General features: G+C 39.5%; 50 protein-coding genes and 2 pseudogenes. 29 read left to right on the top strand and 23 right to left on the bottom strand.

Annotated features, from left to right (window positions below; genetic code table 11):
• From XEN7305_RS29070 to XEN7305_RS15925, 4 genes and pseudogenes are all read left to right on the top strand, one after another.
• Window positions 1-426 (top strand): annotated as a pseudogene (locus XEN7305_RS29070) (calcium-binding protein); the annotation flags it as partial.
• 132 nt (window positions 427-558) lie between these two features.
• Window positions 559-807 (top strand): hypothetical protein, encoded by a 249-nt coding sequence (locus XEN7305_RS15935; RefSeq protein ID WP_006510495.1) that lies wholly within the window; start codon window positions 559-561, stop codon window positions 805-807.
• Window positions 804-1,208 carry a type II toxin-antitoxin system VapC family toxin gene (locus XEN7305_RS15930; protein WP_006510494.1) on the top strand — a complete coding sequence of 135 codons (405 nt, stop codon included), beginning with the start codon at window positions 804-806 and terminating at the stop codon, window positions 1,206-1,208. Before XEN7305_RS15935 ends, XEN7305_RS15930 begins: the two co-directional genes overlap by 4 nt.
• Window positions 1,209-1,697: 489 nt before the next feature.
• Window positions 1,698-3,147, top strand: a pseudogene (locus XEN7305_RS15925) (IS66 family transposase).
• A 4-nt stretch (window positions 3,148-3,151) separates the two neighbouring features.
• Here the strand turns inward: XEN7305_RS15925 and XEN7305_RS27765 are convergent.
• Complete coding sequence (locus XEN7305_RS27765) at window positions 3,152-3,451, bottom strand: pentapeptide repeat-containing protein (protein WP_238568991.1); 300 nt, start codon at window positions 3,449-3,451, stop codon at window positions 3,152-3,154.
• Here XEN7305_RS27765 and XEN7305_RS29800 point away from each other — a divergent pair.
• A complete protein-coding gene (locus tag XEN7305_RS29800) occupies window positions 3,332-3,907 on the top strand; it encodes a hypothetical protein (protein WP_052035186.1) in 576 nt (191 codons plus the stop codon). The genes XEN7305_RS27765 and XEN7305_RS29800 overlap by 120 nt on opposite strands.
• A gap of 300 nt (window positions 3,908-4,207) precedes the next feature.
• On the opposite strand, the gene XEN7305_RS30370 is transcribed toward XEN7305_RS29800, so the two are convergent.
• Both XEN7305_RS30370 and XEN7305_RS30365 read right to left on the bottom strand, forming a co-directional pair.
• A complete protein-coding gene (locus XEN7305_RS30370; RefSeq protein WP_071591361.1) occupies window positions 4,208-4,570 on the bottom strand; it encodes a pentapeptide repeat-containing protein in 363 nt (120 codons plus the stop codon).
• A 123-nt stretch (window positions 4,571-4,693) separates the two neighbouring features.
• Window positions 4,694-4,831 (bottom strand): hypothetical protein, encoded by a 138-nt coding sequence (locus XEN7305_RS30365; protein WP_158500406.1) that lies wholly within the window; start codon window positions 4,829-4,831, stop codon window positions 4,694-4,696.
• Window positions 4,832-5,023: 192 nt separating this feature from the next.
• Here XEN7305_RS30365 and XEN7305_RS15905 point away from each other — a divergent pair, with 192 nt between their 5' ends.
• Both XEN7305_RS15905 and XEN7305_RS15900 read left to right on the top strand, forming a co-directional pair.
• Window positions 5,024-5,257, top strand: a complete 234-nt coding sequence (locus XEN7305_RS15905) for a PKD domain-containing protein (RefSeq protein WP_006510489.1) — start codon at window positions 5,024-5,026, stop codon at window positions 5,255-5,257.
• Between the two features lie 126 nt (window positions 5,258-5,383).
• Window positions 5,384-5,977: a Uma2 family endonuclease gene (locus XEN7305_RS15900; RefSeq protein WP_006510488.1), complete on the top strand. Its 594-nt coding sequence runs from the start codon at window positions 5,384-5,386 to the stop codon at window positions 5,975-5,977.
• 129 nt (window positions 5,978-6,106) lie between these two features.
• Here XEN7305_RS15900 and coaBC read toward each other — a convergent pair whose 3' ends face one another.
• Window positions 6,107-7,363: a bifunctional phosphopantothenoylcysteine decarboxylase/phosphopantothenate--cysteine ligase CoaBC gene (coaBC, locus tag XEN7305_RS15895; protein ID WP_006510487.1), complete on the bottom strand. Its 1,257-nt coding sequence runs from the start codon at window positions 7,361-7,363 to the stop codon at window positions 6,107-6,109.
• Window positions 7,364-7,393: 30 nt separating this feature from the next.
• Entirely contained in the window at window positions 7,394-10,078 is a 2,685-nt protein-coding gene (locus XEN7305_RS15890) for an efflux RND transporter permease subunit (protein WP_006510486.1), read from the bottom strand.
• A gap of 505 nt (window positions 10,079-10,583) precedes the next feature.
• Between XEN7305_RS15890 and XEN7305_RS15885 the strand changes: the two genes are divergently transcribed.
• A complete protein-coding gene (locus XEN7305_RS15885) occupies window positions 10,584-10,847 on the top strand; it encodes a DUF1816 domain-containing protein (RefSeq protein ID WP_006510484.1) in 264 nt (87 codons plus the stop codon).
• 156 nt (window positions 10,848-11,003) lie between these two features.
• Here XEN7305_RS15885 and XEN7305_RS15880 read toward each other — a convergent pair whose 3' ends face one another.
• The 6 genes from XEN7305_RS15880 to XEN7305_RS15855 all read right to left on the bottom strand — a co-directional run bounded on the left by XEN7305_RS15880 (window position 11,004) and on the right by XEN7305_RS15855 (window position 17,365).
• Window positions 11,004-12,122 (bottom strand): sulfotransferase, encoded by a 1,119-nt coding sequence (locus XEN7305_RS15880; protein ID WP_006510483.1) that lies wholly within the window; start codon window positions 12,120-12,122, stop codon window positions 11,004-11,006.
• Window positions 12,123-12,125: 3 nt separating this feature from the next.
• The gene (locus XEN7305_RS15875; RefSeq protein ID WP_006510482.1) at window positions 12,126-12,887 is read right to left on the bottom strand and encodes an HIRAN domain-containing protein; all 762 of its coding nucleotides are present in this window, start codon (window positions 12,885-12,887) and stop codon (window positions 12,126-12,128) included.
• A gap of 5 nt (window positions 12,888-12,892) precedes the next feature.
• Window positions 12,893-13,795, bottom strand: a complete 903-nt coding sequence (locus XEN7305_RS27750; RefSeq protein WP_006510481.1) for a hypothetical protein — start codon at window positions 13,793-13,795, stop codon at window positions 12,893-12,895.
• 16 nt (window positions 13,796-13,811) lie between these two features.
• The gene (locus XEN7305_RS15865) at window positions 13,812-15,224 is read right to left on the bottom strand and encodes an aspartate aminotransferase family protein (protein ID WP_006510480.1); all 1,413 of its coding nucleotides are present in this window, start codon (window positions 15,222-15,224) and stop codon (window positions 13,812-13,814) included.
• 118 nt (window positions 15,225-15,342) lie between these two features.
• A complete protein-coding gene (locus XEN7305_RS15860; protein WP_006510479.1) occupies window positions 15,343-16,530 on the bottom strand; it encodes a pyridoxal phosphate-dependent aminotransferase in 1,188 nt (395 codons plus the stop codon).
• Window positions 16,531-16,675: 145 nt separating this feature from the next.
• Window positions 16,676-17,365 carry a response regulator transcription factor gene (locus tag XEN7305_RS15855; RefSeq protein ID WP_006510478.1) on the bottom strand — a complete coding sequence of 230 codons (690 nt, stop codon included), beginning with the start codon at window positions 17,363-17,365 and terminating at the stop codon, window positions 16,676-16,678.
• Window positions 17,366-17,494: 129 nt separating this feature from the next.
• Here XEN7305_RS15855 and XEN7305_RS27745 point away from each other — a divergent pair, with 129 nt between their 5' ends.
• The 5 genes from XEN7305_RS27745 to XEN7305_RS15830 all read left to right on the top strand — a co-directional run bounded on the left by XEN7305_RS27745 (window position 17,495) and on the right by XEN7305_RS15830 (window position 20,999).
• Complete coding sequence (locus XEN7305_RS27745; protein WP_006510477.1) at window positions 17,495-17,611, top strand: photosystem II reaction center protein I; 117 nt, start codon at window positions 17,495-17,497, stop codon at window positions 17,609-17,611.
• Between the two features lie 157 nt (window positions 17,612-17,768).
• Window positions 17,769-17,993, top strand: a complete 225-nt coding sequence (locus XEN7305_RS15850; RefSeq protein WP_006510476.1) for a DUF3134 family protein — start codon at window positions 17,769-17,771, stop codon at window positions 17,991-17,993.
• A gap of 81 nt (window positions 17,994-18,074) precedes the next feature.
• A complete protein-coding gene (mraY, locus tag XEN7305_RS15845; RefSeq protein WP_006510475.1) occupies window positions 18,075-19,172 on the top strand; it encodes a phospho-N-acetylmuramoyl-pentapeptide-transferase in 1,098 nt (365 codons plus the stop codon).
• A gap of 273 nt (window positions 19,173-19,445) precedes the next feature.
• Entirely contained in the window at window positions 19,446-20,432 is a 987-nt protein-coding gene (holA, locus tag XEN7305_RS15835; RefSeq protein WP_006510473.1) for a DNA polymerase III subunit delta, read from the top strand.
• Window positions 20,433-20,450: 18 nt separating this feature from the next.
• Entirely contained in the window at window positions 20,451-20,999 is a 549-nt protein-coding gene (locus tag XEN7305_RS15830) for a pyridoxamine 5'-phosphate oxidase family protein (RefSeq protein ID WP_006510472.1), read from the top strand.
• A gap of 76 nt (window positions 21,000-21,075) precedes the next feature.
• Here XEN7305_RS15830 and acsF read toward each other — a convergent pair whose 3' ends face one another.
• From acsF to XEN7305_RS15810, 5 genes are all read right to left on the bottom strand, one after another.
• Window positions 21,076-22,152 (bottom strand): magnesium-protoporphyrin IX monomethyl ester (oxidative) cyclase, encoded by a 1,077-nt coding sequence (acsF, locus tag XEN7305_RS15825; protein WP_006510471.1) that lies wholly within the window; start codon window positions 22,150-22,152, stop codon window positions 21,076-21,078.
• Window positions 22,153-22,436: 284 nt separating this feature from the next.
• Window positions 22,437-24,170 carry a zinc dependent phospholipase C family protein gene (locus tag XEN7305_RS15820; protein WP_006510470.1) on the bottom strand — a complete coding sequence of 578 codons (1,734 nt, stop codon included), beginning with the start codon at window positions 24,168-24,170 and terminating at the stop codon, window positions 22,437-22,439.
• Between the two features lie 261 nt (window positions 24,171-24,431).
• On the bottom strand, window positions 24,432-24,776 hold the full coding sequence (locus tag XEN7305_RS15815; RefSeq protein ID WP_006510469.1) for a hypothetical protein: 345 nt from the start codon (window positions 24,774-24,776) through the stop codon (window positions 24,432-24,434).
• A 172-nt stretch (window positions 24,777-24,948) separates the two neighbouring features.
• Window positions 24,949-25,071 (bottom strand): hypothetical protein, encoded by a 123-nt coding sequence (locus tag XEN7305_RS30045; protein WP_006510468.1) that lies wholly within the window; start codon window positions 25,069-25,071, stop codon window positions 24,949-24,951.
• A 99-nt stretch (window positions 25,072-25,170) separates the two neighbouring features.
• A complete protein-coding gene (locus XEN7305_RS15810; protein ID WP_040898198.1) occupies window positions 25,171-25,839 on the bottom strand; it encodes a hypothetical protein in 669 nt (222 codons plus the stop codon).
• Between the two features lie 456 nt (window positions 25,840-26,295).
• On the opposite strand from XEN7305_RS15810, the gene XEN7305_RS15805 reads away from it, so the two are divergent.
• Window positions 26,296-27,237 (top strand): DUF4351 domain-containing protein, encoded by a 942-nt coding sequence (locus XEN7305_RS15805; protein WP_006510466.1) that lies wholly within the window; start codon window positions 26,296-26,298, stop codon window positions 27,235-27,237.
• 183 nt (window positions 27,238-27,420) lie between these two features.
• On the opposite strand, the gene XEN7305_RS15800 is transcribed toward XEN7305_RS15805, so the two are convergent.
• The gene (locus tag XEN7305_RS15800) at window positions 27,421-28,707 is read right to left on the bottom strand and encodes an ABC transporter substrate-binding protein (RefSeq protein WP_006510465.1); all 1,287 of its coding nucleotides are present in this window, start codon (window positions 28,705-28,707) and stop codon (window positions 27,421-27,423) included.
• A 310-nt stretch (window positions 28,708-29,017) separates the two neighbouring features.
• On the opposite strand from XEN7305_RS15800, the gene pilM reads away from it, so the two are divergent.
• The 6 genes from pilM (at window position 29,018) to XEN7305_RS15770 (ending at window position 36,117) form a co-directional block, all read left to right on the top strand.
• Window positions 29,018-30,124: a type IV pilus assembly protein PilM gene (gene pilM, locus XEN7305_RS15795; RefSeq protein WP_006510464.1), complete on the top strand. Its 1,107-nt coding sequence runs from the start codon at window positions 29,018-29,020 to the stop codon at window positions 30,122-30,124.
• Window positions 30,125-30,150: 26 nt separating this feature from the next.
• Complete coding sequence (locus XEN7305_RS15790; protein WP_006510463.1) at window positions 30,151-30,900, top strand: PilN domain-containing protein; 750 nt, start codon at window positions 30,151-30,153, stop codon at window positions 30,898-30,900.
• A complete protein-coding gene (locus XEN7305_RS15785; protein WP_006510462.1) occupies window positions 30,897-31,667 on the top strand; it encodes a hypothetical protein in 771 nt (256 codons plus the stop codon). Before XEN7305_RS15790 ends, XEN7305_RS15785 begins: the two co-directional genes overlap by 4 nt.
• 88 nt (window positions 31,668-31,755) lie before the next feature.
• Window positions 31,756-34,239 carry a secretin N-terminal domain-containing protein gene (locus XEN7305_RS15780; RefSeq protein WP_006510461.1) on the top strand — a complete coding sequence of 828 codons (2,484 nt, stop codon included), beginning with the start codon at window positions 31,756-31,758 and terminating at the stop codon, window positions 34,237-34,239.
• Between the two features lie 124 nt (window positions 34,240-34,363).
• Window positions 34,364-34,774: a preQ(1) synthase gene (queF, locus tag XEN7305_RS15775; RefSeq protein WP_006510460.1), complete on the top strand. Its 411-nt coding sequence runs from the start codon at window positions 34,364-34,366 to the stop codon at window positions 34,772-34,774.
• Window positions 34,775-35,082: 308 nt separating this feature from the next.
• Window positions 35,083-36,117: a ribonucleotide-diphosphate reductase subunit beta gene (locus XEN7305_RS15770; RefSeq protein ID WP_040898219.1), complete on the top strand. Its 1,035-nt coding sequence runs from the start codon at window positions 35,083-35,085 to the stop codon at window positions 36,115-36,117.
• Between the two features lie 161 nt (window positions 36,118-36,278).
• Here XEN7305_RS15770 and XEN7305_RS15765 read toward each other — a convergent pair whose 3' ends face one another.
• The 3 genes from XEN7305_RS15765 to XEN7305_RS15755 form a co-directional block, all read right to left on the bottom strand.
• On the bottom strand, window positions 36,279-38,054 hold the full coding sequence (locus XEN7305_RS15765; RefSeq protein ID WP_006510458.1) for a phosphatidylserine decarboxylase family protein: 1,776 nt from the start codon (window positions 38,052-38,054) through the stop codon (window positions 36,279-36,281).
• 179 nt (window positions 38,055-38,233) lie between these two features.
• Entirely contained in the window at window positions 38,234-38,986 is a 753-nt protein-coding gene (locus XEN7305_RS15760; RefSeq protein WP_006510457.1) for a hypothetical protein, read from the bottom strand.
• 173 nt (window positions 38,987-39,159) lie between these two features.
• Window positions 39,160-39,855: a succinate dehydrogenase cytochrome b subunit gene (locus XEN7305_RS15755; protein ID WP_006510456.1), complete on the bottom strand. Its 696-nt coding sequence runs from the start codon at window positions 39,853-39,855 to the stop codon at window positions 39,160-39,162.
• A gap of 180 nt (window positions 39,856-40,035) precedes the next feature.
• Here XEN7305_RS15755 and XEN7305_RS15750 point away from each other — a divergent pair, with 180 nt between their 5' ends.
• From XEN7305_RS15750 to XEN7305_RS27730, 6 genes are all read left to right on the top strand, one after another.
• Window positions 40,036-40,410: a rubredoxin gene (locus XEN7305_RS15750; RefSeq protein WP_040898194.1), complete on the top strand. Its 375-nt coding sequence runs from the start codon at window positions 40,036-40,038 to the stop codon at window positions 40,408-40,410.
• A 27-nt stretch (window positions 40,411-40,437) separates the two neighbouring features.
• Window positions 40,438-41,442: a photosynthesis system II assembly factor Ycf48 gene (locus tag XEN7305_RS15745; protein WP_006510454.1), complete on the top strand. Its 1,005-nt coding sequence runs from the start codon at window positions 40,438-40,440 to the stop codon at window positions 41,440-41,442.
• A 73-nt stretch (window positions 41,443-41,515) separates the two neighbouring features.
• On the top strand, window positions 41,516-41,761 hold the full coding sequence (psbE, locus tag XEN7305_RS15740) for a cytochrome b559 subunit alpha (RefSeq protein WP_006510453.1): 246 nt from the start codon (window positions 41,516-41,518) through the stop codon (window positions 41,759-41,761).
• 32 nt (window positions 41,762-41,793) lie between these two features.
• Entirely contained in the window at window positions 41,794-41,928 is a 135-nt protein-coding gene (gene psbF, locus XEN7305_RS27740) for a cytochrome b559 subunit beta (protein ID WP_006510452.1), read from the top strand.
• Between the two features lie 11 nt (window positions 41,929-41,939).
• Window positions 41,940-42,059 carry a photosystem II reaction center protein L gene (locus tag XEN7305_RS27735; RefSeq protein WP_071591360.1) on the top strand — a complete coding sequence of 40 codons (120 nt, stop codon included), beginning with the start codon at window positions 41,940-41,942 and terminating at the stop codon, window positions 42,057-42,059.
• A 17-nt stretch (window positions 42,060-42,076) separates the two neighbouring features.
• Window positions 42,077-42,229, top strand: coding sequence for a photosystem II reaction center protein J (locus XEN7305_RS27730; protein ID WP_255325067.1), 153 nt, complete (start codon window positions 42,077-42,079; stop codon window positions 42,227-42,229).
• Window positions 42,230-42,354: 125 nt separating this feature from the next.
• On the opposite strand, the gene XEN7305_RS15735 is transcribed toward XEN7305_RS27730, so the two are convergent.
• Window positions 42,355-42,693 (bottom strand): hypothetical protein, encoded by a 339-nt coding sequence (locus tag XEN7305_RS15735; RefSeq protein ID WP_238568988.1) that lies wholly within the window; start codon window positions 42,691-42,693, stop codon window positions 42,355-42,357.
• Between the two features lie 411 nt (window positions 42,694-43,104).
• Here XEN7305_RS15735 and XEN7305_RS15730 point away from each other — a divergent pair, with 411 nt between their 5' ends.
• Window positions 43,105-43,983, top strand: a complete 879-nt coding sequence (locus XEN7305_RS15730; protein WP_006510449.1) for a 3'(2'),5'-bisphosphate nucleotidase CysQ — start codon at window positions 43,105-43,107, stop codon at window positions 43,981-43,983.
• A 237-nt stretch (window positions 43,984-44,220) separates the two neighbouring features.
• Here XEN7305_RS15730 and XEN7305_RS15720 read toward each other — a convergent pair whose 3' ends face one another.
• A complete protein-coding gene (locus tag XEN7305_RS15720) occupies window positions 44,221-45,093 on the bottom strand; it encodes a tetratricopeptide repeat protein (protein ID WP_006510448.1) in 873 nt (290 codons plus the stop codon).
• A 300-nt stretch (window positions 45,094-45,393) separates the two neighbouring features.
• On the opposite strand from XEN7305_RS15720, the gene XEN7305_RS15715 reads away from it, so the two are divergent.
• Window positions 45,394-46,809 (top strand): efflux RND transporter periplasmic adaptor subunit, encoded by a 1,416-nt coding sequence (locus XEN7305_RS15715; RefSeq protein ID WP_040898190.1) that lies wholly within the window; start codon window positions 45,394-45,396, stop codon window positions 46,807-46,809.
• A 7-nt stretch (window positions 46,810-46,816) separates the two neighbouring features.
• Here XEN7305_RS15715 and XEN7305_RS15710 read toward each other — a convergent pair whose 3' ends face one another.
• On the bottom strand, window positions 46,817-47,209 hold the full coding sequence (locus tag XEN7305_RS15710; protein ID WP_006510446.1) for a hypothetical protein: 393 nt from the start codon (window positions 47,207-47,209) through the stop codon (window positions 46,817-46,819).
• A 247-nt stretch (window positions 47,210-47,456) separates the two neighbouring features.
• Between XEN7305_RS15710 and clpP the strand changes: the two genes are divergently transcribed.
• Window positions 47,457-48,062, top strand: a complete 606-nt coding sequence (clpP, locus tag XEN7305_RS15705) for an ATP-dependent Clp endopeptidase proteolytic subunit ClpP (protein ID WP_006510445.1) — start codon at window positions 47,457-47,459, stop codon at window positions 48,060-48,062.
• Window positions 48,063-48,268 lie beyond the last annotated feature (206 nt).

Raw genomic sequence — 48,268 nt, 5'->3', positions numbered from 1 at the left:
TGGGATGTCTTTGAATCGATTACGGGATGGGCAACAACCGAAGGTACAGGAATTGAAGTTCAAGAATTAAAAGGCTTTGGTCTTGGTGAGGATGGCACTGCTTGGGTAGAGTTAGACAGTCATGACAATAGTAGTATGAAGCAAGATATTCCGACTGCTCCAGATACTAGTTATCAACTATCTTTTGCTTATAGTCCTCGTCCCAAAGTAGCAGCAGAGAGTAATGGCATCGAAGTTTATTGGAATGGGGAATTAATTGACACTATTCAAGCTCAGGGCGATCGCAGAAACTATTGGCAAACTTATACCTATAATGTTCTGGCTAGTGAGCTGGATCTAACGGCACTAGAGTTCCGTGCTGTGGGCAAGGAAGATAAGAAGGGTGGTTTTATCGATGCGGTTGCTGTTCAGGAAATTATTCTTTGAAAGTTATGATAAAAAGTTCACATAGATTTGCGTCTCTCTATTTCATCTACAGATATGCGATCGCGCCAATGTTTCCCGAAGGCTTCAAGGCTAAAATATAGACAACGCTAATTAGATAGTCAAAACTTTTCTATGCAAACTATTAAACTCAAATCTCATGTTGGTGATGATGGAATCTTACATTTAGATGTGCCAACAGATGTGAAGAATGCTGAGCTAGAAGTGGTAGTTACTTTTAATAATCCCATTCCTACTTCGGAAAATAGGAAAAAATTAAAATGGTCACCTGGATTTTTTGATAAGACAGCAGGCGCTTGGGAAGGAGCGCCGTTACAAAGAGAACCTCAAGGAGAGTATGAAAGTCGAGAGAAGTTATTTTGATTTATTTACTCGATACTAATACTTGTATTCAGTATCTAAATGGCCGTAGTTCTCTAATTATCGACAAACTTAAAACTCAAAAGCCGAGCGATATAGTACTTTGTGACATTGTGAAGTTGGAACTTTACTATGGTGCATACAAAAGCGAACGTAAAGACCAAAATCTTCAAGTGTTAAGTGAGTTTTTCCAGGAGTTTGATAGCTTATATTTCGGGGTAAAAGCAGCTCAAAAAGCAGGTGAAATTCGAGCTAAACTTGCTACATTAGGAACTCCCATTGGTCCTTATGATCTTCAGATAGCAGCGATCGCTATAGTTCATAATCTTATTTTAGTAACTCATAACATTGATGAATTTAGTCGAGTTGAAGGATTATCCTATGAAGATTGGGAAATCGTTTAAATTTTGTACGCAACTATAGTAAACTTACAAGCTAAAATTCCAACAGTTCCGTAGAGATAAATGGGAAATAATATTGATTAAATTTTTCAGTGCGAGTTCTTTTCGCAGTGATTAACTCGTTGATTTTAGTTTGGGTTAAGGCTTGATTATGTTGGGTTTCGTTCCTCGACCCAACCTATAGATCTGCGATCGTGCTTTGATTTTCTTTCAAATGTTCTTCAAGCAATTCAAGATATTGTTGAGGTTGATGACTCTAGCCCTTTACCAATCCCTGTCAACAATTCTGATTCAGCATCTTTGCTTGCTTTACCACCAGGGGGCATCTTTCTGAATCTGGATAATTCCATCAATGATGTCGAATTCATGCTCGATAGAAGCTTCATGGTAAGAATTCAGGGATGAAAATAGAGGAATAAGAAAAGAGGCGAGATAGATATTGAGAGAGAAGAGCTTGAAGAAAGATAGAAAACTAGGTAATGTAACGTCAGTATGGATCAAGAGCAACCGTCACATAACGAAGAACCGCTGAGCCAGTTGTCAAAAAAAGAACTGGTCAAGATAATACTGACTCAACAAAAAATAATTACGGAACTACAAGCCAAAATAGAAAAGCTGATTCTGAGTAGAGATCTCGACAGTAAGAACTCATCGAAACCACCATCTTCAGATTTACTGAAGAAACCAGAAAAGAAGCAAGAGGGAAAAGAGAAAGAGAAACAGAGCCAGAAAAAGAAACCAGGAGGACAATTAGGACATCCAGGAAAAACCAGAATGATTTGGACGAGTAGACCGTTACGAACGCTTGAAAGCACCAAAATGTGAGAGTTGCGGTCAATTGCTAGAAGGAGGCAAGTCGCTGAAGATAGAGAAACAATCAGTAGCAGTTTTGGTAGAAAGACCCATTGAAATAGTCGAGTATCAGCGTCATCACATCAGATGTCAGTGTTGTGGAGAAACCACAACTCCAGCATGGCCGAATCAGATGATACCAGGGCAAGACTTGGGAATTAAGCTCCAAGGGTTGCTAGGATGGCTAGGAAACTATGGTCATTTGCCCTATGAAAAGCAGCAAGAACTGTTGTGGGAATTGGGAAGAATTCCAGTAGGACTGGGCACATTAGTCGCGACTAATCAGAGATTATCAGCGGCGATCAAACCCAGCATCATCGAACTACAAGAATGGATTAACCAAAATCATCCGACTTTGAATATCGACGAAACACCTTGGTCAGTTAAAGGGTTGAAAGAATGGTTATGGGTATTTGCCAACCCTAATTTTTGCTTGTTTCGAGCAGGAGATATTCGAAGTCGAGCCGAAATCCAAGACCAATTAGGTACTGAATACCCAGGAATCATTATCTCAGATGATTTTAGTGTCTACAATGGTTATCCCGTAGCCGCACAACAGAAGTGTCAGGCTCATCTGCGCCGTCATTGTCAAAAATTAATTACCACTCCTGGTAAGGACAATAAATTAATTGGCGAAGCGCTCACAGAAATCATTGATCAAGCTTTTAAACAGCACCGTCTATGGCGAGAAAATAGCAACCAAAAAACTTATCTCGACTCGGCTGCCGAGTTAAAAACTCGAATCAACTTAACCTTAAACAAGTGGATTGAGCAAGCAGGTTATGAAGCGGGGAAATTATTACGGAACCTAAAACTCAAAGCAGATCAATGGTGGTATTTTTTAGACCATCCAGAAATCGCTCCTGATAACAACCTAGCAGAGAGGGCTTTGCGATTGGCAGTCACTAAACGGAAAGTCAGTGGTGGTTCCCGGTCTCTGGAACGATTTCAAGAAACAGCTAATTTATTAAGTGTCATTCAAACCTGTCGCTTTCAGGAACGTTCTGTGATCGATTTTTTCGCCCAATCCCTCGTAGGAACTGTTGATGTTACTGAGCGCCCTTCTTTAATCCCTCACTTTAATCCCTGAATCTTTACGCTTCATGAATACTAGAACCTCGGACATAAGCTCCTTCGAGATTGGCTTCGACCAAATTAGTCCTTTCCAAATTAGCCCCTTCGAGGTTGGCTTCGATCAATCCGGCACCAAGCAAGAAAGCATTCTGGAGATTAGCCCCTTTAAGATTAGCCCCACTCAAATCGACCTCCGCAACATGAGCCTCTCTCAAATCAACTCCTTCAAGAATAGTTTGTCTGAGAAAGCCGTAATCGAAATTAGCTCTACTCAAGTTGGCGTTGGTGAAATTAGCATCGATAAATTTGCTGCCAGCCAAGTTGACGTTTCTCAAATCCACATTCCTCAAATTGACTCCAGTGAAATCTCTTTCACCAGCAGCATATCTTCTGAGCAACTCTTCAGCAGTTATCATACAACATCTCAAATAATTAACGAACTTAATAATAGCGCAACCAATATCTGGTCAGAATTACTCCAATCAGAAACAGAACTAGAGATCGATTTCCAAATAACCGATCTCCCCGCAGGACAACTAGCAGAAGCAACCATAACAGGATTCGACTCCTCTGGAAAAACCAACTCAGGCAGAATCCTAATTGACCATGATGCCAATGGAGTCTGTTGTTTTACTGATGAAACCCCCTTAGATAACAGTGAATTCATCAACCAAAATTCAGCAAGTTATTTCATAGCAGATCCCGAATCAGAAGCCCATGGAAAATACGATCTCCTAATAACAGTGTCAGGTCTGAAACCCCAACGAAAGCAATGAATGAGATATCTTATTGATTGAACTTTCGAGCAAGAGTTTTTAATATTTGTAGCGATTAACTCTTATGATATTAGTTGGTTTCGAAGTTTTATGATGTTGGGTTTCGTGCCTCTACCCAACCTACAGATCTGCGATCGTGCTACAGATATTCAAGATCTAGTTGAAGACACAATATTTTCTGGAACCCCAGTTATTGATCTTGAAGTTGATGAGGATGATACGGAAGGGGAAGACTTTATTGAAGAACCTAATTCGGATTTAGGCTCTTTTCTTCTAGCTACTCATAAAAATCAAGATTTATCAATCAAAAAATTCGGGTCCAACTACCATATTCCCGTCAGCGCAAGTGGTGTTTCTAAATTTCGCTCCCGCCAAGTTAGCGTCGCTCAGATCAGCCCTGAAAAGATTGGCATTCTCCAAATTAGTCCCTTGCATTCCACAACCATACAAATTGGCACTAGTCAAGTTGGCTCCACTCAAGTCAGACCACAGCAGGAGAGAGCACATCAAATTAGCCTCACTCAAGTTGCTTCTACTCAAATCGGACTCAGACAAGTTGATTTCAGGCAAATCAACTCCACTCAAATTAACTTCACTCAAATTAACTCCAGAGAAATCTCTTTCTCCCGCAGCATATCTTCTGAGCAATTCTTCTCTATCCATAATTCAACACCTCAAACAATAAACGACCTCAATAATAGCGCAACTAATGTTTGGTCAGATTTACTTCAACCTGAAACACAACTAGACATCAACTTCCAAATAACCGACCTCCCTTCTGGACAACTAGCAGAAGCAACGATCGCAGGTTTCGATCCTTCTGGAAAACCCAATGCCGGAAAAATCCTCATCGATCGCGATGCCAATGGAGTAGGTTGGTTTATTGATGAAACCCCCTTCGATAACAGTGAATTCATCAACCAAAATTCAGGCAGTTATTTTCTCGCAGATCCCGAATCCGAAGCCCATGGAAAATACGATCTTCTAATAACAGTGTCAGGTCTGAAACCCCAACGAAAGCAATGAATGAGATATCTTGTTGATTGAATTTTCGAGCACGAGTTATTTAATATTTGTAGCGATTAACTCTCTAATATTAGTTTGTTTAAAAGTTTTATGATGTTGGGTTTCGTTCCTCGACCCAACCTACAGATCTGCGATCGTGCTGAAGGAATAGAAACGACTATCACTGCGATCGCGTCTGATCCAGGCAACGACCTTTTAACCTACAGCTGGAATTTTGGGGACAATACTGATATTGCAGACCCAATACGACTCAAGCTCAGAGCGATCGCAAAAACCATTGACAAACTTATATCTATAAAGTTCTTGCTAGTAAGCTGGATCTAACAGCTCTAGAGTTTCGTGCTGTCGGCAAAGAGGATAGGAAGGGCGGGTGTCTTGATGCGGTTTCTGTTCAAAAAATCATTCTTTGAAAGTTATACAATCGATAAAGAACTATGAGTTTTGTGATAAATGATTATTGCAGCAGATGCCAAAATCTATACGCCAGAAGAATATTTAGCTTTAGAAGCAACATCAGATGTTCGTCACGAATATCTCAATGGGGAAGTCAGAGTCTTGGCAGGAGGGACAATTAATCATAATGAAATTATTACCAATCTTTGTGTAGCTTTAAAACCGAGACTAAGAAAAGAAAATTATCGGTTATTTACGGAAAATGTCAGAGTTTGGATCGAAAAATATCGAGTTTATACTTACCCAGACGTCATGGTGATTGCAGACGAACCTATCTATCATGGCAAAGGAACGACAACGGTAATTAATCCCTGTTTAATTATTGAAGTGGCTTCCAAATCGACTAAAAACTACGACCAAGGAGATAAGTTTGATTATTATCGTAGTTTATCTAGTTTGCAGGAATATATTTTAGTAGAACAGTCACGAATTCATGTTTTACAACATATTAAAACGAATGATAATCAATGGTTGTTAACTGAGTATGAGGAAGATTCTCAGGAGTTTAGTTTAAGCATTTTGCCTCTATCCCTTTCTTTGGATAACATTTATGAAGAGGTTGAATTTGAAAAATACGACAGTAATTTTTAGGTGGTTTTACTCCAATTAGAAACACAACCAGACATTAGCTTCTGAACAACAGATCTTCCCGCAGGACAATTAGCCGAGGCTGCGATCGCAAAATTTGACCCTCGGTCAAACCTAATGGTTTCGCTTGGTTCATTGCTTAATAACTGATGACTGTGCCAAGAAATCAGCGATCGCGATCGCAATCCCTTGTTTCCCGATACTCTTAATTGGGGGCTGCTCCGATGTTACTAAATAAGCAATTTGTTCCCCTTGTGCCCCTTTTTCTTCGCCCCGATTAGCCACTACCATTTGATAACCCTGTTGCAATCGTTGGTTGGCGATCGCCATTAATTGGTCATGGTCAATATTTTCTTGATATTTAAAAGTCACCATATACAACTGGGGAAATCTCGCTCGAACTTCTGCAATAACCTTAGCCGTGGGAATAAGATTGATACTTTGCAAAGCTCCGCCACTGGGAATTTTGCCAGGAAATACTTGAGCTGATTGGTAATCGGCCACTGCCGCAGAAAAAATCGCACACTGATATTGATGCTGAGTTAGTTCTTCAATTACCGTAGTTTTATATTCTTCGTAACTATCAATTGTTTGCTGGGGCAGATAATTGGGAGGACTATAACTTCCTTGCCCTCGAATTAGCTTAACTTTAGCTCCTCGATAATATAATTCTTCAGCAATTTTCCCGCCCAAAGTTCCCGTAAACCGATTTGTCAGACGCCGCACATTATCTATCGGCACAGGAGTCGCTCCTCCTGTGACTAAAATAGATGAGTTTTTCAGGGGTGAGCTACTAACCCCGCGACAGACTGCTGTGACGATCTCCGCTTCTGATGGCAGATTATTTTTCCCATAGGCCACAAGGGGCGGAATAATCCGAACTCCTATCTTATGTAACTTTTGCAGAGATGCCGTCAAAATCGAATTATGCAAGCTGCCATGCATTGTCGGAGCAATCATCACTGTAGTTTTTCCTCTCTCCATTCTGCCGATCGCCGAAGCAATACTAGAAGTCACCACGCCATCAGCAATACCACAAGCAATTTTATTAATTGTATTATAGGTAGCAGGAGCCACAAGATAGACTGCAAAAGGATTTTCATCGCTCAGATGTTCGGCAGCCGCTGTTAATTTGGTGATCACAGGATTGGTCGTGCTCCATTCCAAAGCATCAATAGTGGTGTAACGCAAAGCTTCACTAGAAGCAAAAGCTACCACATCAGCACCCTGGCGACGTAAACTGCGAGCAATTAGAGGAGCTTTCAGAGCCGCAATACTTCCTGTAATGAGTAAGGCAATTCTTTTGCCTTGTAAATGATTACCTTCTAAGAGAACTTCGCGATCGCCTAAACTCGATTCTGGTGGTGCGTCAAAATTCCATTCTTCCATAGTTTTTTCCCCCAACTTTAACGAGAAACCTTAATTAGTTTCCCTTAATTTTGTCTTTGGTCTTTGCTTGAACAAATCTTCTAGGAGAGAATAAAGAACAGGAACTAAAATCAGACTTAATAAACTAGAAGTTATTAAACCACCAATTATTGTGACTGCCATTGGTTGCCGTAATTCGGCCCCCGCACCCCAACCCAAGGCGATCGGCATCATCCCTAAAATTGTCGAAGCAGTCGTCATCAGGATTGGTCGCAAACGTACCATCCCAGTCTGGAGAATAGCTTCACGGCGTTTTAAACCCGATCGCCGTAGATGATTAGCATAATCCATCAATAACAAAGCATTTTTATCTAATAATCCCAACAGGAAAATCACCCCTATCAAAGAAATCATCCCAAAATCACTTTGAGTAAGTAACAGCGCCAATACCGAGCCAATCAGCGATAAGGGCAAACATAAACCGACAACTATGGGCTCCAATAATCTACCGAAAGGCAAGATTAACAATAGCAACATGCAAGTAACCGATAGACCCAAAGTGACCGCAAAGTTACTCAAGATATCGCTACTAATCGCCGAATCTCCCGATAATTTAATTTCTACTCCTTCGGGAATTAGCGATCGCGCGATCGCAACAACCTCAGCAGTAGCATCTCCAATCGCTTTACCTTCACTGAGATTGGCATCCAAATAGATTACTCTTCTACTATTAAAATGCTCTATCTTCTGGGGCAAATTATTATCAACCTCAGAACCTGTAGTATTCAAATCAACAAATCCTGGCAATTCTTGTACCCGATTTTTGAGGGCTTGCACAGTATTGTCCAGACTGATTAAATCCTCCCCAACTAAGGCCACCCGTAGATTTTGCTGACCACCAATTTCAATGAAAGGAATATCTTCAACGCTGATTTCTACTTGGGGTATATTTGCTAGAGCCCCACGTAATTCCTGCTGAACCTCTGCCGTACTGAGATTTTTATCACCTTTTAATTTGACATATAATTTGCCTTTGTTCGGTTCCCCCTTGATGCCCACGATGTTATAAGTAGATTCGACATCGGGTAAGGACAAAATAATGGGTTCAATTTTTGCTCCTGTTCTCAGCGTTCTTCTGAGTAAAATTTTCTTGGGCGATCGCGCTATATTATTTAACCAAGAAAAATTGGAATTACTCTGCTGTTTTGGGTTAGCAGTGACATTCGATTTTGTGGCTAACTTAGGCAAAGAAGTTGTATAAATAACGTTGAATTCACCGCGATCTAACTGTGGAATAAAACCCTTGGAAATATGGGGAATTAATGCCATGCCAATCATCAAACTAATTAAGGCAATTGCCAGAACTATGGGACGATGAGATAGCGACCATTGCAGCAATTTACGATAATAATTCGCCAATTTCCCTGTTCCCTGCCCTTTTGTTTCTGGTTCCGAGACGCTCTGCTTCCTACTTCCGAGCCAATAAACTGCCAACACAGGAGATAAAGTTCGGGCAACGAGCAAGGAAGTAAGCACCGCAGCTGAAACAGTTATCCCAAAAGGCTTGAAGAACTGTCCGACATTATTATTCATCAGGGCGATCGGCAGAAAAACCGCCACAATAGTTAGAGTTGAAACTGATACGGTAAAGCCAATTTCGCGGGTTGCTAGGCTCACGGCTTGTTTTGGAGAATGACCAGCATCAAGGTAACGAATAATATTTTCGACTTCCACGATCGCATCATCAACAATTATGCCAATGGTTAAGGCTAGGGCGAGCAGGGTAATAGTTTCTAGATTAAAACCCGCGATCGCCATAAAAATAAATGTTCCCAACAGAGAAATTGGAATCGCTAAAGCTGTGATGAGAGTAGCAGTTAAACTCCGCAAAAAGCCGAATATTACGATAATAGCTAGGAAAATTGCGCCACCAAGAACATCGATCGTGGATTGGGTGGCCTCACGAATATAATCTGCTTGGGTTTGGGCTAAGTTGATTTGAATCTCTGGTAGTTGAGTTTGCCAAGTTTGAATTGCGATCGCAACTTCTTGGACGACTTCTAGGGTATTGGCCTTACTTTTTTTGACTATTTCCAGCGCGATCGCATTTTGTTGATCGAAGTTTACTAAAGTGGGAAATGTTTGGGTCGCTTCTTGACTAACGACAGCTGAGTCTCCTAAAAGATTAACTTTCAAGACACCTGGCAATTTTTTCAGAGACGGAATAATTTCTGTTCTAGCAATTTGAGTTAATTCGGTTAGACTTTTAGTCTCACTTGTCAGGGCATAGCTAACTGCTTTGGATTCATTTAAGTTAAAGGGAATAATTTCTAGATCGGCTTCGCTCGGGAGAGCTATTTGGGCAATTTTTTCTTTGGTATCTGTGGTTGCTGATTCGAGATTGATTCCCGGATTGAAGATTACGGTAACGATGCTTTGTTCGGCATAGGTGGAGGAGATGAGATCATCGAGTTGTGGTAAAGATTGCAAGGATTGCTCTAATGGTGCGGTGAGTTCTGTTTCTGTGGCGAGAACTGTTTCTAAGGGTGCTTGAGCTTTGACGATCACGACAGGAAAAGTGATGTCGGGGAAGAGGGCATATTTAAGAGAGGAAAATGCCAATAATCCAGCTATAACTATTGCTAGCCAAAAACTTAAGGTGAATCGGGGATGGGCGATCGCGAATTGTGAGAGATTCAGGCGATCGCGAATGGATATTAACTTGCGAAACTGCATCAACTATTAAGTAATAAGTAATTAGTAATAAGTTATTACTTCTTGAAAGGTTACCTCAATTCATTATTAATTGGCAGCTGTTGGGATTCGCGATCGAGAAGTCGATATTGGCCAATTAATCTCTTTGCGTTTTAATCTTATTATAAAAATAATTTCAATACTGATACTGATATCTTTTATCTCAAAATATGTATACTTGGATACATATAATTATGTATGGTCGTTTTTATAACTGTAATTTTTATGAGTTTTTTAATTTTAAAGTAACGATCGCTATTGAATTACAATAAATTACGATCACTTAAGCATATATTTTCAATAGAAAATAAATAATAGCTTGTTTTTCTCGTATTCTAGTGATATATTCTCTTTATATGTCAATTAAGCAGAAAATAAAAAATATTAACTAGAAGTTGATTCTCAAGTTGTTTAGCAGCATTTTTTAGAAAAAACCGGCCTGCTCTACCTCTTAAGGATTTATTACTTGATTTAAGGGAGCAAGACTATGCTTTTAGCCACAAAAGAGCATTCTGGAATGTCAATCAGCGAGCCCTGGACTAAATATTCGTCACTTTTATGGTGGTTAGAAATTACCACGACCAACCCATTCTGTATATATAGTTTCGGGCCTTTTGTCAGTCCCACCATAGCTAGACTTCACGAATCAGGATACGTCGAAGACTTAGTTGAGGAAGGAGCAAAGGACATTACTGTTTTGCTAACCCAATGCCAACCCAAAATCTTGACTATTTGTCGCGATTTATTTTAGATAATCAGAAAAACTATCAGGCTTATATCCAAAGACCAAAGATCTGTCCGTGAGGCCATGCAATAACAATCTGCTTCTCGCAGCAGTTCAGAAAAGAATTATGATTATTCCCCAAATCCCTAAAACCCCAAGTCCCAACTTGTTCAGTTTTTAAATTCAATACTTTAAACGAGAAGTATTAGATGGCACCTCATAATTCCATTGCTCAATAAACGGTTGCCAATGAGATTCAATTAATTTAAGCATCTCGGGTTGGAAAGAATAACTATTCTTCTGATAGCCTTGAATACTTGATAAATATTTTTCAAAGCGATCGCGATTTTCGGCAAATCCAGATAATTCCAACTGAGAATAGATTTTCTCCAACTCCTGAAGCGGATTACTCAAAAAATCTTCAAAGCGAATTTCCACAAAACTATCATTGGGCAAATCAGCACTATCCCGTTGTAACGCCTGCATCATGGGAGGATAACTCTCCAAGATCAAATCATTAATCGGCAAATCTTCATAGTTTTGTAAGGCTAATTCTGGCAAGATTTGGGAGAAAAAATGATTAGTTGAGCGAAAAACCACATAGGGATTGCGATAGATATGAATAAACTTTGCCTGAGGCCAAATTTGGCGTAATTTTTGGATCTGTCCTGTATAAACAGGATTTTTTATTAGTAGTTGTTTGCCTGGTTGCTCACGAGATACTTTGTCTAATAGATAGACATGATAGTGTTGCCATTGTTTTATCAGTTGAGGATCATCCCCATCAAAAAACACTCCGCGCTGAAAATGCTTTTGAAAATGCTTAGGAAAATAAAGACCGTGATAATAGGATGCTGCCCCCATGCTAGCTAGGGGAATTGAGTCCTCTTGAGGTGAATCAGGATTAACTGCTACTTGGTCAACATGACGATCTTCAGGCAGTGCTTTTTCTAGTAAAGGTCGAAACAGCCTCACAATACCCAAAACATTCCAAGGCAGTCCCGAAGCTAGTGGTGATATGTAGCTAAACTCTGGAGCTTTACTTAATACATTATGCAAATGAGTTGTTCCCGAACGCCAGTACCCGACAATAAAAACAGGATTTTTAATTGAATCAATCTGTCGCGGTGTTAATGCTGTCAAGGCTCGCTCCATTGTCGAAAACGGCCAAAGCGCCAGAGAAATAGTTAGGGCAAATCCCACTTGAGGAAGTCGCTGGAGAGAAGGTGCACCATTGTTGGCTATTAGCTTTAATAAGTTACTAGGACTGCTTCCACAAAGAGGATGAAATAAACTTGCCATAGATTAATTTTTATTTGTAACAATTGGTTGATATTCTGTTTGAGAAAAAGGCTGTAATCCGTCCAAAGTAGAATAAGTCATTTTACATAACAATCTAAATCTCAAGGGAATAGAAGAATGATTAATATGCTCAACTCGCACATCCACTAACTCTGGACTTTGCATCAAAATATCAAAAACATTACTCAACAAGTAGCGGGGACAATAACCCACAATATAATGCTCCTGGGTGGTGAAAGCTAAAGCTTTTGGATCGTATTCATTCTGGAACTCATGAGCCAACCATAATTTGTCTCCTACTTGGAATTTTTCAATTCTTGAGATTGCCCCTTTAGGTAAATAAGGCAGTCCATGGGCAAAGAAACATAGTTCGTACTTGCCTTCTTCATTTACTTCAGGAAATGGAAACACAGTCAAAGCATCTGTTTCTCTTTTGCCTTCACTCCGAGCTAATAACACCATTGGATCTTCTTTATCGAAGGGAATATTTAACCGCTTGACAAAGTTTTTGTATTCAGGACGAGAACGAGACATTAAGCGATTAGCAAAGACAGGAAATAAATGATTTGAATAATAGACTTCATCCCATTGAGGAAAGCAAACTAAAGGCTTAAAGCCAGATTTTCGTTCGGCATCTTTTCCTCCTTTGAGATAAACAAACTGATATCTTTTGCCGTCAAAAGTCAATCGACCTATGGGGAACCACAACCGACTTTTGTAATCTTGCCAAGCTAAGAATAATGTTTGAGTTTTGTGAGGTTTCATGGTTTTCACAAGGATAAAAGCCGATTTTGATTAAATATCAGAATGTCTTGCGCAAATTTTGCTGCTGTGGGAGAAATACGTTCTGAGGGAATAGCTTGTAAGATTAAGTTTATATTTTCCTTTGAGATACTCGTAAGACGATTTAACCAGACTTCGGAAGTTTTAGGATATCGACTGGCTAATTCCTTAAATAATTCAAATGTCCCCAATGGCTTTTTATCATTCACATCTCGATAGAATGCCGAAACACATTTTTTGGCATAGGATGTTATAGAACGTGTCTGGCGTTTGGAGTCTAACAATTCTCTCCCCAGACAAGAAGCATGGTCATAGGTTGGAGATAGATAAAGTATATCGGGTGAATGAGTCGATATAATCCTGACAAAACCCCAGTTTTCATGATGGCGATCGCCATTGCCAATCAAAGCATCTAATAAAATATATCCAATAAATAAATCTCTAGCTGTTTCAATTCCTTCTAAAGCATTCCAATCTGGAGGCAACCGCACGTCACTCGATTCAATAGCATTAATAACCACATCAATTGTGTGTTGTGAAGCATTATAGGTTTCATAAGTGGGATAATTGGGAATTAGAGGAGTTAAGATTTCATTGCCGTGAATCAAGGCACCACCTTGAGGAAGAAAGTTTGGCGACACAGTCCCATAATTTTTATCCCAAGTTTCAGCTAGCTTATAGTTGGCATGGGGAAGTCCTAAAAGTTCGCATATTTGTTCGGCTACTTTCTCTGCCCAATCCTCTCCTGTATTGGGTCTAATATACTTATAGAGACAGCGACCTAATTCTTGATGCTTAAACCAAAATTTAGATTTAGTCCCCATTGTTTCATCTTGAGACAGTTGATAGTCCTCTTGTCCGACAAAAACTACAGAGAATTTTTCTATCATAATTAAGACTTTAATATTACCTCTGTAAGCTCTGCTTTTTCCCCTCTGCCTTCGTTTTCATCTTAATTGCTTGAGTTGCCAAGGTTTTCCCAAAATCCCAAGCTGCCCCAGGAACCCGATGGGCATCAGCAACCACATCCTTAACCCCTTCAATCATCCAGCGACGGTCATCATCCCCTAAAGTAAGTGTTGGCATAAATTTAACAATGTTCATGCCATGTCCCGCAACTTGAGACAGAATACGATGACGAGCAAACAGGGGAACAGTAATCATTTGCGAGAACAAACCTTTATTTGCCGCCTCCAGCATTTTCCAAGACATTTTTAACGACCAACTACGAGGTTCCGAAAATTCCAATGCCATCATCATGCCCAAGCCCCGCACTTCTTTGAGGCATTCATATTCTTTAGTTAATGGTTGCAATTCAGCAATAATGCTTGCCCCCATCCGAGCAGATTTGGCAATGAGTTTTTCCTCTTCCAGAACTTCCAACGTAGCGAGCCCAGCAGCCATTGCCAAATTATTTTTACTAAAAGTACTTCCATGCACAACCGCTCGATCTAGTCGATTGAATACCTTGTCAAAAATCCATTGTCGGCAAGCAACTGCACCCACAGGAACAAATCCCCCCGAAAGTGCTTTGGCCATGCAGAGAATATCTGGCTCAACACCCCAATGTTCGACAGCCCACCATTTTCCTGTACGACCCAAACCAGTTTGCACTTCATCAGCAATTAAAAGCGCGCCATATTTACGACAAAGTTCCGCTGCTCCAGGTAGATAACTTGCTTCAGGAATCCAGACACCATGACCTTGGATTGGTTCGGTGATAAATGCCGCGACATCTTTGCCCGCCAGAGCCTTTTCCAGAGCCGCCAAATCTCCGAAAGGAACTTCAATAAAATCTGGTAATAAAGGGCCAAATCCTTCTCGAAAATAAGGATCGCCTGTGGCGGAGAGAGAACCCAAGCTCAGTCCGTGATAACCACCTTGGCAGTAGATAATCTTGGAACGACCAGTAGCATAACGGCTAAATTTAATAGCAGCTTCCACAGTTTCGGTTCCCGAATTGGCAAAGAAAATTCTCTCTAGGCCATCGGGCACAATCTCAACTAATTTTTCGGCCAATAAACCAGAAAGCAAAGAAACATCTAACTGAACAAGATTTGGTAAATTGGCACTCAGGACATCTTGAAGTGTTTGCACAACTTGAGGATGGTTACGACCTAGAGCAAACACCCCGAAACCACTGAGCAAATCTAGGTAGCGGTTATCTTGGTCATCGAACAAATAAGGGCCTTCAGCTTTGACATAGTTGCGATTAAAACCAATGGTTTTCAAGACATTGACCATCTGGTTGTTCAGATGCTCTTCATGTAGGGTGAAATTCTCTAGACTGCGCTGTTTGATTAGTTCGCTGATTTTCATAAATTAATTATCGTCAAAGCTTTTAATTAAAAGCTACCTAAACATAGCCATTAATAATACTAACCTAGTTGTTAATGGCAGTTCTCAAACCCATGGGGCATATTTTTAAGGCACAAAGTTACGTCTTGGTAATCTCTTGTAATCCTCTAACCAGTCGTTGGATCGCTTCGATCGCCGTTTCCGGTTCTAAAGCACCATAGGCCAATCGGATATAACAGCCACTATCCATACCAAAAGTGCTTCCTGGTAGCACAGCTACTTTATATTCTTCAATTAATTTCTTGACTAACTCAAAATCAGAAATTTCTGTCTTAATTTTGAGAAATAAATAAAAGGCCCCTGCGGTTGGAGCTACTGTGCAAATGTCTTTTATCGTGCTCAGTTCTTGCAGCAATTTTTCTCGAACCGAAATTATACTTGGCAGGTGTTTTTGACAGTAAGCAATGCCAGTTTTGATTGCTCCTAAAGCGGCATATTGTGAGACTACAGGAGGACAAATCAGATTCGTATCCTGGGCTTTTTTCACGGCCATCAACAGATGCTGGGGAATTACCATATAACCAATACGCCAGCTAGCAAAGCCATAAGCTTTCGACAGACTAAAAAGGGAAATCGTATGATCTTGACTATCAGGAAATGAAGCGGGAGAAATATGTTTGATGCCGTCATAAGTAAAATATTCATAGGTCTCATCGCTAATATGATAAATACCCTGCTCATGACAAATTTGATTGACTTCTTTTAAGGCTGGGGGATCGTAAACCACTCCCGTAGGGTTATTAGGCGAAATAGTTACTACGGCTTTGGTTTTGCTGGTAATTGCCTGCTTGATCTTATTTGGTTGCAGTTGATAATTGGCGTCGGTGGGAACTAGTACGGGCTGGCAGCTTGCCATGGTAATTGCCATTTCATGATTGAAATAATAGGGAGTATTGAGGATAATTTCCTCTCCTGGGGACGTAATGGCAAATATAGTGGTCAGAAAGGCCATGTTACTGCCGGCTGTCACTACGATCGCATTATCTTGGTTGATGGCAATTTTGTTTTCGGCTTCTAGTTTCTTTGCGATCGCATTGATTAAAGGGGGAATTCCTTCTACTGCCTGATATTTGTGATTAGCGGTCGCTGCTAAAAATTCTGTAATAGATGCGATCGCCTCTGGGGGAGGAGCATAGGAAACAACTCCTTGTCCGAGGGAAATGGTTCCTGGGTTGCGTCGAATTAGTTCTCCAACTACGGGAATTAACGGTGATTGCACCGCTGCCATACGAGAATTAAATTTTAGTTTTTCCTGAGACAATCCCACTGCTCCATTTTATAGCGTTTCTCAAATTAATTAAGGTACAACCTGTTCCCTGTTCCCTGTTCCCTGTTCCCTGTTCCCTGTTCCCTGTTCCCTAAAGCCGAGTCTTATGCATCTTAACTAACTAAAGAAGGGCTATATATGCTTACTAGGCTATATTGGCTGGTTCTTCTTTGAGTCGATAACCCAAACCATAAACAGTTTCAATGATGTCACTGGGGGCGCCAGAGGCTTCCAATTTTTGTCTTAGGCCACGAATATGAGCTTTTACAGTAGCTTCTTCTGGTAATTGTTCAAAAGCCCAAAGATGCTCCAAAATCTGAGCGCGACTAAACACTCTTCTCCCATTACGCAGGAAAAATTCTAGCAGCTTATATTCTTTGGGACTAAGGGGAAGTAACTGCTCGCCATAATATACTTCACAGCTACTGGGATTGAGGCTCAAATCTCCCCAACTGAGGATCGGGGGCGCGGTGGCCGCTCCTCTGCGCAGTAAAGCGCGAATTCTGGCGGATAATTCGGGTAACTCAAAAGGTTTAACTAGATAATCATCTGCTCCAGCATCTAAACCGTCTACTTTATCGCCAATAGTATCTCTAGCTGTCAACATCAAAATGGGAATCTCAAATCCTTTGGCACGTAGTTTCCTGCACAGAGTAACTCCATCCATGATCGGGAGCATTACATCAAGCAAAATTAAATCGTAGGTAAATGCCTCCAACAAATCCCAGGCAGATTGCCCATCATAGACTGCTTCAACTGCATAATGAAGTTCTCCAAGATATTCAACTACAGCGTCACTAATCCTTTCATCGTCTTCAACTACAAGAATTTTCATGGTTTTTCGGGAATTTGAGTGATTGGTTTAATACATTTTTTTAATTTACATCAACAATAATCAATTATTGGTAAACTTTAGCAACTTATTCTTTGGTAAGATTTATTGCAGGTTTATAGGAGAATAAAAATGCTCACTCTCAAAATAGTTGTTTATATCACAGTATTTTTCTTTATTGGTTTATTCATATTCGGATTTCTTTCTAGCGATCCCTCTCGTAACCCTGGTGGTTCAGACGGCGAATAAGATAAAAATACAAGAAATTAATAAAAGGTACAAAACCATAATTTTACGGGGCGTATTCCGCCCCTTCTTTAATATTGTTAATTGATGGTTGCTCAAGCGATAATGTAAGCTGGAGAGCCGCTCCTAATCTATTGGTTAAGCTAAGATACTATTAATTATGGAAGAATTTAAAAACCCAGCCCTGTCTCAAGAAGCCCGTTTCGAACCAGCAATTGTCATTCCCCTCAAGCAACAAGCCTCTTTATTAGATTGGCTAGAGTCCAATAACCGACTAATTCCCAGAGAACGTGAGCCCGAAGTTAAAAAACTTACTAGCTCTCAAGATGATGTCGAGGAGTTGCTCGATAATGATGATTATGATACAGATTTGGACGAAGATTAATTTGCCATGGGATAGACGATTTGAAGTAAGAACGATAAGTTATATCTGTTTGATGGCGATCTCTCTAACTAAACAATCATTGTGGACATTAAATCGATCTCTCCTGTAAAGCCCCTCGATCTTTCTGGGGCTAATCTTTTGGTTTTACTAGCTTGTACCCTTGGGGTATGGGCGATTTTTTTTGATTGGCTCAACGAAGGGAGGGCAAGTTTAGCGGAATTTATTACTTTTCCTTTCCTGATTTGTGCTCTGACTAGTGGCATCTTGGGTTATTGGGTGGTGCCTTTACTGCGCCAACTTAAAACTGGGCAGATCATTCAAGAAGACGGGCCCCAAACTCATCTCAAAAAAGCCGGAACTCCCACTATGGGAGGAATTTTCTTTATTCCTGTAGCGGTGATCATCGCAGTTTTTTGGACTAATTTTACCTTGGATGCGATCGCAGTTTCTTTGGTTACTCTCGGTTATGGTTTTATCGGTTGGTTTGATGATTGGCAAGTTTTGCGGCGCAAATCGAATAAGGGTATTTCCCCGAAAATGAAGCTGACTCTCCAAATTGCGATCGCGCTTTTGTTCTGTGTTTGGCTCTGGTGGCAAAAGTTTCCTGCGATCGCCGATGTAGAACTTCCTGGAGGTTTAGTTCTCAAACTGGGATTATTATTTTTTCCCTTGACAGGATTTGTCTTGGCGGCCGAAAGCAATGCTACTAATTTAACCGATGGAGTGGATGGTTTAGCCGCAGGCACCAGCGCGATCGCGTTTTTTGGTTTAGGAATCATTGTTGCTCCATCCCATCCTGACCTAATGCTTTTCTGTGTTTGCATGAGTGGTGCTTGTATAGGCTTTTTGCGTCATAATCACAATCGAGCTCAGGTTTTTATGGGAGACACTGGCTCTTTGGCTCTTGGAGGCTCTCTGGCCGCTGTGGGGTTACTTAGTGGCAATCTTTGGGCTTTGTTTGTGGTCAGTGGTATTTTCTTTCTCGAATCGATTTCGGTAATTGCGCAAGTTCTCTATTACAAAGCGACTAAAGATGCTGAGGGCAAGGGAAAACGTCTTTTGAAAATGGCCCCAATTCATCATCATTTCGAGTTGAGTGGTTGGAGCGAAACGCAAGTTGTGGGCAGCTTTTATGTTGCTAATATTTTGTTAGTGGTTCTAGCTTACTTTTGGCGTTAAACATTTAGGACTTACGCAAAATGAATATTGTTGTCTCCAAAATATCAATCAAATCCGTAAATGCTACTGGGGGACTAGCCCCCCAGACCCCCCACTGGGGACGCTGTCCTCCCCAGACCCCCGACAAAGTGTTGACAAGTGAATTGGAAAAATTTGATTTTCTTGGTAGTTGTTCAACGTTCCAGATAAATTTAGTCTCAGCTATTAACAAACTTTCAAAATAATCTCCCTACCCTCTGCCCTCTGCCCTCTGCCCTCTGCCTTCAAAAAATCATGCCTATTTATTTCTATTGGGGCGAAGATGAATTTGCGATCGCGAAATCTGTCAAAGAACTCCGCAACCAAATTTTAGATCCTAACTGGATTGATTTTAATTATCATCGCTACCCAGGTGACAATTCCGAAAAAATTATTGACGGCTTAAACGAAGTAATGACTCCTCCTTTTGGCATGGGCGGGCGTCTTGTTTGGTTAGAAAACACCACAATTTCCCAACAATGCAGTGCGGATTTATTGGCAGAATTGCAGCGAACTTTGCCGGTAATTCCTGAGACTTCCCATTTGCTATTAACTACTAGTAAAAAACCTGATCGCCGTTTAAAATCCAGTAAACTCCTGGAAAAATATGCCCAGGTAAAAGAATTTAGTTTTATTCCCTATTGGAATACTGAGGCAATTAAAAGAAATGTCCGCCAAACCGCCTTCCAAATGCAGGTAAAACTGACTTCCGGTGCGATCGATTTACTGGCTAAGTCTGTGGGCAATAATACTCGTCAGTTGTGTAACGAATTAGAAAAATTAAGTCTTTTTTATCAAGAGCAATCAACAACCAATAAAGTAATTGATGTTGATGCCGTGTCGGCTTTAGTTATTTGCAATACGCAAAACAGTTTACAGTTAGCCGCAGCGATCCGCGATCGCGAAACAGCAAAGGCTTTGTCACTGGTTAACGACTTAATCAATCGCAATGAACCACCCTTAAGAATTGTGGCAACCTTGGTCAGACAGTTTCGCACTTGGGCAATCCTCAAAGCGATGTGGGAATCAGGGGAACGAGAACTCAAAACTATCGCTAATATGGCAGAGATTGGCAATCCCAATCGACTAAAATATATCTATCAAGAAATCCAATCAGTTTCTGCCGATCAATTATTAGCTAGTCTCCCCATACTGCTCTCCTTAGAATATGGCCTAAAAAGAGGCGCGATCGCCAAGGAAATTCTCCAAATCAAAACTGTTGAATTGTGTAGTTTATTTTAGAATCAAATAACCGTTATCATGGCTCAATTTTATTCAGAACTAACAACAGAGTTACGAGATTTTATTGCTCAACAAAAAATGTTTTTCACTGCCACAGCACCGAGCCAAGGCAGAATTAATCTGTCCCCCAAGGGGATTGATACTTTTCGCTATATTGACAATAAAACTGTTGCCTATTTAGACCTGACAGGAAGTGGCAACGAAACAGCAGCCCATCTTCAGGAAAATGGCAGGATCACAATTATGTTCTGTAGCTTTACCCAGAAGCCATTGATTCTTCGTTTATATGGTCAAGGTATAGTAATCGACTTTAAAAGCGATCGCGCCGCTACACTGCGCCCTCTGTTTACTAACTTTCCTGGTGCCAGGCAAATAATTTTATTAAATCTCGAATCAGCTCAAACTTCTTGCGGATTTGGCGTCCCGATTTATGATTTTCAAGAAGAAAGACAAACTTTAATCACCTGGGCAAAAAACAAAGGGGAAAGGGGAATTCAGGAATACCAAAAACAAAATAACCTCGAAAGTATCGACGGCTTACCAATTAAGTTGCATAGTAGCAAGTAAGTATTCTAAATAATGCCTGAGGGGCAGAGAGCCGCCTTCTGCCTTCTGCCTTCTGCCCTCTGCCTTCTGCCTTCGTTTAACGAACAGTTCCTTCCAATTGATCAACACGAATTGGCTTCATTAAATACATTTTGATTAGTTGTACCCCATTGGAAACATAGTAGGGTAACTTCTGTAAGAATTTAACCGGAGCAAGTCCATTGGAGCCGGCAATTTCTCTCAGGCGATCGTTGTTAGTCACACAAGTTTCTAGGCGATCGTAAAATTCAGGATTTTCCACATCAAGCACAATGGGGAAAACTCTACCTGCTGTGTCATTAGTTTTCTCAATCACTAGCTTGTCATATTCGCGAGCATCCAAACCAATAGCAGCGTAGAAACTAGAGCGCTGGACATCATTGAGATACATGGTCGCAAATACAGAAAGCAAGAAGAAGCGACACCATAATCTAGCCTTCCAATCGTTAAGGGTTTGAGGTTGGGCTTTCATGATGGCATCAAAGAAATCACCATGACGATTTTCATCTTGGCACCAATTCTCAAAGAAGTTGAAGATCGGATAAATCATATCGTTAGGATTTTTCTCCAGATGACGATAGATAGTTATGTAGCGCCAATACCCAATCTTCTCAGATAAATAGGTTGCGTAGAAAATAAATTTGGGTTTAAAGAAGGTATATTTACGACTCTTGGTAAGAAAACCTAGATCCAAAGAAAGATCAAAGTCGGATAATGCTTTATTGAGGAAGCCTGCATGACGTGCCTCATCCCGCGACATCAAATTGAAAATTTCTGCGAGGACAGGGTTTTTTCCTTTTAAACGTCTGCCCAATTCTTTGTAGAGTAGAAAACCAGAGAATTCTGCGGTGCAGGAGCGCTCTAGAAACTCAATAAATACTTGACGAGTTTCGCCGTCGATATTTTCCCAACTTTGATTAAACTGTTCATCCCTGACAAAATGATGGCGGTTATAATCAACGCGGAATTCTTCTAAGATTGCTTGTAATTCTTCTTCGTTAAGGGAGATGTCCATATTAGCCATCTCCTCAAAGTCTGTAGTATAGAATCGAGGGGTGAGAATAGTTTCCTTTGCAGGAACTTTAGCTCCTGAGCGAATTTCCTCAACTTTAGGTTTTTTAAGACTATCTACCATTATCTTTAAATGTTTAGCTATTATTGCTTTTGACTATATAGCTAGCAAGAGGTTTATGCTGCTAGATTTACATTCTGCAATATTTCAGGCATTTTATGATCACCCGTTAACGAATGTTAATACGGAAACAATGCTATTCTCGATTCCATGAATCTAAGAATAGGTAGTTGATTCAATTGCCGATAATTGCTGGAGTCGGTAATTCAACACTTCAAAATGCATTGAAACTATCGATGGAAGCAAGTCAGCATATTAAGCTACTGTAACGCTTTGACAGACCTTTACTACTGTAATAGATACCCAAGAATTGGAATAAAAGTAGAGTTATTTGGCGTTGCTATTGATTCTAGGCAAAAATCTTCTCCAGCTTGTTTTACAAACAATTGTCTATAAGTCTCACACTGTTGAGCCAAGAGCATTTTCTGCTGTTCATTACTACCATCTAGCGTTTTAACAAACCCCAACATTATATTAGGTCCAGTTAGGGTGTTGTTATCATCCAAATCTCGAAGCAATCTATTAATTTCATTAGTAGGTAGCAATAATAACTTACTAACTACTACAGTATTGTATGCTGCTGCAAATCTTTCATAGTTAAAGAATTCTGGAGCACCAGACCCCCTAAAATTATCGTCAAAACCCTTATCAGTAATATTTAAAGTATCGCGGTTAAAAGACTCTAAGCTGGTTTTTGTACCCTGACCTCGACCCATAACTTCGTCAAAGTAACGCTCTGGATTTTTCAAATATTTCTCAATTTCTTCCAGCGTATATCCTGTACCTTGTTTCAGTAGATAGTTTAATAAGTCACGTTCTATGCGCTCAATTTGTTGCTCAATAAACGGGATAGGGGATAGAACATCCTTGATTACAGAAAGAAAGTCGATACTCAAGTCTGGTGCTCCTGCCATTAAGATTAAATGATTTTCTACATAGTCTCCGCTTAGTTCCTTAACTCTATCAAAATCAATTCCTTCAGGATTAAAGGTCGCTTTAGCAAGATCGTGGCTAAATACGGGCCACTCTCGAAGACCACGTTCAATGTCTTTGCGCCACTCAACTTTATAAGCTCTTTTCCAACCTTGAGCAACAATAAATCCTTGTTTTTCTACCTCAATTGCAGCCGCCTGTGAGCGTAGTGCTACAGCACTACATCCAAAATCAAGGGGGTCGCAATCTCTTGCTGCCCTTTTCTTTTCATCAATACGACGATTGTATTTGTTAATCGTGTTGTCATAGTCATCTATGTCTCTCTGTAACTCTGCACGTAGCTTGGAGAAGATTCGTGGCACTGAATATTCGCTACCACCTCCCTTTAATAACTCATAAAGTTCTTCTCCTGGTCTAGCATCTACCATTTCGCGGTAAAGAAACTCTCGGACTCCGTCTATGCTAATGTCATAAGAAGACAACTTTGGTGTGCGTTTGCCAACATATCTTTCCAGCACAATATGCTTAAGTGCATTTTCACCCAACTCAAATTTACCGCCAGTAAAGTAATTGACAAATGTATGACCATATATATCACCTGCTGCATGCGTCAAATAACCTATAACAAAAGCCTTAACAGGCAATGTTTTGTATGGAGATTCGTCAGACTTACGCCATAAGTAATCCAACCACTGGTTTGAATTGGTACCACCAGTCTTGGTATTATCAGAATGAATAGTTTGTTGACCAGTCAAGAGGTCTGGGTAGGCATCAGGTCCTATGACACCCGCACGATATTGTTCAGGGTTGGAACGTAGAGCTTGAAGAATACTAGAATCGACATTATAGTCTCCGACTTTGCTAATTATTTCACCTCTACTATTAATTTTGTTTATAGTTACTTTTCCATCATCAATCGCATCATCTCTAGCTTGTTCAGCTAAGTAGACATGAGTTTTAGGTATCCAAGCAAAAGCAGGAGGTGATTTGACTAGAAATTCGGAAAAAATTAATAAAAAGGCCAATAAAAATATACTTGCTTTGTACAAAGTCTTTTTAAAAAATGCATATATACTTATCTTTGTCATAAACATTTATAGTTAATGAATCTGTTTAGCTTTTTCCTACTTTTTATAAGAAACGACAAAAAGCTTACTAAAGATTAGTTTACTTTTGTGCTACTACGGTTACTTTAAACTTGATGTTACGTTTTATGAGCCATAAGTAAAAGAGCAAAAATAGTACCTTACCAATTATATTGGCAAGACATCATTGGTTTTAACTTAAACATTCTTGCCCGAAAAAGCGGAGATATATAAGGAAGACATTTGCCATTTTGAGAAATATATCTACTCACGATAATCTACGTAAACATACTCTATTGTTTTATAGTCAGTGGGCTCATCGCAAGTTACTCTAAAATGAACTTTGTTATCTATTGATATTGCGTGTAAAATTAGTGCATATATCTCTTCTTTGTTTCTATGATTGGCTTTAAGTAAAAAATAACTGTTAGCAGCATGGCAATTTTTTGCGTCTGTATAGTACAATACATCTCCGTTTTGTATTGGCTGAACTCTTCTTGGAAAAATATGAACATCATCGAATGCGAAAGCTACACCTGTCGAGGCAAAAAAGCAACTAATTCCTAATAAGATTCCGAATACTAATTTAGTCTTTAGATTTTTAAACATTTTTTTGTTTTTTGAGTAAATTTCCATAGATTATAATCTATTTTCGCTCAAACGATGAGGCGATCCGATAGCAACGAAATCAAGAAAAAGATTAGATAATAGTTTAATTCCAAAGACCTCGTTAACAAAAAGGCAATTTATTAGAAGTTAAGTACATTAATTGCTCTACTATCTAATGACATAATTCAAAGGTGTCAGCCCGTAATCCACCATACAAACCGACCCAAAATTTACTATATCTTCTAACCTTTCTATTTTTTGCTCTGGTACGACAGATATCTTTCTGAATACTCATTGATTTGATTATTTCACCTTTTCGGTCTCTTTTATTAAAAAATAATGAACTGCGCTATTCTATTTTAATAACCTCAGCAAACTATTTTAATAAAATAAATTAGTTTAGTAAATAGTATAAAGTTGGAACAGGTGAAGAATTATTTTTTAAAGGTAAGTCGTTACTATCCAAGTTATTATTATTATTGATTACAGGTTCCCCTTTTATAATTGCTAGTAGATCTGCTTTATTAAGTCTAAGATATTCATCTCTATTATTTTGTTCTTCACTACATTGTTTAACTAATTCTTTAGTGGATTGTGAAAATTCTGGAAATCTAGAGCCTTCTATATCTTCGATTACCAGAGTGCCAGCAGGGGGGAAAATCAAGCTGTTTGTAATTTCTTGACTCTTAGCTATATCAGCTTTATTGCAAGAATCAAACCTAGGGAGAATGTCTATATATCTATTCCAAACATATTCATCAGGGTCGATAGGAAAATCGGAATAATTCTGACAGTAACTGTTATTTGCCAAACTTCCCAAATTTATCAATTCACACAGACTTTTCTCAGAGCAAAGTGTTTTTGTACAGTCAATATTTTCTATCAGCGAGCTAAGATTTGATGAACTACTGTTACCCATAACAATACCAAATGCTTTAGCAGCCCCAACAAGTATCTCAACTTGGCCTCTACCTAAAGCTAGACTAGAAAAAGGTTGTACAAAAAGAAAGAATCCTACAATACATAAAACGGTGAACAGCGACTTCATTTTTTTAAAGAGCATTATATTTTTTGATAGTTGTTAGGGCGTGTCATCAATTATAGAAACAAAAAGAGCCAACGATGCAATCTTGTCTGAGGTATCATATCTAATATATTAAGCTACTAAATTCATTAAGCTGTAACTTTACTTAGTCCTAATCACAGCTCACTAGTTATTACTGAGAACCAATAACAATAATTTTTTTTGAGATTATATTAAAAAGAGCTTGAATTGTTAGACTAATAATACGGCGAAGGTTGAAGGAGCTATAGGTTTTAATTATATAAAAGTAGTTTCAATTACCGATAATTGCGCTTAAAAGCAATTACAATAACGGCAGAATAAGGCTTCTGGAGATCGCACCTTAAAGCCTCAACTCTTATTGAGAATCACCTCAGTTATTGCTAATTCACTCTTGTTATTGCCACAATTCGATAAGATTTGTTTATTGTCAATTAAGACAAATTGCTCTGGTTAATGATTGATCACGACAGACTATTCAAAGAATTGCTCTCCACCTTTTTCATCGAGTTCATCGAGTTATTTTTCCCTCAAGTGATGACTTATCTCGAACCCGACTCGATCGCTTTCCTGGATAAAGAAGTTTTCACTGATGTCACCGCAGGAGAGCGTTACGAAGCAGATTTACTGGTAAAAGCTCAATTTCAGAATCGTTCATCCTATTTCTTAGTCCATGTTGAAAACCAATCCTACAACCAAGCCAACTTCAACAAGAGAATGTTTCGCTATTTTGCTCGACTTTATGAAAAATACGACCTACCCATTTATCCTGTAGTGGTCTTTTCCTACGACAAACCTCAAAAACCAGCAGCCAATAGCTATCAACTAGAATTTCCCGACTTCAAAGTACTTGAATTTAACTATCGAGTCTTGCAACTAAATAAACTTAATTGGCGAGACTTTCTCAACCAGCGCAATCCTGTAGCATCAGCACTTATGGCAAAAATGCAGATTGACACAGAAGATCGCCCTAAAGTGAAAGCAGAATGTCTGCGCTTATTGGTCACCCTAAAATTAGACCCAGCTAAAATGCAATTAATTTCAGGATTTATCGATGTCTATCTCAACTTAGATGAATCGGAAGAACAAGTATTTCAAACCGAAATCAGTACAATTGAATCAGAAGAGAGGTCACAAGTTATGGAAATAGTTACCAGTTGGATGAGGACAGGAATCAAACAAGGAAGACTTGAAGGTAGGCAGGAAGGATTTCAACGGGAAACTGAACTAATCCTTCGTCTGCTCAAGCGGAAAATCGGTCAACTAACACCAGGAATAGAAGCACAAGTCCAAGGTTTAGAAATTGAGGAACTAGAAAACTTAGGCGAAGCATTGCTTGATTTTGAACGATTAGAGGATTTGACAGTTTGGTTGGAAAATTTATCAGCTTCTCGCTAAGTCTCTTTTCCACCCAATCAATTGCTCTCATTCAGGGGCGATCGCGATCAGGCAAAGCTAGTGGCTATGCGATCACACATAAAACTTTCTCCTAAAAATCAAAAGAAGAAAATACCATAGAATTTGTCTCATTAACTTATGCCCAAAAACTTTTGGTACTGATAACTGATAACTGTTCACTGATCACTGATTATCCCATTCTGTCGCAGCATCTTGAACAGCTTGATCTACTGTCTTTTCTCCTAACATAGCTGCTTGTAAATTTTCGTAAATCACTTTTTGCAATACCTGAAGATTATCCATCGCGGGAATTAAAACCTCGGCGTCCTTTAATTGCAAAGCACTAACTTTTCTGGCTTGTTCAATTGGGGTGATAGTTTCTTGTTGTTCCAATTCCTTAATATATTGATTAACCGCATCAGTAGTTGAAGGGAGTACATTAGCTTCTTTCGCAAAAGCTAATTGATTATTTGTATTGGTCACAAACAAAGCGTAATCCAAAGCCTTCTCTGGTTGATTGGTATCTTTAGGAATAGCTAGATTCATCACAGCAACATTTTTTTTGCCAGTTTTGCCAGTAATTTGGGGAGCTGCTGCGGATACTTCAGCGATAGTAGGTGCATTAGTCGCGATCGCAGTTAAAAATTCTGCCCCAGACGATAAAAACGCTGTTTCCCCTGCTTGATACAACTCCACTGCATAACGATGTCCCTGAGTAAGAACTTCTGGCGGCAATAATTTATCCTGATATAATTCCACCCAATAACGAAAAGCCGCTCGACCCTCAGGACTATCAAAAGCCGCTTGACCCTCATCATCAACTAAGGTAACTCCCATTTGCACCATTGATTCTAAAACCTCTCCCGAATCTCCCGGGGCAAAAGTCACGAAAAAAGCATATTTTCCCGTTTGATTTTTGATTTGTCGAGCTGCGGTTGCTAATTCTTGATAATTTTTTGGTGGCTGTTTAAGGCTGGCATCAGCAAGTATTTTTTGATTATAAATAGTCACCCTTGTAGTCAAATACCAAGGTAGCCCAAAAGTAAAAGGTTCACAATTATTATCTTTACAAACCTCAATACTACTTGCTTGCCAAATCTTCGGTAAATAAGTTTTTTGCTCTTCAGGAGCCACTATTTCATCTAAATCTAGCCAAGCATTCCGTGACGCTAATTGAGAAGCAAAATTGGGGTTGAGATTCACCACATCAGGGGCAGTCTTAGCCGAAATTGCTGTCAAAATCTTACTTTCCATGGCTGACCAAGGAATATCGATCCAGCGAATTGGCATTGCTTTATCTTGGGCAAAAGTATTATTTATTTGTTCAAAATAGCTATTGAATTTTGGTTGTAGCTGCATCGTCCAAAACTCAATCTCTTCAGAATTATTATTCTGTGTACTGGCACAGCCACCTAATCCACTGATAAGCAAACTAACTGATACCCAACGACAAATTTTTAGTCTTCTCACAATATTTTTCCTGGAATTGAACAGATTGGTAAATGAGCTCGTCAAGATTATAAAACAAAAATTAGGTAATTTTTACTAGTAAATAAATAAAAAGATTTCCTTTTTTCGGTATAAGCACTTATTCTTGAAAATCATTTTTTGCAGCTACAATATCCTAGACAGATAACCATAATAAAGACCTTTAAACCCCAGTCAGTGTTTAACTTAAAAAAAAACATTTGACAAGGGACAAATTATATAAATAAACCATCATCATTAATAGCCATTCTCATTAATATATTTTTGGCAACAACCAACCGAGGATTAGTCAATGCTCAAAAAAATTACCAATCTATTCGCAAAAAAACCTGATGTGGTGGGGATAGAAATTAATCCACAACGGATTAATATTACTCAGATTGCTAAGCAGGGTCAACAATATAAATTATTGACTAATGTATCAGCCGAAATGCCGGAAGGTGTTTACGAAGATGGTCAGATTATCGATTCGCTGACTTTGTCGGAGTTAATCAAAGACACTTTCAAACAAAATCGGATTAATGCCACACAGGTTATTACTGCTGTGCCAATGCGAGAAGCCATTATTCGGTTGATTCCTGTTCCCGCAGAGCTTGATGAAGAAGAGCTCAAGGATATGGTGATGGTTCATGAGGCGGGGATGTATTTACCCTATCCCAGAGAAGAAGTAGATCTTGACTATGTCAAGCTGGGCTATTTCATGGATGAAGATGGGATTGAGAAAGTCAATGTGTTATTGGTGGCTACCAAACAGGAAGTTACCGATCTCTATTTAGAAATTTTTGAGCAAGCCGAATTGAAATTGCGGGTCTTAGAAATTAATAGTTTCGCTTTGATTCGGACGATCAAAGAGCAACTCCGTCAATTTGGCTCTCAAGAAGCAGTAGTTCTTGTCGATATTGAATTTGATAGCACGGAAATTGCCATCATTGTCGAGGGCGTTCCTCAGTTTTCGCGGACAGTTCCCTTTGGGGCCTCTCAAATGCATCAAGCCTATGCTCAAGGTATGGGTTTACCAATGTCTGACGATCTCGACCTGCTAAAAGACATTCAATTAATGCCCGGTGCTCACGATGGCGATGAGACGGGGGCAACTCAGATGAATCCTGGGATATCGGCTCTTCTAAAAATTATGGGAGAGTTAATCGAAGAGCTCGGTCGTTCGATTAATTTCTATCTCAATCAAAGTGAAGACCTCGAAATTGCCCAACTACTCTTAGCGGGCCCGGGGGCTGGAATTGAACAGATAGATGATTTTTTTGCTCACAGACTAAACTTACCTGCGATGCAGGTCGATCCTGTAGCTACTTTGGCTTTAGAAGTTAGTAATGACCTATCTTCAAGCGATCGCTTTGGCTTGGGAATTGCTTTAGGTTTAGGACTTCGAGAAGTTGCTTAATAAGATACTAGGAGACCACCAATCGTATGTTTAGTTTAGACATTGACTTTCTCAAGGATCGTGGTTTGGATGCTGCGATCGCCAAAGAAACACATATAGAAAAGGCATCTTCGTCAATAGCCGATAAAATACCCATTATCGCTGGAGCTATTATTGCTGTAGTCCTCCCGTTTATGACCTATAGCTATTCGAAGACCTTTGCTGGCAATCAAGCCAAAATGCAACAGGAAATTCAACAGCTAGAAGCTGCTATAGCCAAAGCCCAAGGAGAATCCAAAACTCTAGAGGAAATTACAGCTCAAGTCAAAAAATCTGAAAGTGAGACCAAAGCTCTAGTTGGAGTCTTTGAGAAAATCCGACCTTGGTCAGCAATTATTCGGGAAGTCGGCGATCGCACCCCTCCAGGAATTCAAATCGGCTCCATAACCCAAAGTGGTTCTGGAAATAATATTAAGCTAAAAATTACCGGCAAAGGTCGTTCCTATAGTGAGGTTAATGACTTCGTCCTATTTTTGCAACGCTCACCTTTTTTCAATGAAGACAAAATTATTTTAGGCACCGTCAAAAATTCTAGTTGGAATGTTCAACTGAGTAATGAGGAAGAATTGACAAAAGAGATTAACCTAACTCTTCCCGATGGCGTCGACTATAGCATTGAGGCTCAACTTGCTAACAAACCAAATTCTGAGTTAGTCAGAGAACTGAATAGTAAGGGTTCACTGGGATTGTTAACTCGGCTGAAAACTCTTGAAAGTAAAGGAGTAATTATTAAATGACTTTTGCTAATGATTTTATCGATGGAGATCAAAGTTTAGACGATGATTATCCTACGGCTTTTGGGATTACTTTTTCTCCTGTCGTAAGTTGTATTCTATTAAGTGTTTTGGGAATTGTCGGCGCTGGTTATATTTATATGAATATGGTTGCCCCAGCACAAAAAGCCTCTAATACACTAAAAACTCAACTTAAAGAAAAACAGGCCCAACTCAATCAAGTTCAACAACCAGGATATGAGCAAAAAATAACCAAGCTTAAGGCTCAAATTGCAGAACAGAAAGCATTGAAAGCTAAAGTTATCTCAATGTTTACGAGCCAAAATGATCTTGAAACATTACTTATTGATATTAATAGTTTTATTTCAGCCAATCAGGGAGAATTAATAAAATATACTCCCGACAGCATAATTTCCACTATTGATGATAATTCCTTAGGAGCAGAAGTGCAGGGTAAATTGAAGAAAAAAGGTCTTGATTTAGAAATTAAGGGTACTTTTTCCCAAACGCAAGCTATTTTGCAAGATATTGAAAGACTAGAACCCTTATTGATTATCAAAAATTATCAATCTGATGTTGAAACAAATCCCACAGCAATTCTCATCAGGAATCAAGGCCAAATATTAGCTCAAGACACAGCAGTCTTAAATACAAAATTAAAAATAGATGCAATTTTACCCTTGAATCAAAATGAATTGGAACAAGCAAGAGAAACTCAAGAAACAGAAAAAAAATCGCGAGCTAATACCAAAGAAAAATCGAAAAAATAAAATAGTAACTAATCCAAAACCATAATAATCTTGAACCAAACAAGATTCAGTATAAATCATTAAATAGTCATAATTTGAGGTGTGAGTAGTGAAAATTAATTTGTATTCCCTAAGTTTGCTAACAGGAGCTACGGCAGTTTTATTAACAAATCCATCATCTTTAGCTGCAACAAACAAGATTGAAGATGCCGTCTTAACTCCTAAAATGCAGGGTGTTGAATTAAGATTAACAACAAATAATAAAAATACAGAAGATACGTCATTTATGACTGTCATTGAGGATAATATTGTCAAGACAACTATTCTCGACACAGAATTACAACTTTCTCATCAAGAAGATTTTCTACAAACAACGCCAGCTCAAGGAATTGAGCAGATTAGTATAAATGAAATTGGGGAGGGCAGCACTCAGATCACTTTCACTTCAACCCCGAATATGTCATTGGAACCGACTATTGAGACCCAAGGAGACGATTTGATTTTTGGACTCAATCCGATTCCCCAGTCGGATTCTTTGCTCAGTCGAATTCCTTTTCTCTCAAATGTTAGTAGTCTTAAGTCCAAGCTGCCATCATTTCTCGTTTCCCAGGCGACAAAAGATGATCAAAAATCAGATGATACTGAGAAAACATTGTCGAATAGCAATAATAATATCTTAGTTCCAGACCCTGAAATTATCATTGGCGAAAGTGTAGAAGGCTTTGATAATGGCTTATCAACGGATCAAGATCCTGAGGAAGAATATCTGCCTAGAGCAGTTGCTCCTCCTGTTGGAGATATTGCAGTGTCAAATATTAGTACTTTCGCAGATACGATTGATCTTGGTTCTAGTGCAATGATTCCTCGACTAGTTCTCCGAGATGCCCCAGTGCGAGAGGTTTTGTCTTTGCTATCTCGACAAGCCGGCTTGAATGTAGTTTTTTCAGTAAGTGCCGAAGATGAGGAGGCTGAAGAGGCGAGTTCGCCTGAAGGACCGACAATTTCTTTGGATTTAGAAAATCAGTCGGTGCAGGAAGTATTTGACTCAATCATGTTGATTTCGGGCTTAAATGCTAGTCGTCGGGGAAATATTATCTATATTGGGGCAAAGCTCCCAGCTCAGGCCCGCAATCTTATTAGTCGAACTCTTAGACTCAACCAAGTCAGAGCGGAAAATGCGGCTTTATTCCTAGCCAGTCAAGGGGCACAAGGTCAAAGGCTAACTACAGAAGTTGAAGAAACTGTCGATCCTGAAACTGGCAGAGTTGTTCAAAGAAGAGAGCTGCCTGCATCCTTAGAGGATTTGGGCGGGCCAGCTCAAGATGAAGAAGATAATACTAGTGCTTTGTTATTGAGAGGATTACAAATTGCCACGGATGACAGACTAAATTCAATTACCCTTGTGGGAGAGCCTCGTAAGGTAGAAACCGCAACCGCATTTATTACTCAATTAGATGCTCGTCGTCGGCAGGTGGCAGTAAATGTCAAAATTCTTGATGTCAATCTAGATAATCAAGATCTTTTCAACAGCAGTTTTTCTTTTGGGGTGAACGACACTTTCTTTATCCAAGATCAAGGGGCTGCAACTTTAAGATTTGGCGAATCTGCTCCGGCTAGGAGCGCTGATATCAATTCTGCTCAAGGTAGAGTGACAAATCCTCCAACAATTGTGAACCCTTTAGCCGGAGCTAATACTTTTATTGATCTCAATAACACTACTGGAGTTCCTGGAACTCTCCCTGGCTTGATCGATGGCAATACAGGACAAGTACTTATTCCTAGAGGGACAGGAAACTTTTTTAATCGAAATATTGATGCTTCTAGTAATCCCTTTCGTACTGGCCTAACAGATTTTACTTTGGCTGAGGACGGCACAATTACATTTAATGATGATGGGACTTCAACCTTTACCGCTGGAACTGATGGCACAGCAACCTTCGGATTACCAAGTCTGTTTCAATATCCTAAACAATTCCTCGCCCAATTAGAAGCTCAGATCACTAGTGGTAATGCGAAAATTCTTACCGATCCAACTTTGGTGGTTCAAGAAGGACAACAAGCGACAGTGAAATTGGCTCAAAATGTCATTGAAAGTGTCAAAACTGAAATTGATGGTGATAGTGGGACTAGAACGATTACCCCAGTTATCGTGGAAGCAGGTCTGGTTTTAACTGTTAATGTAGAGAGAATTGATGATAATGGTTTTATTGGTCTTTCGGTAAGTCCCACAGTCAGTTCAATTGGTTCCACTCAAGAGTTTGATAGTGGTGCTGGGGCCAATAATATACTTAGCCTCTTAAGTAAACGAGAGGTGAGCTCTGGGTTAATTCGCCTGCGAGATGGTCAAACTTTAATTCTTTCTGGTATTATCCAAGACCAGGAGCGTAGCACAGTATCTAAAGTTCCTATTCTGGGGGATATACCTCTTCTCGGTTCTTTGTTTAGAAGCTCGACGAAAGATAATGAAAGAGCTGAGGTGATTGTCTTACTGACTCCTCAGGTAATCGATGAACAATCAGGATTTGGTTATAACTATACTCCTGGTAAAGAGGCTCGGGAGATGCTTCGTCAAGGTGGTTTAGAGCTTCCTTAAGTCAGTTAACAGTGATCAGTTATCAGTATTTTTTCGCCCCTTTTTTAATTAAAGAGGGGTTTTATTTTGTTGCTGGGGAAGGCGTTATAATAATTCGGCATTAAGAAATATTACAGGAGCTATGATGAGTAACGCTACAGAGAATGACATAACAAAAGAGGTCAAATATGGGGAAAGAGCGATCGCAGAGGGTGAGTTAATTACTTTTCCCAATCCGAGAATGGGCCGACGCTATAAGGTGGATATTTCTTTGCCTGAATTCACTTGTAAATGTCCTTTTTCTGGTTATCCTGATTTTGCAACGATCAAAGTTACTTACTATCCAGATGAGAAAGTTGTAGAATTAAAAGCTTTAAAACTATATATTAATAGTTATCGCGATCGCTATATTTCCCATGAAGAAGTGATCAATCAGATTTTAGATGATTTTGTCGCTGCTTGCGATCCCCTAGAAGCCAATATAGTCGGTGATTTTAGCCCTAGGGGCAATGTTCATACGGTTGTTGAAGTTAGTCACGTTAAAACTGGTAATTAGGCATTGGGGGCAATCTTCAAGATATGGAGATATTGTACTTAAGAGCAAGAAGTATCTTAAATCATTCTGAATTCAATGAAGGCAAAAAGCATAGTCTAGAGGTCAGAATTTTTCAGGACAGGGACTCTCGACAGCTTGGTCTAATATAAAAAAACTAATTCTTACTACTACACTATAGGTAGAGTAGGCAATAATTTTCTACAATATATATGGTGTAGAATAGTCGTCCTTAGTTAGTTCTAAGGTTATTAAACTGTCGCGCGATTCTTTAGTAGTTAAGATTATATAAAAAAGTTATGCAAGGAAATATGTTGGCAAATCCTATATTTAATCCTAATGGTGACGATAGGGTGGAGAATCGCTCTATTTGGTTTGGTAACACTACCAATTTAATGCAACTTAATGATGTTCGTTATTCTTGGGCCATCGGCTTATACCAACAGATGCGCGAGAATTTTTGGATTCCACAAAAGCTTGATTTGACCCAAGATGTGACGGATTATTGGAATCTCACCACAGAAGAACGCCATGCCTATGATGGAATATTGAGTTATTTGACTTTTCTTGATTCGGTACAAACCTGTAATCTACCCCATCTCAAAAGCTGTGTTACCGCACCGGAAGTGAGTCTCTGTATTGCAGAACAGATTGCCCAAGAAGGAATGCATAATCAAAGCTATCAATATATTATTGAGACTGTAATCCCTAGCGATCGCAGAACTGCAGTCTATGAATTTTGGCGGACAGATCAGGTATTAGCAGAGCGTTGTGAGTTTATTGCGGGTATTTATCAGCAATATATCGACTCTCCGACAGAAGAGAATTACTTTGTGGCATTGTTGGCAGATTATTTGCTAGAAGGGATGTATTTTTATAATGGTTTTATCTACTTCTACAATCTGGCATCTCGGATGTTGATGCCGGGAAGTGCCGATATTTTTAAAATGATTAACCGCGATGAATTATCTCATGTGCGTCTCTATCAAAAACTGCTTCCCGAAGCAATGCGCTTATTTCCCCATTCGGTTGAGCAAATTTATGAAATGTTTGATCGCGCAGTCCAACATGAATGTCGTTGGACTAATCATATTGTGGGAGAGAATGTGCTGGGAATCACTAAATCGAGCACCGAACAATATACGAAGTATTTGGCGAATATGCGTTTACGGGCGATCGGCTTAGAGCCTTTATATTCGGGCGAGCAATATCAAAAAAGTCCTTACAAGCATCTAGAAAGATTTTCTGATACCAAGAAAGCAGGACATACTAAGGCTAATTTCTTTGAAGCAGGAGTTACTAGTTATGTAATGTCCTCCGGTGTGGGCGGCTGGGACGAGATTTAAGGGACTAAATATAATGTAATTGATTTTCAACTTAGCTAATTCAAATAGGGTTTATAGCGTTTCTCAGATTCATGAATTACACTTTTCTGTTCCCTGTTCCCCGTTCCCTATTCCCTAATAGTGATATCTTATGTATCTCACTAATTAGATAAGGGCCATAGCTAGGTTGGAGCCGTAATTGAAACAGTAATTTGCCCTTCGTTGTCGGTTAAACCTGCGCCATATTGACCTTCTAGATCATCATTAATGCAGAGTTGCAGGTGACCAGCTTGGCCACTGGGAATACTCGCACCATTGCCAATGAGGAAAGACGGGTTATTGCCAACACGACCGATTAAGGCTCCTTCCTTCGCACCAACTAATGGGTAACCATCTTGAGTTGCTGTTATATCTGACCCATTGGCATTGTATAAATTGCCATTATTGACCTCAGGGTTTGCGGTCCAGAGTCCACCAACATAATTGATGTTGTAGCCATCGCCAGTATTTACGTAGCCAGCATTTTGCCATGCTTGGGTGGCATCTATATTAAAGTCAACCTTCTCCCACTTACCTATTTGAGAACCAATCAAGGTGACATTGCCTCCAGTGCTCGCACTTCCCTTGGGCAAGACTGGCCGCTTATCATATACATCGCCTACCCCATTTTGAAAGATTAGTCGCTTACCGGGTAGTTTTTGAAAAATAATTACATAGGAAGATCCACCATATTGAAAAGTTCCCATTTCTTGCCCTTTTGTCACTGATGCATTGGCTTTCATGCATGGATCAAACACTATGCTGGATACTTCGCTCATGCCTAAAGGTATGCAACATACATAGCCGTAATCTTCAGTTTTAAAAACGATCAAACCTCTGGCATTTACTTGTGCTAAATAGGGGAGAGAAGAAGTTGTTGCCCCCGCAAAGTCCGGAATAACAAGCTTGTTAAAATAGTAACCAGGCACGGAAATAGGATCAAATAAAACTTTACCTTTTACTGGACACCACCAACGATGATAGTTGTAAGGGTTTAGATAGGTCTGAAAAATTGACCCATCTGTAAACAAATCAACCAGGTTATATTTATCGAGCACTTGCTGTTGGGCTGGGATATCGGAACTGAGTATATTGGCTAGGGAGTAGGTCATATCTTTAAACCAAAATACGTCTTTTGCCGCTATATTTTCGTCCCACCGGAATAAAGAGCCATCGTTGGCACTGACAACGATTTGATTATTGTTAGGCTGCGCAACAGGACGAGATGCCTCTTGATCTTTAAACTGTCGAGTGAAGAATGAATTCCACGAGTTCCAGTATGGCAGGTTCTCATTGTCTTTTTGCCAAACTTCAAATTGATATTGTTGTTTTGCTTGCGGTGACAGCCACTGCTCACCTTCGACGCTGAAAACTGTATTAGATGCTTCTGAGCAGAGGAAGCTACTCCAAACGTTTAGGATATCACCCATTTTTTCATTGAACATTGGCAAACGGAATAAGGTCATGCCACTTTGCGTAGGGTCTATGCCGACTACGACAGCAGAGAAGGGTAATCCGACAAGCTCATTTTCGACAAATTGCGGCGCTTGGTTCAATAGATTGTTAAAAGCATTGAGCAAATCATCTTTACTCGCAATTCGTGGCACATTGACTGCCTCAGCTGCCTGTAAGTTAGAGTCTATGATATTGCTATTTTCTTCACATGCGCTGTTGATGAGAAAAGTGAGAACATCATTACTTTCAAGTAGTTTGTTTAATGCCTCAATACATGGCGCATAGTCAGTGGGCTCGGCCCCTAAAATATTTTCCAAAAATTTAGCCATGGCCTTACTCGAAGGCATCGGCAGCCAGCCACTCTGAACATTGAACGGAAAATGCGGATTGGATTCCATCTGTGCATGGATATGATCCACACTATCAATTGCTCTAATCTTAGATGAAGGGTTTTGATACAGCATCTTAGCTCCCCTTAAGTTTCCTTGTTAAAATTAGTACTCAATATATGATTATACAAGGAACTCCCTAGATAAGTAGATTGGGATAATTAAACTTAACTATGGTTTGCTGTTGCAGATCAGATTTAATTTTTAAGCTAAAAGTACTTTAGAAGTTAACTGTAGTCCAAGATAAATAGTATTCACTCCTGGTCTGAGTTACTGGAAATAAGAGCGGCAGCACTTTGCTCAGTATCTAATTCTTCCCTCTGTCTATCTATTTCAATTATCGGGCTTTGCGTAGGAGCCATCTTACCACTAAACCATTTAGCATAAAGTAGCGAAATAGCTATAACAATGGCAAATATAACTAGCAGAAAAACGACTTCAACTATTAGGATAAAATGACTATCACGATCAATCTTTTGCTGAAGCTTGCTGTTTATTCCTCTCTCTTCTTCGATCCTCTTATCGAAGAAGCTTCTTTCATTTTTTAAATCTTCTCTTGCTAGCTGTCTTTCTGCATCTAGCTTGCTTGCTAAAGATTGGGCTCTATTGGCTAGAGTTTCATTATTGGTGATGATCTGTTCAACTTTGCCGCCATTTCTGGCAACCTCTTCAACTTGCTTAGTAAAATCGAAAATTTTCTGCTCTAGCAATTGTGCCTTCAGATCAAGATCGTCCTCACGTTGTTGAAGGTTTTCTTCTCGAATTTTCAGGGCATCCTCTCTCTGCTCTAGTGATTCACGAAAAATATCAACATCTTTGAGTTTCACTTTAGTTGCACTCAGAGCAACTCTCAACCTCGTAATTTCTTCCTGTTCTTGAGAGGATTGTTCAAGGCACTGATCATAACGCATTTGATATTCCTGCCCAAACAGCCCTAAAAATTCTTGGTTTTGCAATCCTGGGAATAACAAACTGGAAAAAATTAAAATAGGAAGAATAAATTGCATTATCGTAAGTCCCATAGTCAATAACATGATATTAACTTTGTCTCTGCTTTTGATACATTTTAAGGGTATCTAGACAGGTAATTAACGCAACAATTACATGGTTGTGGCTAGTATTGGGAAAGATAACATAATGCGATCGCGCTTCCTAAATCGCAGTCCGTAAAATCAATAATCTATAAGAAACCCAAAAAGATTGCTAAAGGTAATACGATAAAGCCGATCGCGATCAATAAAGCAAAAATTAACGCGATCGCATAAACCGCCGGACTCCAAGTAGAATTCAAAACCCCCAAAGATTGCCAAGCACTCCAAAAACCATGCCGTAGATGTAATCCCAACAAGAGCATCACCCCTAGATAACCCAATGTATAAAAAGGATTACGAAATGTTTCAATTACTAATCTTGCCAAGTCTCGCATCACGACTCCATCAACAGAAGTTTGATAGTAAGTCCCAAACTTAAAACTCGCCAAATGGAAAACTAAAAAGATCAACAAAACTAGTCCGGTAAAAATCATGGAAACAGAACTGAGAGATTGTTTACTAGGGTTGCCCGCAGACTTCAGCATATTATATTTAACAGGTCGCGATCGCTCACTCTTAATGCGAATCGCAATTCCCAATCCCGCGTGAATAATCACCGCCCCCAATAAAATGAACTCAACTACAGATAGTAGAACTCCCCAGCTATCAATAAAATGCGCTAATTGGTTATAAGAGTCGGGGCTTGCCAACAAAACTAAGTTGCCCAGCATATGAACACAGACAAACAAAGTCAAACCTAGGCCAGTAAGCCCTGTAATAATCTTTTTCCCAATAGAAGAATAAAATAAATTAATTAGTTTTGAGCGATCTTTGGTTACAGTCATCAGTCCTCAGCTATCCCCATTCGAGAGCAAGTCAGTTATCAGTTACCACTTTAATGCCATCAGTCCTTATCCCTCATCCTTTATCCCTCATCCTTTATCCTTCATCCTTTTCTACTTGTTCCTTATTTATGAGATAATCCTTAGAGGATATTTTAAGATTTGTTATATTTTATTAAGTTGATGAGTGAACCAGGTAAGGAAAAAACGCCAAAAGAGCCAGGTCAGGAAAAAACATTAGCAGAACAAGCGCCTTCTAGTCATGAATGTCGTTCTTGTGGTTATGTTTATGAGCCGGAAAAAGGGGATAACCAAGGCAAAATAGCTCCTGGTACGCTGTTTACCGAACTGCCAAAAACCTGGCGTTGTCCAATTTGTGGAGCGCCGACTTCTCAATTTATTGATATCGGAGCAACTGGTGCCCCTTCAGGGTTTGCCGAAAATTTAAATTATGGTTTTGGAGTCAACCGCATGACTCCTGGACAGAAAAACCTCTTGATCTTTGGGGCTTTAGCTTTAGGATTTTTGTTTTTTCTAAGCTTATACAGTCTTAACTAATCCACATTTTTTGATATAAACAAGTATATGAATCTATTGAGACAAAAACTCAAACAAATAGTCGTTTTCGTAGTTGTTAGTCTATTTTGTATTAGCTGTAGCCAAATTCCTTCGACTACCACTAATCCTTGGAAAATTCTAACTTTACCAACCGAGGCAATCTTTGCTGATATCGCTTTTACTGATGATCCCAATCATGGATGGTTAGTTGGCACAAAAGCTTCTTTATTTGAAACCACAGATGGTGGGGATAGTTGGTCAGAAAAAGTTATTGATTTCGGCACTGAAAAAATATCCTTTAGTGGCGTTAGCTTCTCTGGCGATGAAGGTTGGATTGTGGGAAAACCCTCTATCCTCTTACATACTAACGATGCTGGAGCAAATTGGTCACGAATTGCTCTAAGTAGTAAGTTACCAGGAAGTCCTGATGGTATTATTGCTCTAGCAGCCAATTCTGCGGAGATGGTCACAGATTTAGGTGCCATCTACAAAACTACAGATGGTGGTGAGAATTGGAAAGCTTTAGTTGAAGGTGCTGTCGGGGTAGCTCGTAATATTGAACGTTCTGCTGATGGTAGATACGTCGCTGTTTCTGCAAATGGTAATTTCTACTCGACTTGGAAACCTGGTCAAACTGAATGGACACCCCATAATCGTAACTCTTCTCGTAGATTGCAAAATATGGGCTTTAGCTTAGATGGTGATCTATGGTTATTGGCTCGTGGAGGTGTAGTTCAATTTAGTCATACAGGAGAAGAAGGAGAATGGAGTGAAGCTATTTATCCCGAATTTTCTGCTAGTTGGGGACTCCTAGATATTGGTTATCCAACAAGCGATGAGGTTTGGGTTGCTGGGGGCAGTGGCGAATTGCTATACAGTCCTGATGGCGGAGAAACTTGGCAAAAAGATCGAGAAGTAGAAGATGCTCCTTCTAATCTTTATAAGGTAATATTCCAATCTCCCGAACAAGGATTTGTGTTGGGGGAAAGAGGGGTTTTGCTCAAATATGAACCAAGTTCTGCTGCCGCTTGAATTATCTCTCATGAGTTATGAGAGAATTATGTAAACTATGGTAAACAACTTTTAAGAAAGGAGAAACTCAACTATGGCAGGTACTACTGGGGAACGACCATTTTCTGATATTATCACCAGTGTTCGTTACTGGGTAATTCATGCAATTACCATTCCGATGCTCTTTATTGCGGGATGGTTATTTGTGAGCACTGGCTTAGCTTACGATGCTTTTGGTACACCTCGTCCCGATGAATATTACACTCAATCCCGTTTAGAGTTGCCAATTATTAGCGATCGCTTTGACGTGAAACAGCAAATTACAGAATTTAATCAATAAAAACATTTACAAAATAAATAGGTGAACAATATATGACAAGTCAAAATCCCAATCAACCAGTCTCCTATCCCATCTTTACCGTGAGATGGTTAGCAATTCACACGTTAGCAGTTCCTTCTGTTTTCTTCTTGGGTGCGATCGCGTCCATGCAATTTATTCAACGATAGGTGAAACAATAATGGAAAGAAATCAAAATACCAACAGACAGCCTGTAGAACTAAACAGAACTTCTCTTTATTTAGGATTACTTCTAATTGCAGTTCTAGGTATCTTGTTCTCTAGTTACTTCTTTAACTAAAAGAGTTTAATTATTTAATTTATTCAAAGCAAGCAAGTAGGAGGAAAAAAATGTTTCAAGATGGAAGGATTCCCCTGTGGATCGTCGCAACTGTAGCGGGAATGGGCGTTATTGTCGTTGTCGGCACCTTTTTCTATGGTGCTTACGTTGGTGTAGGCTCTGCTATGTAATTTGTGAAATGCAGGCGGATAGAAGATCTTAACCCTCTTGACGCCTTGGAAAAAATCTTACAAATTAATCGGCCGTCTGTGAATTATCAACAGGCGGTCTTTTTCCTGCTTTTAGATGGTTAATTCTAAGGTAAAACGTTGATAGTATAAGTTAAATTAAAATCTGGAAAATTTGCTCCGTTATTAGCTGTTCCTCTAATTTTCAATTCATAGGAGCCTGTTTGCGGAAATGTAATCAAAGCTCCAGGAATTTCTTGATATTTACCAACATTGACAGCCTGCAAAATAGGATTCAAGATTGGCTGATCTTCCTGAGCGCGAGGTAAAGCATAAACTGACAATTGACAGTCGCATTTAGACAAAGGAATGATTGCGCCTCCTCGGCTAGTTAAGGCAAACCAAGCTTGAACTTTTTCCCCCATTCGAGGATTATCATCCGGTTCAATATGTAAAGTTCCAGCCACCTGATTCGATATTTCCACCTTATGAGCTAGAACGGGAAATGTGAGCGAGAATGAAACCAGCAAAAGTGAGTTGATAATTGCACTTGGTATTTTGAGTGCTTTAAGTCTTATGGGCATTTGATATTTAAGATTAATTTCAAACTCGTTAATTGTACTTACATTGTAATTAATTTTAGTTTTCTAGGAAGCATTAACAACTAGCTAAATGCTGGATATATATACTAAAAATTACTTAAATATTTACGAGCAATCAGAGTATTTACTGCCAAGATATTTGTCAGCATAATATCATCTTCATTTCTAGATAAAATCTAAAATATATCTTTAGAGATTAAATAATGTTCATTAAAGAAAATTGATGCCATAATTTTTATTAGTAGTATTAATTAATAATAAAGTAGGGATATAAGTTTGGAACTTAAGCAAGAAAGATTAATCGAAATCACGAAAATAGCTTGTTCAATAGCCTGGGGTGCAGCTGATATTCTCAGTTCTTATTATCATGGACAGGGAGAGTACACAGATTTAAATGTCAAAGACAAGAAGGACGGTCCTGTCACGGCAGCAGATCTAGCAGCAAATAAATATATTGTAGAGAATCTACAAGCACAATTTAGTGATGAAGATTTTGGTTATCTCTCCGAGGAGACCTTTGATGTTAAAAAAGCTGAGCCTGTTGCCAAAGATTGGGTTTGGATTATCGATCCTCTAGATGGGACAAGAGATTTTATCGATAAAACAGGAGAATATGGGTTACATATCGCCTTGGCATATCAAGGGCGTCCTGTAATTGGACTTGTGGGAATTCCCGAAGCGGGAAAATTGTACTATGCACTTAAAGGTGAAGGTACTTTTGTGCAAACCAAAGAAGATAAAAAAAACACTCCAATTAGAGTCTCTCAGCGGGAAAAACTAGAAGATTTATATCTAATTGTTAGTCGTAGCCACCGTGATGAACGTTTCCAGAAATTAATTGATTATCTACCACTTAAAGGTAAAAAATATATGGGAGGTGTCGGCGGTAAAATATCGACTATCTTGGAGCAAGAATCTGATCTGTATATTTCCTTGTCGGGAAAATCTGCTGCTAAGGATTGGGATTTTGCCGCACCTGAGATTATCCTGACCGAAGCAGGAGGCAAGTTTTCCTATGCAGATGGCAGCCCTGTTTTGTACAATCAAGGAGATGTCATAAAATGGGGTTGTATCATGGCAACTAATGGGCATAGCCATGATCTCTTATGTGATAAAGCAACCTCAATTATCAAAGAAATAGATGGGGAATTGTAAAAAGGTGTTAGGTGTTAGGTGTTAGGTGTTAGGTGTTAGGGCAATGTTTATCAAGCTCTAACACCTTGTTTTTTGATTTAACTTCAGTTCGGCGAATTTTTTTTTTGATTAAATTTCCCAAGTTAAACAACGAAAGTAATAGTCTTTTTCCCAAATCCCCAAATTCCCAAATCCCCAAATCCCTATTCAAAACTAGCAAATTTTGTACTTATCGAACTCACGTTGATTTAGTACCTGTCAGTTTTCAACAACAGAATTTTTAGCTTGAACTACGATTTCTTGCATTTGAGGAGTCTCGAAGAATTTTTTAGTGTCTTCGATCAGGCGATCGCCCCAAAGATTTTCGACTAAAAATTCAATCTCAGCATAACGCTCATCAACTTCTAGGGCAGAGATGCCCATTTCCAAACCTTTTTTAGTATCACCTTGGGCATAGAATGCTACTGCTAAGGCCAATTTAGGTTCGCTCTGCTCAGCGTCAATTTCTAGGGCTTTTGACCAATTTTTGATTGCCTTATCTACATTTCCCTGTTCATATTCGACCAATCCCACATTGTTAATGGCTGGCCAAAAACTCTCCTCTTGAGAGAATGCTTTTTTATAGGATGCGATCGCCTTGTCAAATTTTGCTAACTTTAAATAGGTATTACCCAAATCAAATAGAGCTTCAGGTGAATTCTCTTCAATTTCTAATCCCGCTTGGAGTTTCTCTAAGGCAATTTGATATTCCCCCTGTTGGAAATAAGCATTTCCCAAACTGAACAAAATCCCTTCTTGATTGGGTGCTAATTCTTCTGCTTTTTCTAAAGCGGTGATTCCCGGTTCAAGCTCACCGAGTTGGGCATAAAGACTACCCAAAATAAACCAAGCCTCATAATTATCTGGAGCGAGCTGTACCGCCAATTCTGCGCGGGGAAGTGCTAGTTCATATTGCTGAAACTTAATCAGTTGCACAGCATCTTGTAGAAGTTGTAAACCCTGATTTTGCAACTTTTCAGAATTGATTTGAGGGGCATAGGGCAAAAGAGCCTGACTACTGACAGGAAAATCTGCCGCAGCGATTAAACCAGCACAAACAATAGAAGACAATAACCAATTAACTCTGGGCACGATATAGCCTCAACACAAATTTACTTTACCTTTCCTAAAGATCTATGTTAGTGGCATTTTTCCGTATTTTAAACATTATACATAGGAATAAATTCCTCAAAAGCTTACTCAACAAGGAATTACAGTGTTTTGAATTAATTGAAATCGCTGCGAAAGTTTCTGAGCCCGAACATTTTTGTTAGGAATCCGTACCTAGATTTCCCACAAAGCCTAAAAGTATAAAGTTAAAATAAAACCATTAAGTCTTTTAACGATCTCTATCTTCTGCCTTCGTTTATCTTTACTGTCTCAGACCAATATATGCAGCTTTCTTTACTTGGGAAAAAAAAGTCCCTTCCTCTTGGGATACTTGCGATGATAACCGGAGGAATGGTTATGATTGCCACAACGACCTATGTTGTTGTGCAAAGCTCTGGTTCGCAAATAACCCTCGAAGAGCTCACTGTGCCAGTCGTCAAGGATAATTTGAAGGTGAAGATCTCAGCCAGTGGGAAGGTAGAACCGATTAAAAGTGTGAATGTCAGTCCCAAAAATCCTGGTCGTTTGATTGAATTACGAGTGGAGCAAGGCGACAAAGTAGTTGCTGGGCAAACTCTAGCTGTCATGGAAAACTTGGAAATTCAAGCTCGGAATGCCCAATCCCAAGCCCAATTGCAGCAAGCTCGCGCTAATTTACAACAAAACAAGGTGACAATTGCCGGGGATATTCGTCAGTCCCAAGCTCGATTAGCTCAAAATGAGGCTCGTTTGGCACAAGCGAAAGCGAGAATCCCCAGGGAAATATCGCAAACCCAAGCCCAACTACAATCGGCAGAATCGCGATTAAAGCTTACTCAAGAGCGGATGAAACGAAATCGGTATTTGGTCGAAAAAGGGGCAATTTCTCAGGATAGTTACGATGAAGCATTTAATGAAAATCAAAATGCTTTAGCTGGCATCTCAGAAGTTAAACAGCAGCTGGAACAGCTTGAAAATACTCAACATCCAGAAATCGATCAGCTAGAGGCGATCGTCGCAGAAATGAGGTTGGCTCTTGAGCAAAGGGAAAAAAGTTATCAAGATGAAATCAATGCTTTGCAGGCTCAGGTTGATCTAGCTCAGGCGAATCTGGAGCAATCGCAGATTCAATATGATGACACTATCGTCAAAGCCCCCTTTGAAGGCATTATTACCCAGAGATATGCGGTCGAAGGTGCCTTTGTCACCCCTTCAACTTCAGCATCAACTTCGGCTTCGGCTTCGGCGACTTCTATTTTGGCTTTGGCTCAAGGTTTGGAAATTATTGCGAAAGTTCCCGAGGTCGATATTGGACAGCTCTATCAAGGACAAAAAGTTGAGATTATCGCGGATGCTTACCCGGAAGATACTTTCACCGGAAGAGTGAAACGCATTGCTCCAGAGGCGATCGTTGAGGATAATGTGACTTCTTTTGAGGTACGTATTTCTCTGTTGACAGGGCAGGAAAAATTACGTTCTAAGATGAATGTGGATATAACTTTTTTGGGTAAAGAATTGAACAATACTCTGGTTGTTCCCACCGTGGCGATCGTAACTCAAGCGGGAGAAACAGGAGTAATGATTTTGAATGAGGAAAACAAACCGGAATTTATCCCCGTAAAAATTGGACTAACTCTGCAAGATAAGACTCAAATAATTGATGGGGTTACTGCTGACGAGCGAGTTTTTATCGATATGCCAGATAATCGCCAAAGATAAAAAATCTCTACTGTTTGGGCTCTTCCTTATCTTCCTTCCAAAATACGCGGCTACGATTGGGGGCAATATTGGGACTATATTCTTCCATTAATATTGGAGTTTGCTCAGAATCAAAATTACGATTCATTTGCTCGCGCAAAATTTCAACTCTTCTTTCAGTTTCTTCTACTTGAGACTGAATTTCTTTTAACTTAGCTTTTTGCGAAAAATGATAGGGGACTAATCTCATCACGGAAATGACAGCAACCGCGCCTATTACGAAGCTAAAAAATAACTTAAGACTAATCTCTGCTACAAGTCCTTGTTGCAGGGGATATTTTCTAGTTTTGCGCACTGGGGCATTACCCTGAGAGATCTCAGAAACAGTGTGATCTCTGTTTTTTTCACTTGGAATTTTCATGAATTCCCCACCAGGAATCTAATTGGGACTCCAGGATAGCAATTTTCGAGCAATCCTGCCAATCTCCAAAAAATACGTCTTTTGAGTTTCACAATTAAAAGCTTAAAAATATTAAACCCTCTGAATCTTTTTTAGAGAAATGCAATCTGAAAATGTAACTAGTAAACTAAACATATAGGCAATATATCTGGCATCTGCCCAGCATATTTTAGTCTGCAATAAAATAATAATGAGACTTATAAACTAGATGATTCCAACCGTTATTGAATCTTCGGGTCGCGGAGATCGCGCATTTGATATTTACTCTCGCTTACTTAGAGAGAGAATTGTCTTTTTAGGACAACAAGTGACCGATGAAATATCAAATTTAGTGGTTGCTCAACTTCTGTACTTAGAGGCGGAAGATCCTGAAAAAGATATCTATCTCTATATTAATTCTCCTGGCGGTTCTGTCTCAGCAGGCATGGGAATGTTCGATACTATGAATCAGGTTCGCCCTGATGTTTGTACTATCTGTATTGGTTTGGCTGCCAGTATGGGAGCATTTTTGTTAAGTGCGGGAGCCAAGGGTAAACGGATGAGTTTGCCCAACTCAAGAATTATGATTCACCAACCTCTTGGTGGTGCTCAAGGACAAGCAACAGATATCGAAATTCAAGCTAAAGAAATTTTGTACTTGAAAAATAAGCTTAATCAACATCTAGCAGACCATACAGGACAACCTCTATCAACAATTGAAGAAGATACAGAAAGAGATTTCTTTATGTCTTCAGAGGAGGCAAAAGAGTACGGTTTAATTGACCAGGTAATTACCCGTAAGCCTTCGGCAACCAATCCTCCTGAAATCGCTTAGTATCCAGTATTAAGTTAGCGCGTCACATCCGCTAACTTAATTTCATAGTACATTTATTCAATCGTCTTTGATAGTTGATGTTGACTAGAATTATTGGCGTTGCTGAATCCAGATATGAATTCGTTTCGCGCAAAGGCGCAAAGACGCAAAGAAAGAAGCAAAGAAGATTAGTCCAAAATTCTTTCATGTTTTAAATCAGCAACGCC

Origin of the sequence: Xenococcus sp. PCC 7305 (assembly GCF_000332055.1) — a bacterium.
In the GTDB taxonomy this organism is placed as follows: Bacteria; Cyanobacteriota; Cyanobacteriia; order Cyanobacteriales; family Xenococcaceae; genus Xenococcus.
The sequence above is the reverse complement of the archived record's forward strand: the minus strand, read 5'-3'. Positions and strand labels throughout refer to the sequence as shown.

What these genes read in the sequence shown, in the direction of transcription:
- XEN7305_RS27735 (WP_071591360.1), top strand. Translation starts at nt 41,940, where the DNA reads ATGGAAAGAAATCAAAATACCAACAGACAGCCTGTAGAACTAAACAGA.
- XEN7305_RS15770 (WP_040898219.1), top strand. Translation starts at nt 35,083, where the DNA reads ATGTTGGCAAATCCTATATTTAATCCTAATGGTGACGATAGGGTGGAG.
- XEN7305_RS15790 (WP_006510463.1), top strand. Translation starts at nt 30,151, where the DNA reads ATGTTTAGTTTAGACATTGACTTTCTCAAGGATCGTGGTTTGGATGCT.
- XEN7305_RS27750 (WP_006510481.1), bottom strand. Translation starts at nt 13,795, where the DNA reads ATGATAGAAAAATTCTCTGTAGTTTTTGTCGGACAAGAGGACTATCAA.
- XEN7305_RS15760 (WP_006510457.1), bottom strand. Translation starts at nt 38,986, where the DNA reads ATGCAATTTATTCTTCCTATTTTAATTTTTTCCAGTTTGTTATTCCCA.
- XEN7305_RS30045 (WP_006510468.1), bottom strand. Translation starts at nt 25,071, where the DNA reads ATGAGTATTCAGAAAGATATCTGTCGTACCAGAGCAAAAAATAGAAAG.
- XEN7305_RS15785 (WP_006510462.1), top strand. Translation starts at nt 30,897, where the DNA reads ATGACTTTTGCTAATGATTTTATCGATGGAGATCAAAGTTTAGACGAT.
- XEN7305_RS27745 (WP_006510477.1), top strand. Translation starts at nt 17,495, where the DNA reads ATGCTCACTCTCAAAATAGTTGTTTATATCACAGTATTTTTCTTTATT.
- XEN7305_RS15890 (WP_006510486.1), bottom strand. Translation starts at nt 10,078, where the DNA reads ATGCAGTTTCGCAAGTTAATATCCATTCGCGATCGCCTGAATCTCTCA.
- XEN7305_RS15875 (WP_006510482.1), bottom strand. Translation starts at nt 12,887, where the DNA reads ATGAAACCTCACAAAACTCAAACATTATTCTTAGCTTGGCAAGATTAC.
- XEN7305_RS15810 (WP_040898198.1), bottom strand. Translation starts at nt 25,839, where the DNA reads ATGCTCTTTAAAAAAATGAAGTCGCTGTTCACCGTTTTATGTATTGTA.
- clpP (WP_006510445.1), top strand. Translation starts at nt 47,457, where the DNA reads ATGATTCCAACCGTTATTGAATCTTCGGGTCGCGGAGATCGCGCATTT.
- psbF (WP_006510452.1), top strand. Translation starts at nt 41,794, where the DNA reads ATGACAAGTCAAAATCCCAATCAACCAGTCTCCTATCCCATCTTTACC.
- XEN7305_RS15815 (WP_006510469.1), bottom strand. Translation starts at nt 24,776, where the DNA reads ATGTTTAAAAATCTAAAGACTAAATTAGTATTCGGAATCTTATTAGGA.
- XEN7305_RS15710 (WP_006510446.1), bottom strand. Translation starts at nt 47,209, where the DNA reads ATGAAAATTCCAAGTGAAAAAAACAGAGATCACACTGTTTCTGAGATC.
- XEN7305_RS15830 (WP_006510472.1), top strand. Translation starts at nt 20,451, where the DNA reads ATGGCTCAATTTTATTCAGAACTAACAACAGAGTTACGAGATTTTATT.
- XEN7305_RS15935 (WP_006510495.1), top strand. Translation starts at nt 559, where the DNA reads ATGCAAACTATTAAACTCAAATCTCATGTTGGTGATGATGGAATCTTA.
- XEN7305_RS15805 (WP_006510466.1), top strand. Translation starts at nt 26,296, where the DNA reads ATGATTGATCACGACAGACTATTCAAAGAATTGCTCTCCACCTTTTTC.
- XEN7305_RS15765 (WP_006510458.1), bottom strand. Translation starts at nt 38,054, where the DNA reads ATGCTGTATCAAAACCCTTCATCTAAGATTAGAGCAATTGATAGTGTG.
- XEN7305_RS15755 (WP_006510456.1), bottom strand. Translation starts at nt 39,855, where the DNA reads ATGACTGTAACCAAAGATCGCTCAAAACTAATTAATTTATTTTATTCT.
- acsF (WP_006510471.1), bottom strand. Translation starts at nt 22,152, where the DNA reads ATGGTAGATAGTCTTAAAAAACCTAAAGTTGAGGAAATTCGCTCAGGA.
- XEN7305_RS15855 (WP_006510478.1), bottom strand. Translation starts at nt 17,365, where the DNA reads ATGAAAATTCTTGTAGTTGAAGACGATGAAAGGATTAGTGACGCTGTA.
- XEN7305_RS30370 (WP_071591361.1), bottom strand. Translation starts at nt 4,570, where the DNA reads ATGGATAGAGAAGAATTGCTCAGAAGATATGCTGCGGGAGAAAGAGAT.
- psbE (WP_006510453.1), top strand. Translation starts at nt 41,516, where the DNA reads ATGGCAGGTACTACTGGGGAACGACCATTTTCTGATATTATCACCAGT.
- queF (WP_006510460.1), top strand. Translation starts at nt 34,364, where the DNA reads ATGAGTAACGCTACAGAGAATGACATAACAAAAGAGGTCAAATATGGG.
- XEN7305_RS15850 (WP_006510476.1), top strand. Translation starts at nt 17,769, where the DNA reads ATGGAAGAATTTAAAAACCCAGCCCTGTCTCAAGAAGCCCGTTTCGAA.
- XEN7305_RS15865 (WP_006510480.1), bottom strand. Translation starts at nt 15,224, where the DNA reads ATGAAAATCAGCGAACTAATCAAACAGCGCAGTCTAGAGAATTTCACC.
- XEN7305_RS15900 (WP_006510488.1), top strand. Translation starts at nt 5,384, where the DNA reads ATGATTATTGCAGCAGATGCCAAAATCTATACGCCAGAAGAATATTTA.
- holA (WP_006510473.1), top strand. Translation starts at nt 19,446, where the DNA reads ATGCCTATTTATTTCTATTGGGGCGAAGATGAATTTGCGATCGCGAAA.
- XEN7305_RS15715 (WP_040898190.1), top strand. Translation starts at nt 45,394, where the DNA reads ATGCAGCTTTCTTTACTTGGGAAAAAAAAGTCCCTTCCTCTTGGGATA.
- XEN7305_RS15880 (WP_006510483.1), bottom strand. Translation starts at nt 12,122, where the DNA reads ATGGCAAGTTTATTTCATCCTCTTTGTGGAAGCAGTCCTAGTAACTTA.
- XEN7305_RS15905 (WP_006510489.1), top strand. Translation starts at nt 5,024, where the DNA reads ATGATGTTGGGTTTCGTTCCTCGACCCAACCTACAGATCTGCGATCGT.
- pilM (WP_006510464.1), top strand. Translation starts at nt 29,018, where the DNA reads ATGCTCAAAAAAATTACCAATCTATTCGCAAAAAAACCTGATGTGGTG.
- XEN7305_RS15885 (WP_006510484.1), top strand. Translation starts at nt 10,584, where the DNA reads ATGCTTTTAGCCACAAAAGAGCATTCTGGAATGTCAATCAGCGAGCCC.
- XEN7305_RS15750 (WP_040898194.1), top strand. Translation starts at nt 40,036, where the DNA reads ATGAGTGAACCAGGTAAGGAAAAAACGCCAAAAGAGCCAGGTCAGGAA.
- XEN7305_RS15820 (WP_006510470.1), bottom strand. Translation starts at nt 24,170, where the DNA reads ATGACAAAGATAAGTATATATGCATTTTTTAAAAAGACTTTGTACAAA.
- XEN7305_RS29800 (WP_052035186.1), top strand. Translation starts at nt 3,332, where the DNA reads ATGAGCCTCTCTCAAATCAACTCCTTCAAGAATAGTTTGTCTGAGAAA.
- XEN7305_RS15745 (WP_006510454.1), top strand. Translation starts at nt 40,438, where the DNA reads ATGAATCTATTGAGACAAAAACTCAAACAAATAGTCGTTTTCGTAGTT.
- coaBC (WP_006510487.1), bottom strand. Translation starts at nt 7,363, where the DNA reads ATGGAAGAATGGAATTTTGACGCACCACCAGAATCGAGTTTAGGCGAT.